Origin of the sequence: Clostridium sp. UBA3061 (genome assembly GCF_002367465.1) — a bacterium.
GTDB lineage: Bacteria > Bacillota > Clostridia > Clostridiales > Clostridiaceae > Clostridium_J > Clostridium_J sulfidigenes.
In genome coordinates this window covers 57672-115342 of the sequence record NZ_DFCF01000005.1, presented here as the reverse complement: position 1 = coordinate 115342, position 57671 = coordinate 57672, and the positions used below count along the sequence as shown (strand labels likewise).

The window sequence follows — 57671 nt, the reverse complement described above, 5'->3', positions numbered from 1 at the left end:
GATACCACAAACAGGTGGTATGATTGGAAGTGGTGTAATGGCATTAGGAGGTATAATTACCGTTGCAATTGGATCACTAGTTTTAAAAAGAAAAAAATAATTAAAATTAACTAATAAACAAAAGAAGATATAATTATAATATAAAACCAAAAGACTGAAATAGATAAATTAACTATTTCAGTCTTTTAATATGATTTAACATTCATATTATTATATATATGGTATAATTGTATTAAAATGTTAAGGAGGATATCATGTATATAATAGTAGGACTAAATATATTGTTAGTTTTCATAGCGGTAATTTATATGGTAAAAAATATACTTATTAACTACAGATTATCTGAAAGTGGACTAAAAAATGGATGTATTGCAATACTTATTTGTATAATGGTATGGTTTGCTGGAAATGGAGCACTTATTGGTATAAAAATAATAGAGGCAGAGGATACTTTAGAGTACATGGTTAATAATGAAAAAGAGGAATATGAAGAATTAGATGTAAATTTTGTTAAATCAACTATTGAAGAAGATAAAAAATATGTTAAGAAATATTTTTTAATTTCAGGAATATCCTTTGTATTCTTTGTGTTATTAACAAAGAATATTTCAAAAGAAATAAGGGAAAGACCTACTACAAGCAAATGGGACTTATCTAAGTATAAATAAAAGCATATTTACAAACTCATATGTAAAGGGTTAATATAATTATAGAAGGTTTATTAACTTTCAAAATACAAAGATGTATTATAGGGGGATTTTTAACATGGAAGGTACAATAAAAACTAAAGTAGAAAATTATACTTTAAGATTTGCTGAAGAGAAGGACATACCTTTAATTCTAAAATTTATAAAGGAATTAGCTGATTATGAAAAGCTTTTAAATGAAGTAGTTGCTACTGAAGAAATTTTAATGGAATCATTATTTGTTAGAAAGGCAGCTCAAGTAGTAATTGGTGAGTATGAAGGTATACCAGTAAGTTTTGCATTATTTTTCCACAACTTCTCAACCTTCACAGGTAAACCAGGTTTATATTTAGAAGATTTATATGTGAGACCTGAAATGAGAGGAAAAGGAATGGGAAAAGCACTTCTTTCATTCTTAGCTAAATTAGCTGTAGAGAGAGATTGTGGTAGATTTGAATGGTGGTGTATTGATTGGAATGAACCGTCAATAAAATTCTATAAGCAGCTTGGTGCAATACCAATGGATGAATGGACTGTATATAGAGTATGTGATAAAGCATTAACTAATTTGGCAGCAGAATTTTAATTCATAGCTGTATTTAAAATAATAGGTAAAATTTTAATATATTATATGATTTATATAGTAAATATTTTTATTTTTTAGCGACTATTTTATAGTCGCTATTTTTTATGAAATTTATATAATAGAAAATATATTTAATAAATTCAAAAAATTTAGAAAAAGTCATTGACATTATTTATACTAATTGTATATAATAAAAGGGTAGTAAAAATTAGTAAAACTAAATAAAACTAGAAAATAAATTTTAAAAAAGGAGGTAGGAAAATGTTAAACAATTTATTAGTAATCAGTGAAATGAATAGAAATAGAGTTAATGCTAGAGTCAATGTTGGCGCTGGCAATATTAATAGTGCATATAATCACATTTTACAATTTAATATTTGGAATATTACCCTGCCTCAGAATATAGGTTTAAAAGATTGATTTTTAACAAACTATTTTGTGAGAAAAGTCCTAGGGTAACCCGGGACTTTTTATATATTTATAAGGCTTTTAATACAATTATTTATACTAAGATAAGTAAGATATACATAAGCCTAAAATGAATTTTAATATTTAAGGATTAATTCCTTAGTATTATTCACGCTATAGATGATTTAAGTCATAGTCCTATATACCAAGAGGTATAGGACTATGACTTTTTTATTTTTATTTATATCTATAGCAAATTTATAGACAGCAGAGTTTAACATGATTGGGGATTATATGACAAAAGGGAGGAAGTATTATGACTAAGAGGTGGTTTGCAGATACTAATTTTACACATTAAAACATAAGAGGTTAATAATAATAACCACATTGAAGGAGGGATTCAAGTGAAAAAAATCTTGAGCTATGTAAAAAATCATTTAGGGGTAGCTATATTTGGTATAGTTTCAATGATTCTGGTAATTTCAGCAGATTTAACAATTCCCTATGTAACTGAAATATTTATAGATGATGTACTTCGTGGTAAAAACTATGAAATTATAAATAAAATATTGTTTATTATAGGATGTATATCATTAATAAAGTTTTTCTTTGGATATCTAAAGGAGTACTTATTTGATTATTTAGGAATAACTATTTCTAAGGAAGTAAAGGAAACTTTATTCAAGCATATTGAAGGACTGTCCTTCTCTTACTTTGACAAAGTAAACACCGGTGAATTAATGTCAAGGGTAGGGGAAGATGCAGATAATATAATGGACATTATGGGCTTTGGGTTTAGGCTTTTAATAGAAAATATAGCCTATTTTGGTATAGCTTCAGTTCTATTATTAAGGATAAGTCCAACACTTACCTTAGTAGCTCTTTCTACTATGCCAATAATAGCATATATCACCATAAAATCTGAAAAGAAGATTGATGATGTATATGACAGAATAAGTGACCACATTGCAGAGCTAAATACTACAGCACAAGAAAATATTGCTGGAGTTAAGCTAGTTAAAGCTTTTGGAAGAGAAAAACATGAAATTCTTAAATTCTTAAAATACAATTCTAAAAACTTTGATTTACAAATGGAACATACAAAGATATGGATTAAATTCTTCCCATTAGAGGAGTTCTTAGGGAATCTTTCTGTAGTTCTTGTAACCTGTGTAGGTGGTATTTTAGTAATCTACAATAAGATTACTGTAGGTCAATTGGTGGCATTCACTAGTTATCTATGGATGCTTATATGGCCAATGAGAGAATTTGGATGGCTTATGAATCTATTCTCTAGAACTAAGGCTTCAGCAGGAAAGATAAACAACATTTTAGAGGTAAGCACTACTATTGAAAATTCTAAAGAGGGAATTGTTCCACAGAATATAGAAGGTGAATTATCACTTAAAAATGTATCTTTTACCTATGGAGAAAAGAATGTATTAGATAATATAAATCTTAATATTAAAGCTGGATCTACAGTAGCTATTATGGGTACTACAGGTTCAGGAAAATCAACATTAATGGCACTCTTAGGAAGAAACTATGATGCTACAGAAGGAGAAATAACTTTAGATGGTATAAATCTTAAGGATTTAAACCTAAAATCTTTAAGAGATAGTATTTCTATAGTTCCACAAGATTCTTTTCTATTCTCTGATACCATTGAGAATAACCTTAAATATGGTAAGAACAATGCTACTAAAGAAGAACTAGAAAAGGCTGTAGAGCTTGCATGTGCAAAGGAATTTGTAGATGGACTTAAGGATGGATATGACACATTAATCGGTGAGAGAGGTCTTGGACTCTCAGGAGGTCAAAAGCAAAGATTATGTATAGCTAGAGCTTTGATAAGAGATAGCAAAATTTTAATTTTAGATGATTCAACTTCTGCTTTAGATATGGAAACCGAGTATCAATTGCTTAAAAATTTATATCATGGAGACGTGAAGAAGACTACCTTTATCATTGCCCATAGAATATCAGCTGTAAAAAATGCAGATATGATTTTATATATGGAGGATGGAAAGATAGTAGAGAGAGGAAATCATCAAGAACTCTTAAATAAAAAAGGTAAGTATTTTGAGATATATCAAACTCAATTTAAAGATTTCTTAGAGTTGTCAGATGAAGATGTGGCTAACTTTTAAGAGAGAAAGAAGGTGCTAGAATGGCTAAAAATTCAGTTAATCAAGACGAAAAAATTAATAGTTTAAAGGGTCGGGATATACTATTAAGATTAGTGAAATATGTAAAACCCTATAAGTTAAAAGTATCTTTAGTACTTTTTCTTATGCTTATAGTAATGGGTACAGGGCTTTTAAGCCCTATGCTTTTAAAAATTGCTATAGATAATTATATTGAAGTAAAAGATGTAGTAGGACTTATAGTTATAAGTCTAGGGTTAGTAGGAATAAATGTTATAGGTATGTATGCTAGTAAATTATCTACCTATCAAATGAATAAAACCACTCACAGTATACTGCATACTATAAGGCAAGAGCTTTATATTCATATACAAAAACTCTCATTTTCCTTTTTTGACGATAGACCAGTAGGAAAGATTTTAGCGAGAGTTGTTGGAGACGTAAACTCTCTTTCAGAGCTGTTTTCAAAATCTGTTACTACAGTTATACCACAGGCACTAAATCTTATAGCTATAGGAGTAATACTTTTTGTAATGAATGCAAAATTGGCTATAGTTTCTATAATAATTTTACCGGTACTTGCAGTTGTAGTATCTACAATGATGGTAAAAGCTAGAGCTAAATGGCAGGTATTTAGACAAAAACGTTCTAATTTAAATGGCTTTACCCATGAATCTTTTTCAGGGATAAAGATTATTCAAAACTTCACCTTTGAAGGAGAAACTACTAAGAAATTTGAAAAAGCTGTAGGTGAGGTTAGAGATGGATTTTTATCAGCAGTTAAATATAATGACTGGCTTTGGTCTTTTATAGATATGTCCTTTGGAATAAGTTCCATCATAGTGTTTTGGTATGGAGCAACCTTAACTAGACGTGGAGAAGTTTCCATTGGAACCATAATAGCTTTTATATCATATACAAGTATGTTCTGGAGACCAATCATAAATATAGCTTCTTACTACAATACATTAGTTACTAACTTTGCAGCAGCAGAGAGAATATTTGAAATTATGGATGTAGTACCAACCATTGATGAGATGGAGGGAAGTGAAGATATGCCAACTATTAAGGGAGCAGTAGAGTTTAAAAATGTTTCCTTTGAATATGAGAAAGACGTTCAGGTACTTCACAATGTAAACTTTAAAATAAGACCAGGTGAAAATATCGCCTTAGTTGGACCAACAGGGGCAGGAAAGACTACTATAACTAGTTTAATCAGTAGATTTTACGATACTACTGAAGGGGATGTTTTAATTGATGGTAAGGATGTTTCTAAGGTCAATCTTTATTCATTAAGAAGCCAAATGGGAATAATGCTTCAAGATACATTCTTATTCTCGACTTCTATTAAGGAGAATATAAGATATGGAAAATTAGATGCTACTGATGAAGAAATCATAGCAGCAGCAAAGGCAGTTAATGCCCATGATTTTATTATGAAATTAGAAAAAGGATATGACACAGAAGTTAACGAAAGAGGTTCAAGACTTTCAGTAGGACAAAGACAACTTATATCCTTTGCAAGAGCATTACTTGCAAATCCAAGAATTCTTATCCTTGATGAAGCAACATCTAATATAGATACTGCAACAGAAATATTAGTTCAAAAAGGTATAAATAAATTACTTCATGGAAGAACTTCCTTTGTAATTGCCCACAGACTTTCAACCATAAGAGACTGTGACAAAATTATGGTAGTAGATGATGGTGAAATTGTAGAGAGTGGAACCCATGAAGAATTATTAAAACTTAAAGGATTCTACTATAACTTATACATGGCTCAGTACAGCTTCTTAAATGAAGGAGCATAAGTGACCATCTAAATCTACGATTTAGATCTGGGAACTTACTCATTTGAACAAAGTGAAAAGGAGTGTCCTTGTAAATAATATAAGAAAATAAAATTTATAGCTGATTCAATGCATGATTTTAAATTAAATTTTACCTATGAGCTATGTAAATAGTTATATAGCTTCATATGAAACTATTTGTATATTTAAATAGTTTCATATATAACTATTTAAATATATAACTAGATAACTAGTTGTTCTGTTCATGCGGGTTTCAGCATTTTTTCTATATGGGAAATAGTATTAAGGCATCTTCAAAAAATAAATAAGTCAGAATGCTCGTCTATTTTGTGTTATACTGCGTCAACAGAACCCTTAGATAGTGCTACTATCTGCGGAACCTGTTTCCTTGTCTAACTCAAAATATACTTTCCATCTTTGACTTATTATTTATTTTCAGATACCTAAAATAGAACAATTAAATTCTTAAATTAGGAAGTGAGATTGAGTAATTATTAATGTTCAGATAGTTATGGTTATTTTTTTATAATTGCCCTAACTACGTTACTGATATTAAGTTTTATCCTATTTTAAAAAAGGAATTAGACCTTATGGAATAGGAATATAGTTGATATACATAAAGATAAAATAAAGGCTAAAGATGATAGGATAAAACAACTATATACAAAAAATCTAGTATAAAACTAGAGGGAGGTAGCGGTAATGGAAAATGAAAAATATTCACAAGAAAAAATTGATATGTTCTGGAAAACATTTTTGAGGGAAACGAACAGAAATGAAACAACAAAGTGTTTAGAGGTATTCCATTTTGAATTAACTGAAAAATGGGCCAATGAACTGTTGCGTTTAGTATTAATTGGGCAAAAGAGGGCTACAGCAAGTAGTTTATTGAGGTATGAAATTGAAGGCGAGCGTATACCTCAGGTTGGTGATTTAAGTATTGTCACTGATTGGGAAGGTGTACCACGATGTGTTATTGAAACTACTGAGATAACAATTATTCCATTTTCAGATATTACTTATGACATTTGTAAGCGTGAGGGTGAGGATGATACATTGGAATCTTGGGTTGAGGGACATGCTCATTTCTTCAAGGAAGATGGAAAACAGCTAGGGTATGAATTCAGTGATGATATGCTAGTGGTTTTTGAAGATTTTGAAGTAGTATATCAAGTATAGATATTATATAAAAATAAACCTAATATGTAATGTTATTGTTGAGATATAACGTTCTTATAAATCGAATTAACAACTTATTAGACACATAAAAGTGTATAAAATGAAAGGAGGATAGATTTAGTGAGGGATTGGTACTTACAATATAATCTCTCATTAAAGATAAATTATGAATAAAGACAATATCAAAATAGAAATACCTAATGAGGAAGAAATAGATTATATTGATGAAATGCTTATGGAACATAACAAACTGTCTAAACCATTTGAACAAGAGGAGCCATACATTAAGATAAATCGTTGTATTAAGAATGAAAAGGGTGAAGTTATGGGAGGCATATTAGCTTACTCTGTGTTTTGGCACATCTTCTATATTGACACATTGTGGGTTAAAGATGATTATCGCAATAGAGGGTATGGTTCAATACTTTTGAAAGAGGCAGAGGATGCAGCAAGGAGTCAGGGATGTCATATAGCACATCTAGATACCTTCGATTTTCAAGGACCAGACTTTTATATGAAGAATGGATATAAGGTTTTTGGAATTTTAGAGGATAGCCCTAAAGGACATAAGGAGTATTTTTTAACTAAGAAATTATAAATGAAGTTAAGGGAAATATTTGAATTGAAATGAGGAGAAAATTTTAATGATCTATGAAGTAGATAGTAATTTAAGAAAAAATTTATGTTCTGTTCTTAAAAATATAGATTGTACACTTATTCTTTCATGCCTTCAAGGACATATGGGAAAAGCTTGGGCTGATGACATTGAAAAACCAACAGTTGTACAGGTTATAGTAGGGGTTTTTGCATTTTATGCAGGAAACCATAACAGTAAGGAAGCAGAAGAACTATTATATAATTTGCCTGAGAATATTTTAGTTATCGTGGATACTGAAGAGTGGAAAAAACGTATAGAAATTATTCATAAGGGACGTATGGAAAAGTTTCAACGATATAGATTTAAAAGGGATATTAAGAATTTAGATGTTGATCATTTAAATACATTTCTATCAACATTACCTGAAGGATATGAGTTAAAAAAAATAGATAAATCTTTAGCAAAAAATCCATCACTACAAGAGTTATCAGAAGATTTTACAAGTCAGTTTAAATCCATAGATGATTATATCAATATAGGCATTGGATTCTGTATTTTGCATAATGAAAAGATTGTATCGGCAGCGTCATCTTATAGTGTTTACGATGAAGGAATCGAAATTGAAGTTGATACACTTCCAGAATATAGAAGGAAAGGGTTAGCAACTATAGCAGCTGCTGCATTAATTTTAGACTGTATTAGCAAGGGGAAGTATCCTAGTTGGGATGCTGCTAATCTTGAGTCCGTTAAGTTAGCTCAGAAGCTTGGATATGTATTAAAAGAACCATATGATACTTATTATGTTAATTATATAAGATAAATTTAAGAAGAAGTTTGACTATGAAGTTTAAGTTTGTACCTATGAATGATAATTATGCAAAAACAATGATTAATGAATGGAAATATGAAAATGAATATTCCATATATGATTATTGTAATGAGGCAGAAGATTTATTGGAAAAGAAAAATTGGGGTTTCAGTAAATTTGCAGTTTTAAATGAAAAAGAAATTTTAGTAGGGGAATTAACTATAAATTTTTTTAGAGAAGTTGAAGAAGATTCAGATGATGATGGTTATGTTGATATAGACACCGTGAAAGATAATCCTGATATAAATTATGAAATGTGGGTTGGTTTTGGGTTAGAACCTAATTTAACAGGAATAAGTTTAGGAAAAGAGTTTGTTTCTGCTTGTGTCAATTTTGCAGTAGAACATCATCAATATAAAGGTGATTATGTAAGGTTGGGAGTAGCTGAATTTAATGAAAGAGCCATAAAAACTTATGAGAAATCAGGCTTTAAAGTATTTAGTGAATATGATGGCGAGATTGCAGGAGAGAAAGTCAAAGTATTATGGATGAGAAAGTCGCAATCGTAATCTATTGTGCTATAAGGATTGTAATAAGAAACAACGAAATTAAGGAATATGAAAAGGAGGATGTATGATGGTTAAAATACTAACAAGCGGATTTTCTAATGGATTCCCTGATGATTTTAACAGACTATTGAAGTCATATATAAATACGGGTATGAACTTTGTTTTTGTGGCTTCTGAATTTGAAAACATATATGACAAAACGGATTGGTATTGTAATCACTTTTTAAAGATGTTTTCTGATTGTGGAATAACTTTTAGTAGCGTAAAGGTTATAGATGGCAGAATGTCAAAAGAAACTGCACAAGATATAGTTAGAAATGCCGATGTTTTATGGCTCGCAGGTGGCGATACACCAACACAGTTTGCTTATTTGGAATCTTATGGACTGATACCATGTATTAGAGAACAAAAAGGTGTAATTATCGGAATGAGTGCTGGTTCGATAAATATGACGAAAACGGCAGTGTGTACATTAACTTGCGAACATGATGAACTGAAAATATATGAAGCACTCGGATTAGTTGAATTTTCAGTTGAACCTCATTTAGATAAAAATAATATAACCGAGGAGTTGCTTTTACTTTCAGAAAAATATCCATTGTATGGTATATGTGATGACGGTGCTATCATATGTGCAGAGGATAACACCTTATACATAGGTGAAGTATTCTTGATAGATAAGGGACAAGTAATTCGAGTTTGACATATTACAATTTATTAATTGAATATAAGTTAATACGCAACTTTCATATATCACGAATTATTAACAAAGTTATACACAGAAAATAGTCTAAAAATAAAAGAAGTGAATTTTACTTAGAGTTAATAGCTCTTGCTATAAAGGTATGAAGGTAGTTGTATATGATAAAGTTGAAGATAGTAAAGGAGTTTAAAAATACGTGATATATAAGTTTCAATAAATAAAACTCATTAATATTCCCTAATGTGATCTAAGATTGCAAGTAAATTTAATGTAGAGACTTTATTAAAACATATATAATAAAAAATCTAATTATAACTAGAGAGAAAACAGGAGGGATTACTATGAATTTTAAAATAATAGGTAGTGGAGGATGTGTTACACTACCAAAGCCACTTTGCTGTTGTAGAGTATGTATGGAGGCTAGAAAGAAGGGAAATCCTTATGCAAGATTTGGATGTAGCATATATCTAGAAGAAGCTAAGCTACTTATAGATACCCCAGAGGATATTTCTCAAAGCTTAAATTATGGAGAAATTAAGGAAATAGATAGAGTTTTATATAGTCATATGGATCCAGATCATACCCTTGGTATGAGGGTATTTGAACAGCTTCGACTAAATTGGCTAAATATTTCCCAAGGAATAGAATGTGAAAATCCCATAGAAGTTATAGCTATGGATCATGTAATGGAGGATTTAAATTCCATACGCTCAAAGCATGGCTCATATTTTGACTACTATGAAAAAATAAGAAATTTAATAAAAAGACATGTGGTTAATGATTCAATACAAATAGGAGAAATAAAAATAACTCTAATTAAGGCTGAATCTGCTACAGTATTTGTTTTTGAAGAAGGAGAAAAGAAGCTTATATATGCTCCTTGTGATGTAAAACCTTTCCCAGTGAATGGAATCTTTAAGGATGCTGATGTAATGATTATAGGTAATACAGTTATTGGTGATGTCTTAAAGGGTGACTTTAAGTTAGAAGAGGACAATCCTTTAAGAGAAGAATTATTTGTAATGGATGAGATAGTGGACTTAAAGAATAAATATAATATTAAAAAGGTTATAATGACACATCTTGAGGAAGATTGGGGAAAATCCTATGATGATTATTTAGAGTTACAAAATCATTATGAAGATATTAGCTTTGCTTACGATGGAATGGTAATAAAATTATAAAACTTATTCAATAAGAGTACAAATCATTTATATAGAAAAAGGGGGTGTATTTAGTATGAGTTAAGTCTCATACTATGAAAATTATGAAGGTGGTTATATATGATAAGGTTAAGGATTTTTTAAATATTAATGAAGAGATACTTCTTGAGAAGGAATCAGTAAACCAATTAATATTATTTAATGCATATGTAAATAGAGAAAAAGATACTGATAGTGATGTTTTATTTGGGCGTGTAGAAGATGAGTCAGGAGTATCCCTTGTTTTCTGTAATGTGAGTCCATATAATTTGCAAATAAACAATTTAAAAGAAAAAGATGATAATGCTATTAAAGCATTAGTTGATTATTTGATAGAAAGTAAAATTAATATAGTAGGTATTAATGCAAATAAAAAAGTTTGTGATAAATTTATTGAATATTATGAAGGTAAAACAAAGTGTCAATTCAAGGAACGCTTAGCCATGGATATTATGGAGTTGAGAAAATTAAATTCTGTTACATTGCCTAAAGGGTATTTTCGAGAAGCTACAGAGCAGGATTTAGATTTAGTAATAGATTGGCATATTAAATTTGGAAAAGAAGCTTTAAATGAGGACATGGTTGTAGAAACTTTTATAGAAAAGCTAGTTACTAGAATTAGAAATGGAGCTATATATATTTTCGAAGATGAAAATCATGTGCCAGTTTCTATGGCAGCATTTACAAAACAATTAAAGAAAGGAATTTCTGTTAGTTTAGTTTACTCAGATGCTAGAAAGAGGGGCATGGGCTATGGAGTTGCTGTAGTTTATAACCTAAGTAAATTATATTTAGAAAGAGGAAATGAGTTCTGCAGCCTCTTTGTAGATAAACGCAATCCTGTATCTAACGGAGTTTACACTAAGATAGGATATAAAATTATTGAAGATAATTTTGATTATAGAATTGTTCAGTAGGGATTAAAGAGAGAGAGTAATTTTTAGAATTTTTAGAAAGCTAGGTGACTTATGATGATAAACATTATAGATACTTTTAAGGATTATAAGGGATTTATGGAAGAAAACTTAAATAAAGAGCCTAAGGAAAAGATGGAGTTATGGGAGAAGTTTTACAATAGTAATTTTCCAGAGATGGGGAGAAAATAGATGCTTTAGTTTGTCACGAACTTTGTCATGTAGTTCACTTTCAAATAAGAGGTGAATCAAAATTACCAAAGCAGGTAGAGCAGAGTAAGTATAATGAAGGAATCTGGAATATATATGAGGAAGGCTTTGCCCAATATTTTCAACAAGTATTAGGAGAGAGTAGTTTTGATTCTAGGGGAGAGCAGTGGAGCATTGACTGTGAAGAGTTAGAAAAAGAACTTAAATTAAAATATGTAGAAGCTTTAAAGGACAAAGAAAAAGGAACTAGAGACTTTTATGGTGATTGGTTCAAAGTTTTAGGTATCAGTGATGTGGGGTATTTCTTAGGATCTAAGCTGATAGGTGAGTTAAGTAAGAGATATACCGTGGAAGATATAGCAGCTATGGATTTTAATCTTATAGAAAAAGAAGTTTTAAGATATTTAAAAAGTTAAGTTTTTAAATAGTAATAATCACAAGAGAAGGAAATAGCTTTTACAATATGCTAAAAAGTAAAAAATAAGGATTTATTAAAGGCGTAAAAGAAAAGAGGAATAATATGAAAAGATTAAACTTATATTATTTTGGTGATATACAAGTTTATGATAAATATAACCCTGCATATGTGTGTGATGAAAATTTTGCATCAGAAATATTATATATCATTGCAGAAAATGAGGCATTTTCATTAACACAGGAGGATATAAGTAAATTTATAGATATTGATAATCATAGGTTAAATAGTATTATAAGTAATTTGAAAAGAATAAATGCAATAGAAGAAAATAAAGAAAAATTTAAAATAAACTTCCCTATATTTTTACAGAGTGATATTGAAATCATGGATGTATATCTAAAGAATGTGGAAGAGCAAATAGTAGATAGAATTATTAAGATAAAACCTTTAGTAGTTGAGAAGCTTCAAAATTTATCAAGTTATAAGATTTTTGATGAAGAAAGATTACTATATCATATAATTTGCGACATGATTTTTGATGGAATTGCCTTTGATTTTTTTGAAGAAAGAAATGTATTTACTAGCTCTAAGCTTCAGCCAGGTAATAGGAATTATATGATAATTGGATATGAAGACAGCTATATTGTTGATAGTTATAGCAATAAACCTTTATGCAGTAGTAATAATTATGGAAGTAATAAGTTTATCTTTAATAGTTTTGGAGATTCTAATGGAGTACGTAAAGATATGTATAGATTTTTTAGAATGACACAACAGAGTATTAGAAATTCAACTCCTTTCCAAGATTTAAATCTACCATATATAAAAATTATAGATAAGGTTAATAAAAACACTGCGGAAAAATGTGGCCAACTAATGTGGGGAATTTTTAGTGAAGCAATTAATTATAATGAGTTGTCAAATGAAGATAAAGAGTTAGCAATTTTTCTTAAAGAGATGGACTACATAAACATAGATGAAACGGATAATAAATTATATTGTAATGTACCTATATTTCAAGAAAGAGATATGAAAATAGTCACCGAAATAGGTGAAATTATTCTTATAGAGATCCTTGAAACAGTAAAAAATACGTTAAGTAGCATAGAGAAATATTCCAAGGGTTTAACGGCAATTAAGCATAAAGTGAGTATAAAGGAAGTAGGAAATGAACTTTGGCATCAAATATTTGGACGTGCCAATGAGGATTTAATAAAAGAAGGAATTGTAGCTAAACCATATGAGAGTAAGAAAGAAGGAAGATACTTAAAGAGCATGATGGTATATGATTAATAAAAATAGGTTTATAGAAAGAAGTGATGAATATGAAGGATGACATATTAAAGCTAGTAAAATTAGAAAATCGCAAGGTGCTTATATTAAGAAAACCAACTGAAGAGGATTCAGAGGCTATGATTGAGTATCTAAATATAGTTGGTGGAGAAAGTGACAACCTTCTTTTCGGTAAAAATGAGTTTAGACTTACTCTGGAGCAGGAAAGAGAGCATATTAAAAATATAAATGAAAATAATAATGCTCTTATGCTCCTAGGTATTATAGATAATCAAATAGTTAGTGTTTCTCAAGTTAGTGCTCCGAATAGAAAAAGAATAGCCCATAATAGTGAATTAGCTATTTCAGTAAAAAAGGAATGCTGGAGCATGGGAATTGGCACTACAGTTATGAAAGTATTAATAGACTTTGCTAAGAATCATGAAACTATAAAAACTATAAGTTTAGGTGTTAAAGCTAGCAATAAAAAAGCTCAACATCTTTATGAGAAGCTTGGATTTGAAAAAGTGGGAGTTCATAGAAACTTCTTTAACATAGATGGAATTTATGATGATGAAATTCTTATGGATTTATATATAGAATAAAGGCGTATTACGGGGATTTAATAAAAGGTTAAAGGGGAGAAATATAAGTTGGAAAAGCAAGAATTAAAAGAATTGTTAAAGAGTATAAAGGAAAATGATTATAAAGTACCAGAAGGGGTAAATCCATATGAGTTATCTTTGAAAATGATGGATAATATAGGGGATATTGATAGTGAATTGCGTGATGATCTTATACTTTCCAATTTATTTACGTGGATAGATGGAAATCAGCTATCAGAAAAGCAGGTTAATGAGCTATTGTGGATAGCTTTAGATGAAAATCATATTCTTAAGGGTTTAGGTAACATTGATGATTCGGTTTTCGGTAGAACCTTTTCAAGTGAAATAGTTGCAGCATGCATCTATAGACATAGAAGTGATAAGTTCTTATCTAAAAGTGATATGGAAAAGGCCTTTGATACTCTTTTGAAATTTTATAATGAAGATAAGGATGTTAGAGGATATATAGAAGTTAAAGGTTGGGCTCATGGAGCTGCCCATGGTGCTGATGCTCTTGATGAATTTGCTAAGTGTGAAGAAATTGGATATGAGAGATTAAAAAACATACTAGATGCATTTTATAAAAAGTTAAATATAAATTATTATGGATATATTCATTTTGAAGATGAACGTATGATTACAGCTGTTAAATCTATATTGGAAAGAGAAATAATACCAATAGAAGAAATAGAAGAATGGATAAAAAGTTTTAATAAAATAGAAAAGGTAGGAAAGTATCCAGAAGATTTAGTCATTGCATTTAATGTAAATATGTTCTTGAAAAGCCTGTACTTTAGACTAATTGACATACCTAAATATGAGAAAATTGCAAATACAGCTAGAGAAGTATTGAATGAAATAAGTAGATTTAAATAAGGGGAGTAGAAATGCTAAAGGTGATGCAGATTTCAAGCGATATTGCAGATGTTGTCCATGATATACAGAAAAGGTCATTTAAACAATTGCTTGACAAATATCATGATTATGATGTAAACCCTGCAATGGAAAGTATTGATATGGTTAAAGAAAAGATGGATAGAGCCAATATTACAGCTTATATTTTTAAGCTGAACGACGTTAATGTTGGCTGGGTTAGAGTAACAGAATTAGAGGAAATGACTTATAAGATATCAGCTTTATGTGTTCTTCCAGAATACCAAAATAGGGGAATTGCACAAGAAGCATTGAAACAAATAGAAAGTTATTATCCTAAAGTACAGAAGTGGGGTTTGGATACAATATTTCAGGAAAAGGGCAACTGTCATCTATACGAAAAATTAGGATATAAAAAAGTTGGTGATCTAATACCGATAAATGAAAGAATGACACTTGTTAGTTATGAAAAGATATGTAAAATATAAGATTGATTATTTACTAGAAGTAATTTTAAAATTATAAGATAGTTCAAACTTGCCTAATTTGAAAAAGAGGAGTGATACTAAGTGACAAGTCATAATATTATGCATGAAGTGAAAATTGACAAGTCGTGCTTTGAGGTATTTCCAGAATTAGAATCTGATAGATTAATATTTAGAGAGGTAAATCCAGAAGATGTAGAAGAGATATTTAAGATTTATAGTGATCCTGAAGTTGTTAAATATGATTGGTTTACACCCATTAATACTAAAGATGATGCACTATCCATAATAAATCATTACAAAAATGAATTTAAAAATAAAGAAGAGATTACATGGGGTGTAGCAAGAAAGAATGATAATAAAATCATTGGATATTGTAATTTAGGGAGCTTTGATGATGCTTCAATAAGAAGCGAGATTGGATATGGATTTAATCGTGATGAATGGAATAAAGGATATGCAACTGAAGTTATAAGGGTTTTGGTGAAATTCGGATTTGAAGTAATGAACTTTAATAGAATAGAAGCTACTGTAACCCTTGGTAATGAAGCTTCTGTAAAAGCTCTAAAAAAAGCAAACTTTGTTCAAGAGGGGATTTTTAGAGAAAGAACCATTATGAAAGGTGAGTTTGTGGATGATGTTATATTAGCCATATTAAAGAAAGATTATAAAGTATGATGATAAAGTTCTTATGGATTTATGCTTTTAAGTAAATAATTAGGGGATGAGTTTTTGAAAATTGGGGTTATTGGACCAACGGAAAATGAAATTATGCCTTTTATTGAGGAGATTTCTAATAAAAAAGTAGAAAATGTTGCTATGCTGACATTTTATAGTGGTATATACAAAAACAGTAATGTTGTTGCATTGTATTGTGGGGTTTGTAAAGTTAATGCAGCCATTGCAACTCAAATATTAATAGATAAATTCAATGTTACTCATATTATTGTGACAGGGGTAGCAGGAGGAATAGATAATATATTAAATATTGGAGATACTGTTATTTCAACAGAAATAACATATCATGATGTGGATGAAGGTATCTTGACTGAATATCATCCATGGATGGAAAGTATATACTTTAAAACAGACAGTAAGCTGGTTGAATTATGTAGAGCAGTGATAGATAAAAATACATTCACTCAAAAAATATTCTTTGGAAGAATTGTTACTGGAGAAGCCTTTATAAGTGATAATGGTCGTACTGAAATAATTTCTAAATATCATCCACTTTGTGTAGATATGGAAACGGCAAGTATTGCTCATGTGTGTTACGTGAATAATGTTCCATTCATAGCAATAAGGTCTATAACAGATACAGAAGATCAGTGTGGGGTAGAAGTATTTGAAAAGAACTGTGTATCAGCATCAAATAATTCAATTAATATGGTTAAAAAAATATTAGAGATGAGGTGGATGTAACATGAGAACTGAAAAGGAAATGTTTGATTTAATATTGAGTGTTGCAAATAGAGATAGCCGAATTAGAGCTGTTTATATGAATGGTTCTCGGGCAAATCCTAATGTGAAAAAAGACATTTTTCAGGACTATGACATTGTTTATGTAGTTACTGATACAGAATCTTTTCTGAGAGATGATGATTGGATAAGTGTTTTTGGTGAGCCAATTATTTTCCAAGAACCTGATAAGCTTGATAAAATGCAAGGAAGAGATGTTGATTTTAAAAATGGCTATACTTATTTAATGCAGTTTACAGATGGAAATAGAATTGACTTGCATATTCAGCCTATAGAGATATTAATAAAGGAATATGGAAAAGATAAATTAACTGTTCCTTTACTTGATAAAGACAGCTGTTTACCACAAATACCAGCAACAACTGATGAAGATTATTGGGTAAAAAGACCTACCTATGGACAATATTATAGTCGATGTAATGAGTTTTGGTGGGTAGCGCCATACTGTGCAAAAGGACTTTGGAGGGAAGAAATTCTTTTTACAATAGAGGTAATGAATAGTTATGTAAGAAAAGAATTATTAACTATGTTATCTTGGCAGGTGGGGATTCAAACAGAATTTAAAGTAAGTATAGGGAAAGTAAATAAATATTTAAAAGAATATTTGGATTTAGATGTATGGACAAGGTTAATGAGTACCTTTAATATGAGTGATTATGATTCCTCTTGGAATGCACTAATCACAACATGCCAGTTATTTGAAGAGATTGCACCTGAAGTAGGTAAAATATTTGGATATGAATATAATTATGAAGAGGCTAAGAGAAGCTTTGAGTTTATAAAGCATATCAAAGAATTACCGAGGGATGCTACAGAAATATATTGATTAAATAAAAATATATAGTAATTGGGGTGGGATAAAATAATGGTAATCTATAATGATATTTTAGAAAGAACTGAAAGGCTTGAAATAAGGGCACTAAAATTAGAAGATTATAAAGTATGGCTAAGGGGGTTCAAAGAACAGAATGAATCTCAATCTCCTTATGATGAGGGATGGTTTGATACATCTTTTATCACTGAGGAATGGTATGCTAAGAAATTAAATGAACGAGAGGAACTAGGCAAAAATGATTCCACCTATATGTTGAATATTTTTCGTAAAGAGGATGGAGCTTCAATTGGTTATTGTGATATTACAACTCATGTGCGTGAAGACTTCCAATATGCAAGGGTTGGTTATACAATACATAATCAGTTTTGGAATAAAGGTTATGGAAAGGAGAGTATAAAAGCACTAGTTAATATAGGATTTGAAGACTTGAATTTTCACAGATTAGAGGCTCATATAAATCTTGATAATATAGTTTCTAAAAAAGTAATTTTATCAGCCGGTTTTCATTTTGAAGGAATTAGAGAAAAGTTTATTCTGGAAGATAATGAGTGGAGAGACAATGAAATATACTATATTATTAATAAAAATTGGAAATATAATCAATAATAGTTAAGAATAGATAAATGAAACTTTTTTAAAGTGTGTAAGGGTTTAAGGAAAGATGATATGTAGATTAGATGGAGAAGAGGATTTGGAAGTTCTCGCAGAATGAGATGGCAACGTGAATAGGAAGAGGAAGACTTTTCAATTAAGAATGAGGTAATGGAACTAGAACTATAGAAAATTAGGACAAAGAGGGGCAGACCCATAATTTTAAGTAAGGTGGTATTTAGATGAAGATAGAGGATATTTCAAAGATAGAACAGGAAGCGGATAGAGTTTCAGCTCTTTATGATATTTTTGATGAAGGTTCAAGATTATCTACAAAGGCAAGGCAAGTGGAGTTTTTAACAATGGTAAGGCAGATTGAAAAAAATCTTAGACCAGGTATGAAAATACTAGATTTAGGAGCTGGAACAGGAGAATATAGCTTGTACTTTGCAAAACGGGGATTTGATGTAACTGCCATTGAGCTAGTTGAAAAACATGTTATGCAAATAAAGGGAAAAGTTGATTCTCAAATGTCCATGGAAGTATTTCAAGGTAATGCAATGGATATATCTATGATTAAAGATAAAACTTATGATATTGTATTATGCTTTGGTCCCTTATATCATTTGTCAAAAATTCAAGATAGGATGAAGTGCATAGCAGAAGTAAAAAGAGTTTGTAAGAAGGATGGAAAGATGTTCTTTGCATTTATATCTAATGACATGGTTATTACTACGGAAACTATGCTCTATGAAGAAGATTTTTTAAAGGGAAATAACTATAATCATGACACCTTTAAAGTTGTAGACTTTCCTTTTGTTTTCCATACAGTAGACCAGTGTAGAAAGCTATTAAGAGAATCTGACTTAAAAATTACGTCAGAGGTTGCTACAGATGGATTAAGTGAACTCTTGGCAGATAAAATAAATAATATGGATGAGGAAAGTTATAGTAAGTGGCTTAACTATCATTATTATTGCTGTGAAAAGCCTGAGTTTTTAGGTACAAGTAACCACCTTTTATTTGTAGCGGAGAAGTAAATATTAAATTCATTGTGAATTGAGGTGTAAATGATGATTGATTTGGTACAGCCAGAACTCTGTCTTGAGGAAAAATTTATTGAAATGTTTAATGACTATAATAAAAATGACGAAGATGTGATTGAGAGAAGGTATTCTAGAGCAAATTATGATTTTAAAAGTTATTTAGATTATCTTAAGAATAGGGAAAAGGGAGTTAATCTAGAAGTGGGACACGTTGCATCATCAGAATGGTGGCTTTTAAATGAAAACAAGGATATTTTAGGAACTGTTAGATTAAGATATGAGCTTAATGAGACAAACTATGAAGAAGGTGGACATATTGGTTATGATATATCACCAAGGTATAGAAGAAAGGGATATGGAAAGTTAATATTAAATTTAATATTGGAAAAAGCAAGGGTGCTAGGACATAGAACAGTTTTAGTAACATGTGACTTTGATAATATTGGTTCTAAAAAGATAATTGAGTACAATGGTGGAAGGTTAGAAAACACTGTAATTTCAAAGGAACCAGGTAAAGAGGTATTAAGATATTGGATAGAACTTTAATTGGAAAGGATTTCTTTTTACCACAGATAGCTATGGAAAAGTATATTATTTAAGATATCTATTTAATTGGTATATGATATATGAACTATAGTGATATAAATAATATGAAAGATAAAGTCTACAAGAATTAAAGGAATGAAGTTATTATTCGACTGGAGGAATGAACTCAAATTCACTCCTTCCTTATATAGATTATGAAGCATTTAAAAAGAATCCTAAAATAATAATAGGTTATTCTGATGTTACAGCAATTCTACTGGCTATTTATGAACAAACAGGAATAAGTACTTATTATGGACCTGCATTGGTAGCTTCATTTGGGGAATTACCACCCTTTGTTGATGCCACTTTTAAATATTTAAAAGAAATTACGATGGATGAAATAAAAATTCCTTATGTTTTTGAAATTCCACAATATTGGACAGATGAATATGTTAATTGGGAAACACAAGATAGAGGCAAAGAAGAGAGAGAAAATAAATGGATTACGATCTATGAAGGGGTTGCTAGAGGTAGAATAATAGGTGGAAATCTGAATACAATGCAAGGTATATGGGGGAGCAAATACATGCCTGAAATAAAGGATGGAGATATACTTTTTATAGAAGATTCTTTAAAAGATGCTGCAACAATAGAAAGAAGTTTTTCTTTTTTAAAAGTAAATGGTGTCTTTAATAGAGTTTCAGGAATAATACTTGGAAAACATGAGTTGTTTGACGACTTAAAGACAGGTAAAAAACCATATGAAATATTGTTAGAAGTGTTAGGCAATAAAAAATTACCATTCATTGCAGATTTCGATTGCTGTCATACACATCCAATGATGACTCTACCAATAGGATGTGAGATTGAACTTGATGCTACAAACAAGAAAGTAAGTATTATTGAGGAATGGGGATTATAGGGTATTGCGAATTTAACAATGTTTACTAATTACTGGAGGGAGAATTTATGGAAACATATATAAAAAAGAAATTGCAGGAAAGAAACCATAGAATAATTGAAGCTATAATCAAAAAGGCAGAAAATGTATGTCCAGGCTCCATTGCATTAATAGGAATTGCCGGTTCGTTCCATTCTGGTGATATCTATGAAAAATCCGACTTAGATTTATGTATCGTTATTAATGATGATAGTGGTTGGAAAGTTGCATCGTGCTTTATCATTGAGGATGTAGCTTTTGATATATATTGTACTCCATGGAATAGACTCGAGGAAATGTCAAAATATAATGATCCCTATATTACAAAACTAATAGAGTTAGATATTGTTTACTGTAATGATGAGAAGTACATGCAGAAATATATGAAATTAAGATCAGTTGTTATAAATAAACTAAATGAAGAGTATTCAATAGAAAATATTGAGAAGGCTGAAAATTTTGTCAATGAAGCAATGAAAGGATATGGAAATGTAATGCTGAGTAATAAATACGGTGAATGTAGATATGAGGCAGCAAGTATTTTATATTATATTGAGTTTGCTATTTATATGTATAATAAGTCATATGTAAAAAGAGGTGTTAAAAGAGTCCCAGAAGAAATTTCTACAATGAAATATCTTCCCATAGGTTTTAATGAATTATATTGGAATTTAATCAAAGCGACAAGTATTCAAGAGGTTAAAGAATCATCAACAATGTTAATGAAATCACTAAAAGATTTTGCAAAGGAAATGAAGGATAAAGTTATTTCAAAAAAGGTAATCTCCCAAGCTGACATTATTGGCACATATGAAGAAATTTATTCTAATTGGAAGAATAAAATGTATCATGCTGCTGAAAAGGGTGATACCTATTTATCATTGATGACAGCTGCCAGTTGCCAACAATTCTATGACGAAATGTATAGTAAATACGATATTGCTAGAACAAACCTAATGAAGAATATCACTCCAGACAACTTAGCTTTATCAGCAAAAGAATTTGATAATTCAATGGAAGAATATAAAAAGAACTATGAAACACTTGGTATGGAGATTGAATATTACAAAAATTTGGATGAATTTGAAAAAATGTATTTAGGGTAATCAATGATTTTTATTAGAATAGTAGCAGTTCATGATACTAATAATATTACCTAGCTGTATATTCAATATTAAAGAATGAGTGGAACAATGAAGCATTGGAATCTATATAATTTGATTATCTAAGAATTAAATTAATAAAATAGCAAGAATAGAAGAGGTATTATGTTTATGGAATTTAAAGAAGTAAAAATCGAAATATATGTTCCAGAAGAATATGTAATAGAATTAAGAGATGAACTTAATAAAGTGAATGTTTGCAAAATTGGAAACTATGATAATGTTATCTCGATAACAAATGTTAGAGGATATTGGAGACCTTTAGAAGGTTCAAATCCTTTTATTGGTGAAGTAGGTAAAGTATGCGAGGGTCAGGAATGTAAGATTGAGATAAGATGTAAAAAAGAATATGTTAGGAATGCTATTAAAGTTATTAAAAAAATTCATCCATATGAAGAACCACTAATTAATATTATTCCAATTATAAATGAATTATTTGAATAAAAAATAATTCATTTGAATTAGATGGACAAAGGTTATAGGAGGAATTTTATTATTCAACAATTCCTGGAAGTATTGAATTGGAGAGAGAATGGATTAAGAGACGAGAGTATAAAAGAGAAAATAATCTTGAGTATAATTATTCAATTATTTATGAAGATGCTGTGATTGGTGGATGTAATATAAAAATATTTCAAGATAGTCCTCACGTAGGAGAAATAGGTTATTTTATAGATAGAATTTTTTTTTAATAGGGGCATTGCAACTGAAGTTGTAAAGATGTTAGAAAATATTGCTTTTAATAATTTGAAATTAATAAGACTGGAAATTCGTATGGATCCACGAAATAAAGCAAGTGAAAGAGTTGCTATAAAGAATAATTTTAAAAAAGAAGGCTTATTAAAAAAGGTTATGAAGTTTGAGAATAACTATTATGATAATTTGCTCTATGCAAAAATAAATGAAGAATAACCAAAGGAGAGATTAAAAGAAAAGATTCAATTGTAATAAATTTAAAGGAGAAAATAAAATCATGAAAATATGCTTTGAAGAATTTAAAGATGAAATTGATACTCTTGTAGGATTTTTAACATCAGATACTTGGGAATTTTATGGAACACCGAACCAAAATCCTGAAAGAATTAGAGAGAGCTATGAAAAACATTATTATACTGGGGATGACTGCAAAACGTTTTGGGTTATTCTAGATGAGGGTATAAAAGTGGGAATGATAAGAATTTATGATTTACAAGATGATAGCCCGTTGTTTGACATAAAACTTTTGAGCAAGTACAAAGGTATGGGAATCGGGACAATTACTGTGAACTGGCTTGTTGATTATATATTTAATAATTACTCAGATAAGGAAAGGATAGAGGGAAATACAAGGCAGGATAATTATGCAATGAGATGTGTATTCCATAAGTGTGGTTTTGTTAAAGAGGCACATCATCGAAAGGCATGGGGAAGTAAAAATGGAAAACTATATGATGCAATTGGTTATGGTATTACAAGAGAAGATTGGCAAAATGGAAAAACTACCCCAGTAAATTGGAATGACTTTAAGTGTTAATCATATAAATAAACAAAATTCTTATTTGACGAATTATAAAGATGTAGTAGTACAAAAATAAAATAGATAAATTTTAGTTAAGCTTATTCACTTATTGTACAAGTTTAACTAAAGATAATGATGAGAATTACAATAAAGAAAGAAGATTTTAAAATGATAAATATTAGTATAGAAACAGAAAATCTAATTATAAGACCATTTTTACCATACGATGCAAAGGATGCAGTATATTATAGTCAACAACCCAATGTGTCTTACTGGCTGTCTGATATGGTTTTGCATAATGAGTCAGAAGCACTTTCTTGGATAAATTGGCTAAATGAAAAGTTTAATATAAATGAGCCTTTTATAATATTGGCAATTGAATATAAAGTGGAGCATAAATGTATTGGTGTTGTGGGAGTTCATGCAAAAGCTGAAATAGATAATGAAGTTGAGATTTTATATGGTATTTCTGATAGCTACCAAGGGAATGGATATGCAACAGAAGCAGCTAAAGCGCTAATTCAGTGGGTTTTTGAAAATACTGAATTAAAGTCTTTAACTGCAATCGTAAAGCCAGAGAACACTTCATCTAAAACTGTGATTAATAAACTTGGATTTAATTATGTTGACGACAGAGTAGTACTATATGATGGTGAAATGTGTAAGTTTAATTATTATAAATTGTTTAATAATCATTCATAATAATTATATTTTATATATTATGGTAGTAAAACAATACTAAAGGAAAGTAAAGGAACTTAAATTAAAAAGGGGAAATTTATATGTTGACACATAAGGGGACACAAACAATAAATACAGATAGGCTTTTACTGAGAAAGCTTGAAGTTGAAGATTCCAATGACATGTTTAAAAACTGGGCAACAGATAGTGAAGTAACAAAATTTTTATCTTGGAAGCCCCATGATAATGTAGAAGAAACTAAAGAAATTATAAAACAGTGGACTTTGGAATATGCAAATGATGATAACTATAATTGGGCTATTGTGTTAAAAGATATTGGAGAAGTTATAGGTGAAATTTCTTTGGTGAGAATAAATGAAAAACATTATTCCTGTGAAGTAGGATATTGTATGTCAAGAAAATATTGGAATATGGGCATAATGACTGAAGCATTGAAGGCTGTGATTGATTATTTATTTTCTGAAATTAGATTTAATAGAATAGTAGCACTTCATGATACTAAAAATGGTGCATCAGGAAAGGTAATGAATAAAAGTGGAATGAAGTATGAAGGAACATTAAGACAAGCTAGTTTCAGTGAGAAAAGAGGCTTTTATGATTTAGCGATATATGCCATATTAAAAGATGAATGGAATAGTGAAAGTAGAAGTTAAAATAGAGAAAGTTCTATGAATATAAAGGAGAATATTGATATGTATACAAAAAATGAAATTATAGAAATTGCTAAGGCTCAGTTAGCTCTGGATTATAACTGTGAGGTATCTGATTTTGAAAAAGAAGTAAATACAATAGTTGAGAATAAACTTGTTGAAGGTAGAAGAATTTATGATACTGATGGATGTGCTCTTAAAATACTATGTTTTGGAAACAAAGCAATTATTAGTACAACTCCTACATTGATGCCATGGCTTGAAGAAAAATTTATTAATGCAAGTGCGGCATGGCTATTTGAATATCCTAAACTTAGGGCTATTGATAAAAAGCTACAGGAGGTTGGACATGAGATAGCAGATGCTCACCATTATTATCTACCAAATCCTGATGTTCAAGAGATGGATAAACCTATTTATGATATAAAATGGTACGAGCAAGAAGAAATTTTGAAGTTTAAGGGTGATAAGAGATTTGGAGAAGCTTTTTTATTTGATAAAAATATTCCAGATATGCTTGCAGTCTCTGCTTGGGATGGTGATGAAATAATTGGTATGGCGGGTGCAAGTGCAGATAGTAAAACTATGTGGCAAATAGGTATTGATATTTTGCCAGAATATAGAGGTAAGAGAATAGGAACAACCTTAGTTAAACTTTTAAAGAATGAAATTTTAAAGAGAGGAAAGGTTCCTTTTTATGGAACGGTGGAATCTCATTTTCACTCACAGAATATTGCCATAAATTCAGGCTTTTTCCCAGCATGGGCGGAACTTTATTCGAGAAGTAATTCCAAGGAATGCTAGTGCCATTAAATTGTATAAGGAATGTGGTTTTGATCACTTAAACATGATACAGCTTAGAAAAAATTATGATAAAACCTTAGATAAGGATGAGCATATAGAAGTTTTAGGTTTTGATTTTATAAAATATTAAAGGAGGTATTTATGATAGAGGGGAAAAGTGTAGTTATAAGGCAAATTGAACTAGGAGATGAGGAGTATTTATATAAATGGTGGAATGATGGAAGTTTTATGTCTCATGCTGCCTTAGCCTATGGTACTTTAGAGAGTAAGACTGCAATAAGAAATAGTATAGAGAAGGAAGTTTTAAATTCACAGTTATATGCTGCAAGTAAAAGATTTATAATCTGCAAGAAGGAGGATATGACTCCTATAGGTGAGATGAGTTATTGTGGCTGGGATAAAAGGGAGCAAAAATGTGAATTTGGAATAAAGATTTGGAAGGAAGAGCAAGGAAAGGGCTATGGAAAGGATGCTTTAAGTCATTTCATAGATTTCATGTTTAGATTTTTAAATTTAAATAAGATTGAACTTACTAGCATGATAGATAATAAACGCGCTCACAGTTTATATAGAGCATTAGGCTTCAAAGAAATTGGAATTGTAAGGGAAGGGTTCTTTGATAGTAGAACAGGAAAGTTTTCAGATGTAATGTACATGGATTTATTGAAAAGAGAATGGATTGATATTAGAGAAGAAGTATTGTAACAGATACATCAGAAGGAGATAATTATGATTTTAAACCAAGTTATAGGAATTGAAACTGAGAGATTAATTATTAGAACAATGTCACTTAGATTTATAACAGAAGTCTTAAAAAATGATATAAATGCGTATGATCATATAGGTGTAAATTTTAATGAAGAATGGCCAAGTTCCGATATAATGCCTGCGTTACCAATATTTAAGGCTCAGCTAGAAAAGAAACTTCCAGATGGATATGGACCTTGGATTTTTATTGATAAGGCGGACAATACCATAATTGGAGATGGTGGATTTAAAGGTTCTCCAAATGATATTGGAGAAATTGAAATTGGTTATAACATAGTTGAAAGCAAAAGAATGCTTGGGTATGGCTATGAAGCCGTTAATGCTTTGATAGAATGGGCATTTTCTCAAGAATCTGTGAAGGTAATTATGGCAGAATGCTTAAGAGATAATATGCCATCTATTAATTTATTAAATAAGGTTGGAATGACTAAGGTTAGAGAAGATGAAGAATTGGTTTATTTATCCTTAGATAAGAGCATTTGATAGTATAGTGTTTATCACGTAAAAAATTATTAAGGATAAGGAGAATATTGATAAATATGAATAAGATTGCTGTAATAGGAAGTGGCGGTTCAGGTAAATCTACATTTTCACGTAAGTTAGGAAGCATATTAAATCTTCCTGTATATCATCTAGATACTTTGTATTGGAATCCGGGTTGGATAGAGACACCAAAGGATAAATGGGAGAGTGTAGTAAGAGAATTAGCTGATAATGATCAATGGATTATAGATGGAAACTATAGATCAACTATGGATATCAGGTTAAACTCAGCAGATACAATAATATTTCTTAATATGTCAACTCTACTTTGCACCTATAGAATTGTAAAGAGAAGATTCATATTCAAAGGAAAGAAAAGGCCAGATATGACAGAGGGATGTGAAGAAAAGCTAGATTTAGAGTTTGTTAAATGGGTATTGAAGTTCAATAAAAATGAAAGACCTAAGATTTTAGAAAAGCTTAAAAACTATGAAGACAAAAAGATAATAGTACTTAATAATCTAAGAGAAGTAGATGAACTTCTTAAGAATTTAAAAGAAAATTAGAATGGTAAGTAAAGTTGATAAGAGTGTAAAGGAGATGAAAGAATGAGTATAATTCATAGTTTTGATGAGTGCATGGAGGCTATAATAAATCCAAAGGAAGTAGTAGAGAGAATTGAGGGTTTTCCTAAAGTAATAATAGCTACTTTTTCTCATAAAGTAATGGATGTTTTTTCAAAGTTAGAAGGTGTAGTTCAAGTAGGGGTTACAAGGTCAGTAAATGGTGACGTAATTATTTATAAGATGAATTACAAGGGCAAGGATATAGGATTTTATATGACTCCAGTAGGAGGCTCCTTTGCAACAGGTACCCTTGAAGAAATTATAGCTATGGGAGCAGAGAAGGTTATAGTATATGGCTCTTGTGGTTCATTAGATAAAAATATTACAGCTGGACATTTAATTGTTCCAACTGATGCATATAGAGATGAAGGGGTAAGTTATCACTATATGAAACCAAGTGATTATGTAACTATTGAAAAGGCTGATAAATTGGCAAGTATATTAAATGATTTAAAAATTCCCTATGTTAAAGGAAAGATTTGGACAACTGATGCAATTTATAGAGAAACCATAGGAAATATGCAAAAAAGAAAGGCTGAAGGATGTATTGCTGTGGATATGGAATGTGCATCACTAGCAGCTATGTGCAAGTTTAGAGGAGTAGAGTTTTTTCAATTTCTATACTCAGCAGATAACTTAGATAGTGAAAAGTGGGAAAAAAGAATTCTTGGTAATCTTGATTTAAGTAAAAGAGAAGGATATATGATGATAGCTTTTGAGATTGCAAGTAATATATAAAATTATTTTAAAATAAATGTAAGTAATGTATAATAATAACAAGGGAGTGTAAATGCTCATTTTAGGGGGGAAGTCTATGATTATATCAAATTTCAGTAAATATTCTAATTTGCTAAAGGGGTATACAGAACTGCGATGCCAAGAAAATTCATCCATAGGTATAATGATGACAAATGGCAGTTTGATTCAGAATATTAGAACAAATTCTAGTGGTATTTCTGCAAGAGTAAATGTAAATGGAGCATGGGGATTTGCTTCTAATTCTAATATTAAGGATGAAAGTATTAGACAAGTACTAAATATTGCAAGGCAAAATGGGGAATTTTTAAATTCTAAGTCAGTGAGTAGGCATAGAGAGTTAATAATTTCAAACTATTCTATAGAAAAATCATTTGCTACAAAGAAGGCAAGATTAACTCAAAAACAATTAATAGAATTTACTAAAGAGATAGATAATTATATTATAAAAAAATATAGTAATTTAGTTAGCAGAAGTATAAGAATTAATGAATTAAATATGGAAAAAAGTCTTATTACATCTTCAGGAGCTGAGTTATATTCATTTTTACCAAGAGCAAATATAATGATAGAATTAGTGGTTAATGATAATAATGGTGTACCTGTAGAATTATATGAAATTATAAGTGGATTGGGTCAATTTGAGGATAAGTTTTTAAAACCAGATGATCTATATGAAAAAATAGATAAGACTTATGAAAGACTAAGAGAAAAGGCTGAGGGAGTATATGCAAGTGGTGGATTAAAAGAGTGTATATTGGCTACAGATTTAGCTGGTATCCTTGCCCATGAAGCAGTTGGACACACTACAGAGGCAGACGTTGTACTAGCTGGCTCTATAGCAAATGAATATATGGGCAAAGAGGTAGCTAGTCCGTTAATTACTTTAGTGGATTATGCTAATACAGCATTTGGTGATACATGTCTAGTACCTATATATATAGATGATGAAGGAACTAAGGCAGAGGATGTAACTATAATAGATAAGGGCATTTTAAAGGGATATATGCATAATAAAGAAAGTGCAAATATGTTTAATGTAGCACCAACGGGAAATGCAAGAGCCTATGAGTTTTCAGATGAGCCTATAATAAGAATGCGAAACACTTGTATCCTTCCAGGAACGAATAAACTTGAAGAAATGATTGCTTCTGTAGAGGATGGATACTATCTAATGAATCCTGGTAATGGTCAAGCTGATGCTACTAGTGAGTTTATGTTTGGAGTAACTATGGGCTATGAAATAAAGAATGGAAAGCTAGGTAAAGCCATAAAGGATACCACTATATCAGGAGTGGCCTTTGATATGTTAAAGACTGTTACTATGGTATCTGATGACCTTTCATGGTCAAATAGTGGAATGTGTGGAAAGAAACAACCTATAACTGTAGGTATGGGTGGACCTGCAATAAAATGTAGTGTAAATATAGGGGGAAAATAGTATGGGAAATAGAGAAATAGCCTTATATTGTATTGATAATATAGTGAAGCAAGGGGCGGATAAGTCTCAATGCATTCTTAAAAGTAATAAAAAATATGAGTTGAATTTTGGAAATGAAGATATAACTCTTTTAAGAACAACTATTGATACTAACATAGATTTAGTAGCTATAAAGGATGATAAAAAATCTACTATAACCTTAAATAAACTAGAAGAAGAAGCAATAAATACAAAAATTAAAGAGTTAATGGAGATGTGTGAATCAGCAGAGAGTGATCAGTGTAATGATATTGCAGAAGAGCAACCTAAAGAGGAATTTAGTAGTGGAGCTAGTGAGCCAGACTTAGATAAGATGTATGAATTTACAAGTGTATTTTTAAAGAAACTAAAGGAAGAGTTTCCACAGGTTAAGTTTTCGGATGGAACTACCTTAGAATTTAATAGTAGTGAAACTAATTTTTTAAATTCTAATGGTGTAGACTTTAAAATAGTAGAAGGAATATATAGAGTTGACATAGGGTTCTTGGCAAAGGAGGGTGAAAAATCTACATCTTTTACAGGTTTTAGTTATTTATTTAATGAATTACCTTTAGATTTTATGGAGTATGCTGATGTTAGACAAAGATTTAAGGATATAGTTAGTCAACTTAATTGCGAGAGAATAAAGGATAAATTTATTGGAGATATAATTTTAACTCCAGAGTTAGTAGTAGAAATGCTATATTACTATAATATAAATTTTCTTGGAGATAGATCACTAATTGGTGGTACAAGTATTTTAAAGGATAAATTAAATGAGAAGGTTGCTAATCATAATTTTACGGTTAAATGCATGCCTCTAAATGATGAAATAGCTAATAAGAGTTTTGTAACTAAAGATGGCTATAAAACAGAAAATATAAGTATCATAGAAAATGGGATATTAAAGTCATTTATTATAGGATTATATGCTGCAAAGAAAATTGGAAAGCCAGTTACTAAAACTGACTTTAATATAGTTGTGGATAATGGAGATAAATCCATAGAAGATATAATAAAATCGACTAAAAAAGGAATAATTCTAGGAAGATTTTCAGGAGATATGCCAGCATCAAATGGAGATTTTTCAGGAGTAGCTAAAAATAGTTTTTATGTTGAAAATGGAGAAATTAAGTATGCCATAACTGAAACTATGATAACTTCAAATTTAAAGGATATGTTTAATAATATAGAAGAAATCTCTATAGAAACTTTAAATACTGGAGAATCCGTAACTCCTTGGATGAAAATTAAAGGTGTAACTATTTCAGGAAATTAAAATCATAAAAGCTCTATGACTGAAGACTTTTAGTCATAGAGCTTTGCTATATATTGTTTATTCTTCACCTTTAAATATGGAGCCTAATCCTTTAATAGCTAAAAATATTATAAGCATTACTACAAAGATTCCGCCCATACCTTTACCCATTACAATTAAACTTTCCATGAATGCCTCTATATTTATATTCATTACATGCCACCTCCGATTAAGAAGAGAACTAATCCACCAGCTATAACAGATCCTATTTGTCCAGATACGTTAGCTGCAACCGCATGCATTAATAAGAAGTTTTGAGGATCTTCTTTTTGACCCATTTTTTGGATTACTCTAGCGGACATAGGAAATGCAGATATTCCAGCTGCTCCAACCATTGGATTAATTTTATCCTTTGCAAATAGATTTATAAATTTAGCAAATAAAACTCCACCAATAGTGTCAAATATGAAGGCAATTAGACCAAGACCTATAATCATAAAGGTTTGAGAGGTTACAAAGAATTCAGCTTTCATCTTAGAAGCTATAGTAATTCCTAAAAGTAAGGTTACTAAGTTAGCTAATTCATTTTGTGCAGTGCTGGATAACCTTTCTAAAACACCACATTCTCTAATTAGGTTACCAAACATTAAGAAACCTATTAAAGCTACAGAGGTTGGTGCAATAAGACCAGCAATAACAGTAACTATTATTGGAAATAATATCTTTGTAGTTTTAGAAACAGATTTAGGATTGTACTTCATTTTTATCTGTCTCTCTTTTTTAGTAGTTACTAGCTTGATAGCAGCTGGTTGAATAATTGGTACTAAAGACATATAAGAATAGGCGGCCACGGTTATGGGTCCTATGTAATTGCTTTTAAAATAGTTTGCAACAAAGATAGAAGTAGGTCCATCAGCAGCTCCTATAATTCCGATGGAAGCTGCATCTTTTAATGAAAATCCTAATAGTGCCGCTAAAGAAATGGTAAAGAATATACCAAACTGAGCTGCAGCGCCAAATAAAAGCATTTTCGGATTTGTAAGCAATGGACCAAAGTCGATCATAGCTCCAATACCTATGAATAAAATAAGTGGAAACAGCTCATTAGCTATACCCATATTAAATAAATTGTCTATTATTCCGATTTCTTCATGACCATTAATAAGTTGAGTTACAGCTCCAGAGAGCGGTAAGTTTACAAGAATTGCACCAAACCCCATTGGTAGTAAAAGTGCCGGTTCAAAACCTTTTTTAATTGCAAGCCATATTAGCCCTGCACCTATACCCCACATTATTAGTTGTTGCCAGGTGACGGACATTATGCCTTTCAGTAGAAATTCCATGATTAATCCTCCCATATAAGTTGAATATTTTGCCATTGTAGTTAGTGAGTGTAATTATAATAAAATAGTATTCCCCAATATATTTATTACAACAACATAATTTTACTACAACGTATACATAATTTCTATAATTGTATTTATATAACATAAAAATAACCTAGGTTGTAGTAAAAAGTGAATAGAATAATCACTTAACCTACAACCTTAGGTTAAAATATAATCATTAAGTAGTTAAGTAATCTTTTAGTGTTTTTATAATAAAATCTATGTTTTCATAACTAATCCAGTAGTGAGTAACAAATCTCATTAAGCCATCTTCTATATCACAAACCTTTATGCCTCTTTCTAAAAGGTGTTGAACTAAGTCTTGAGAATTTACAGAAGTAGGTAGCTCAAAGAATACCATATTTATGTGTAGGTTATCTTCCATTACTTTAAATCCAGGAAGTTTTGCTAGTTCTTTAGATAAGTATACAGCTTTCTCATGATCTACTTTTAGGTTTTCTCTCATATCTTTTAATGCCACAAGCCCAGCAGCAGTTATTACACCACATTGTCTTAAGCCACCACCCATTAGTTTTCTATATTTTCTAGCTCTATCAATAAATTCTTTGCTACCTGCTAAAATAGATCCTACAGGAGAACAAAGTCCTTTTGATAAGCAGAACATTACTGTATCTACATTTTTAGTGATTTCCTTTACATCTACATCAAGATAAGCAGCAGCATTAAATAATCTTGCACCATCTAAATGAATAGGTAAATTATATTTATTAGCAACTTTTCGTATTTCAGCCATATTTTCTAGAGAAATAACTCTTCCATTTGAATGAGAATTTTCAAGACATATTAAGGCAGTATCAGGATAATGGATATCTTCTTCTTTTCTTATGGTTGCTTCTATTTCACTAGGTGAAAGTTCACCCATATTGCTATTTAAGGTTCTAAGTTGAACTCCAGCAATAATTGATGCTGCTCCAACTTCATGACAAACTATATGACAGTCATTTCCTAGAATAACCTCATTCCCTTGTCTACAGTGAGTAAGTAATGAAAGTTGGTTACCAAAAGTTCCACTAGGAACAAATAGTGCAGCTTCTTTGCCTACAAGTTCTGCAGCATATTTTTCAAGTTCTACAGTAGTCTCATCATCTCCATATACATCATCACCTACAGTAGCTTCATACATAGCCTTTCTCATAGCTTCCGTCGGTTCTGTTACGGTGTCACTTCTTAAATCGATAAATTTCATACATATCCCCCCTACGTCATAATTAAATTGTACTATGAGAGGGGTTAAAAGTCTAGAATATCTCATGATATTTCAGATAAGAGAGAATTATAGAAAAAATTTCAAATTATATAATTATTTTCATATAACATATATAATATTAGTATGAATTATAAATTTTTAATACAGAGTTATATTAAAAAGGGGTTGAGTTTAAATGAAATCTGCTACAAAGGATCGATTACAATTATTGCTTATAGGTATCTGTTTTTTATTAATGTTATTAGGGGTTAGATATATAATTGGGAGCAATATTGAGGCAATATCTTATATAGGTATGGTGAAGATTGTAAGAGAAAATGATGAAGAATCTATAACCATATATAAGAAGTATAATAATGCTTATGGATACAAAATAAAAGAACAAGATAAGTTTTTATTAAAGTATGAAAGTGGATATAATAAAAGTAATTTAGAAACATTAATGCTAACAGAGGAACAGTACAATGAATTAGTAGAAGGATAATACTATTGGTTTAAAGTAAAGAATTATGATCCAGAGAAAGATAATAGTGGTGTTGTTAAAAAAATTTATACTAGTAATCCTAGGGCGAAATAAGTTAAAGGTTTTTGAAAATGTTGTTAACTAGATTTTAAATTATGGGTATAACGGAGGAAAACAATGATAGATGTATGTTTATTAGGCTGTGGAGGATCTATGCCAATGCCGGAAAGAAGCCTTTCAGCTACTTTAATTAATTATAAAGGAAGAAAGATACTTATAGATTGTGGTGAAGGGACTCAGGTTTCTATGAAGATGGTGGCATGGGGGTTTAAGTCCATTGATATTATATGTATTACCCATACCCATGGAGACCATATCATAGGACTTCCAGGGCTTCTTTCAACTATAGGTAATAGTGGTAGAACTGAGCCTTTAACTATAATTGGTCCTGAGGGAATTACTAGGGTTGTAAATGGTCTAAGGGTTGTTGCAGAATATTTACCCTATGAGGTAAATATTATAGAAGCCCCTTCAAAGGTAGAGCTTAATGTATCAAAGGATGGGATATATGTGGCAGAGAATAATGAGCATAGAAAAATTCATAGTAGTGAAATAATATTAAATGCTATAGATGTAGACCATTCATCACCTTGCAAGGGATATAGTTTTTATTTTAAAAGGGAAAGAAAGTTTAATGTAGAAAAGGCTATGGCAAATAACATTCCTAAAAATCTATGGAGTAAGCTACAAAGGCAGGAAGAAGTAACTTTTGAAGGGAAAACATATACTGGAGATATGGTATTAGGAGATGAGAGAAGAGGAGTTAAGATTAGTTTAATAACTGATAGCAGACCAATGGATTCAATGGTGGAATTCATTGAAGAAAGTGATTTGTTTATCTGTGAAGGCACCTATGGTAAGGATGAGGATATAGACAAGGCTATCAAAAATAAGCATATGATTTTTAGAGAATCTGCCACTCTAGCTAAGGAAGGGAGAGTTAAAGAGCTTATATTAACTCATTTTAGTCCTATTATGGGAGAACCAGCACAGTTTATAGATAATGCTAAAAAGATATTTGAAAATAGTATCATAGGAGAAGATAGGATGGTTAGGGCATTAACTTATATGAACTAAAATGAATTATTCATTAAATTTATAGCATTATAACTCTATATATTGTAAAATGTAGGGTATACTGTTATATTGACTAAAGATAAACTGTAAATATGAGTAAGTTGAAATTGATGTAAATGTAGTTTTAATTATTGCTGGAGGTCTAAAATGGATAATATTATTAATAATGATAAAATTAAAGATAAACCTAAAAATTATAAAAAGGAGTACTTAATAGGGATATGTATTTTAATAGGATTTATATTTCTCCAATTATTTGTTTCAGGATTTCATGATATTTATGATGATTCACCAGTGTTTTGGATTATACTTATGATATGTGGTATTGGGTTTCATAGGAAGAATTGGAAGGAATATATGATATTGATTTTTCCAATATTAAATTATTTTATATTTAGATTTTTTTATATTTATATTCCTAACTATATTATAATTTTTATAGTATTATCAGTTTTAACTATTTTTTATGCAGTTAAAGAGAATTCCGATAAAAAGAAAATAAAGATTGCTTTAGTTATAGTTCTAGGTATATTGTTATTTTCCACAAACTACTATGTTTATTCTAATCGAATAATAAAGGATGGAAATTTAGAGGCAGAAATAAAACGTTCACAGGAAATAAAAAAGCCTGCCTTTCTTTCTTTAAAACAAGGTGAATTAGATGAAATAGAAAGTATTTGGATTAGTACTGTTAGCAAGGTAAAGAGCTTAAATGGTATTGAGCATATGAATTACCTTAATACACTTTTTATAGATGATGAAGGTTTTATTATGGATTATAGGCCTCTTTTGCAATGCAAAAATCTAAAACGAATGTCTATCTGGTATGGATATCTAAATAAATTAGGAGAGCTTGATACTTTTGGAAAATTAGAAGACTTAGAAATTGTTTTTCCTAAGAAAGGTTCTTTAGAAGAGATGCCATATTTTCCAAATGTAAAAAAACTTGATATTCAGACTAAGAAGCCTACTAGCCTTTTAGGTTTGAAAAATTTCCCAGAAGTTGAGAAGTTTTCACTATCTGTTACAGGGATTCCCAATTTGGAGGGTATAGAAAACCTTACTAATTTAAAAGAAATTACACTACATGATAAGGTTATTAAGAATTATGATAAATTGCTTAGTATGCCTACATTGAAGAAAATATCATTATATTCACCACTTAATGTTAATGAAGAGCTTATAAAAGCAGCCAAAGCTAAAGGCATAGAAATTGAGATTATGGAAGAATCTAAGATAATATTTGAATAAATTCAAGTAATATGTAAGATGAATTTATGAATAATAAATACTAATTATAATTATAATTATAATAAATACCTATGGACTAAAACACTGTTGTGTGCCTAGTCCATAGGTATTGTTTTGTTAAAAAAATTATGTTATATAAGTTTTTCATTAAGTTATTTTTCAATATTATATGTCATAAAATTATATTCTTTATGACTTTTTAAATATGTAGACATTAGGCTTATTAGTGGTAATAAAATTAAATAAAAAGAGAATAAAATAGCTCTTGCATCTACACCTAAAGTGGTTAAAGGTACTAATACAGCTACATTCCAAGGTATTAAAGGAGCTATTACAATAGCTGAATTTTCTAGATCAAGTGCCAAGTGTTCTTTATCATAACCTAATCTAATATAGGTATCATTCATAGTCATTTTTGTAAGCATTACTGCCAATACTTGAGTACAGCCAACCATGGAACTAATGATACTAGTTATTATTGTAGTGAGAAATAAAGTATCAGGTCTTTTTATTTTATTTAAATATTCTTCTATAAAATCTAGCATATTAGCCCCTTGAAATATTCCGGTAAGTGCTGAAGAGAGAAATACTATAAAGGCTAACTTTATCATTGATATTATACCTCCACCCTTTATGATGCTGTAAAGAGGGTTATCAATAGGTAATTGAAAACCAAAGATGGCAGTTTTAATAATTTCACTACAGGTAGCATGTTGAAAAATGAAGGATATAATAGCAGCAACAGTCATACTGATAAACATAGAAATTTTCACTTCAATTTTAAAGAATGATAGTACAATTATAATTAATGCAGGAAGCAATGCTATTATATTTATATTAAAAGTTTCGGTTAGCTGAGATAATATATCTGAGTTACTATAATTTACAGGCATGAATAAGGATAGAATTAAATATAAACCTAGAGATAATATTAAGGGCATTAAAGAAGTTTTAGTCATTCTCTTAATATTATCGTAGAGATTGGTATTTGTAATAGATGCAACTAGATTTGCACTGGAAGACATAGGTGATGCTCTATCTCCAAGATAGGCACCAGAAAGAATTGCTCCAGCTATTATAAGGGTATTACCACCACCAGCTCTAGCCATTACTATCAAAGAAATACCTACAGTACCAATGGTACCAAAAGAAGTTCCAAGGAGCATGGATATAAAAGCTGACAAAATAAAGGCGCTTACAGCAAAGAAGCTTGGATGAATAAGATTAATTCCATAATAAACAATTGAAGGAACTGTACCAGAAATCATCCAAAGAGAAACGATTGCTCCTATTAGAATAAATATCTTTAATACCCCTAAGGATTCTTTGCCTCCTTCAATTAAATATCTAAATCCATCCCTAATGGAGACGCCTCTTTTTATTGCTATAATAAAGAATATACATAGTACCATGAATAAAGATAGAACAGTATCTATATTTATAATTACTCCTGTTATAAATATAATTGTAGAAATGATTAGCCCTAAAATTACGTCCATAAAAATCCCCCATATAAATAAATTTCACTTATATATTATCTTTAATATTATAAATTTACAATATAGAAAGCGATAAATTTATAGTCTACTGATTTTAAAAATATAGTAAATTCAGAAAAAGGTGTTATATGGAATGAATTTATTTTTATTTTGTGGGATTATTTGGTTATATTTACGTATATTATATAGAGAATATTTTAGGGAGTGATTGTTGTGAGAAGAAAAGTGATTCCTGTAATAATTTTTGCAGTAGCAGTTTTTCTTGCTGGTTGTGGTAATAAAAATAGTGAAGAAGATAAGAATATTCATGTAGATACTAATATAAATAATAATAATAATGTTGTAACAAACAACACTGATAATACCTTAAAAGAAGAAAAAAATACAGGTTCTAAAGAAACTACTAAAGAGAATAGCACTACTAGACCAGAAGAAAGTAATAATAACCATAAGTCAAGTTATAGTATAGATGACTATTTTAAATTTAAGGGAAATGTAAAATACAGTTATACTGGTACAAATTCAGAGTATGCAGAATATGTTACCTACGTTGATTATATAAATGGTAATAAGGTTCAACTAAGAAGTAATAATGGAGGAACAGAAACGGTCACAGTTTTACAAAATAATAATGGAGAAATTGCAAAAATATTTGAAAGAAATGAGTGTTATTATAGAGAAAATTTCACCAATAAACCATATAACGTAAGTGAAGTATTACTAAAGGAGCCACTAGAGGTAGGTACTACATGGAAATTATCAGATGGAAGTAAAAGATATATTTCAAAGGTAGATGTAAAGATTTCAATAGGCAATGGAGATTGTAGTGCTCTTGAAGTTACCACAGAAAATACAAATGGCCAAATTGATTTACAGTATTACGCTGTTAACAAGGGGTTAATCAAATCTATTTATGATATTAAAACCATGAAAGTTACTTCAACTTTAAAAAGTATAGAAGAGAATATGAGATTAAATCAAAGTATAAGATGTTATTATCCAGATGAAAATTATAAAATTCATTATGAAGATAAGAATCTTACTTTTTCCACTAATGATATAACTAAAATTACCATTCAAAAATTATTTAAGAACTTTCCAGGAAATAACAAGGGCCGATTGTTAGGGAAAAATGTAACTATAAATAGTTTATATTTAAATGATGATGGTATGGTATATATAGATTTTAGCAGTAATTTTGTAAAAGAAATGAATGCAGGCTCAGGATTTGAAAGTGCTATCTTAGAGAGCATTGTAAATACTATAGGAAAATACTACGGAGTTAATAAAGTTTATATCACTATAGATAATAAGCCTTATAGTTCAGGTCATATAGTAAAAGCTAAGGGTGAATATTTTAAAGTAACATGTGAATAAGTTAGGAAAAATTTTTATAAAAAATGTGTTGAATATTAAAATGATATAAAAGCTATTTAAAAAGTAGTATATTAGATAAACAATTTCATTAAAAGATTACTAAATGGTATCTTTTAGGTGGAATTGTTTATTTTATGTAAAATATAATAACAACAGAAAAACCAACAATAGACACATAAATACAATAATTTATTATAAAAAGAAAATGAATTTAATAAATTAAGAAAATTTATTAAATTATAAAACATTATATAAAACAGTAGAATAAACATAGAAAAGTTAAGATGATATTAAGATAATTATTATATAAATTAAGGGGGATATAAAGACAATGAAAACGAATAACATTTCTCAGGAAAAACGGCCTAGCTTTGGAGCAGCAATATTTATAATTCTTTTCTTATGTGTTGCAATGGCTTTACAAATTTTTGTTTTTAAACAAAACTATGCTACTCATATTACACTTATCATAGTAACAGCTGTTGCTGCAGTAGTAGCATTAATATCTGGGTTTACATGGAAAGATATTGAAGATGGGATTGTATATGGATGTAATATTGCATTAGTACCAATGCTTATACTTATGCTTGTAGGAGTTCTTATTGCTACATGGATTGCAGCCGGAACTATACCAACTCTTATATATTATGGGTTAAAAATAATATCTCCATCATTCTTTCTAGTTACATCAGCATTAGTTTGTTCTATAGCTTCAGTTTCAACAGGAAGCAGTTACACTACAGGAGCTACATTTGGAGTTGCATTCATGGGAATAGGAATGGGACTAGGAATTCCAGCACCATTAACAGCAGGTGCAGTAATTTCAGGAGCTATTTTTGGTGATAAAATGTCTCCATTGTCAGATTCTACAAATCTGGCAGCTGGTGTGGCAGAAGCTAACCTTTTTGATCATATTAAATCTATGTGTTATACTACAGGACCGGCTTTTATAATATCATTAGTGCTTTATGCATTTATAGGATTTCAATTTAAAGCGGATGCTATAGATGCTTCACAAATTAATATTATACTTAACGGATTGAAAGATAACTTTACATTAAATCCATTAATGTTAATTCCACCAATTATAGTTGTTATTTTAGCAGTAAAAAAAGTTTCTGGACTTGCAGTAATGGTTATAGCATCTATTGTGGGATTAATATTTGCTGTGATATTTCAGGGGTTTGGAATTGGAGAAATGCTTGGATTTATGAATGATGGATTCATATCTAGCACGGGAATTGCAGAGATCGATGCACTTCTAAGCCGAGGAGGACTTCAAAGCATGATGTGGACAATATCACTAGGATTTATTGGAATAAGTTTTGGTGGACTACTAGAAAAAACTAAAGTTTTAGGTGTTTTATTAGAAAAGATGTCAGGGCTAGTTAGTAAACAGGGAGGATTAATCACTACACATGTTATTTCATCTATTGCAGTTAATTTATTCTCTGCAAGTCAATATATAGCATTAATAATTCCAGGAAGAATGCTTGTACCTGCTTATAAAAAACTTAAAATTCTTCCTCAAGTTTGTTCAAGAACTTGTGAAGATTCTGCAACGGTTACTTCACCATTGGTTCCATGGGGATTATGCGGGGTATATTTTTCAGGAGTTTTAGGGGTCTCTACCATTGAATATATACCTTATGTATTTTTAGCATTACTTTGTCCTTTAATTACAATTATATATGCATATACTGATAAATTTGTATTTAAAGAAGGCGATATAAAATCTTCAAGTACTTATGAAAATAAATCTGTATAGTTAGGGGTATATACTTATGAAAAGAACAGCAATTGATTATATAAATAAAGAAAGTGTTACGTGTCTTTTAAAAACACTTGTTAATATTCCGAGTCCTTACTTTCATGAAAAGGAAATTATGGATACTGTTTATACTTGGCTAGAAGAGCATAACGTAAGCCCACAATTTCATCACTACAATGAAAAGAAAATTACTCAATTTCAAGGACTAAATGTTATAGGTACTATTAAGGGGAAAAAACATGGACCTAAAGTTTATTTCAATGGACATATAGATACTGTAAATCAGTGTAATGGATGGGATACAGATCCATTTAAAGCTGTAATTAAAGAGGGAAAGCTTTATGGATTAGGAGCTTTAGACATGAAATCCGGAGTAGTAGCTATAATGCTTGCCCTTGAAGCTTTCAAGTCACTTCATAATGACTTTAGTGGAGAAATTGTTTATTCAATTGTTTCTGATGAAGAAGGACCATATGGATTAGGTACAGATGCAGTTATAAGGGATGGTATTACAGATAATGTTGATGTGGCAATAGTAACAGAACCTAGTAGTGGATTTTGTAAGAAACCTTTTCCATGTGTTTGTTTAGGGGCAAGAGGTGGATTCAATTATATTGTAACTTTAAAGGGAAAATCATCACATGCAGCAAATCCTGAAAGAGGAATAAATGCATTAGTCGATTCTGCAAAATTAATGATAGAGCTTGAAAAGTCATCTCTTATTGAAGATGAAAAGTTAGGTAAGGGTTCAATATGTATTTTAGGATGCAATAGCAAAAATGAAGCTTGTAGTGTACCAGATGAAGCATCTTTTACAGTATTTAGACATGTAGTTAATGGCGAGGATGAAGATTATGTTAAGAAAGAATTATTTAATGCGGTAGCAAGAGCTGGTATTAGTTCTAAGGTTGAATATTCATTAAGAGAACATCCCAATGAAGAGACTAAGGGGTTTCTTCCATATACTATTGATGAAAATAACTCATATGTTGAAAAATTCATAGAAAGCGTAGAGGAAGCTTCTAAGAAGAAGTGCACTATTGACTATTTTAAAAGTATAGGAGATTTTAATTATGTAGGTTCAAGATTAAAGGTTCCAACTATAATATTTGGTCCTGATGGAGGTAACTATCATACAAGTAATGAATATGTGATAATAGATACTGTAACAGAAACAGCTTTGTCTATTTACAATTATTTATGTAACCTTCTATGTAATTAGAATTCTGTAGATTGTTAAAAGATTTTAAGGAGAGGTAACGTTAAAAGTTTTATTAAAACATTTTAGCGGCCTCTTTTAAATATGTATTAATAAAATTATAAGTGTTATAATGGGGTATATAATGAAAATTCGAGGTTGTTAATATGGCTGACTTAATTTTATATAATGGGAATATAATAACTTTTTCAGAGATGCAATGCTTTCAGTGGATTGCAATTAAAAATAAAATGATAACACAAATGGGATTTGAAGAAGATTACTTACATATAGCAGATAATAACACAGAGCTAATAGATTTAAAAGGAATGACTGTGCTTCCAGGATTTTATGATAGCCATGTTCATCTTGTTCAAACGGGATTGAATTCTATCAGTGTTGATTTAAGCAATGCTACAAGTTTTGATGAAATTTTTAAGCTTATTAAGAAATATTGTGATACTGCACCAAAGGATACCTTAGTTAGAGCAACAGGTCTAGATGAAACTAAACTTAAAGAGAAGAGACTTCCAACAAGATATGAAATTGATAAAGTTTCTCCAGATCATCCAGTTTGGATAAATAGAAAAGAGTATCATACTAGTATTTTAAATTCCTTAGCATTACACAAATTTACTATACCTTTAAATCTTAAAGGTGTAGTAAAGAATGAAGCTAATATTCCAACTGGTGTCCTTACCCATACTGCGAATGCATTAGTTAGAAAGCAGATATTGGAAAGTATTAGTAATAAAGCGCGATTTTCTGCAGTAAATAATACTTTAAAAAGTGCTATTGCGAAAGGTGTAACTACAATTAATGCTATGGAGGGGGGATATACTTTCCATGATAAGGATGCAGAGTTTATTTTTGATACAAAGGATGATTATCCAATAGATATCATATTATTTTATCAAACTATTAATGTGGATAAGGTGATGGAGAAAAAATTAAATAGGATTGGTGGAAGTATTTTTTTAGATGGATCTTTTGGTTCAAGAACAGCAGCGTTATGTGAACCATATGAGGATGATGTTACCAAATCAGGTATATTATATTATACTCAAGAAGAATTAAATGAATTTGTATTGAAATGCTATGAAAATAATATTCAGTTAGGTACCCATGCTATAGGTGAATTAGCTATTGAGCAAATAATTTCTGCCCATGAATTTGCAAATAGTATATATCCAAATAAAAATCTTCGTCATCGAATAGAGCATTTTGAACTTCCATCTAATGAGCATATTAATCGTGCAAAAAAGTTAGGATTGATTGCATCTGTTCAACCCACCTATGAATATTTTTGGGGGGGAAAAGGGAAGATGTATGAGAAGCGATTGGGAAAAGAACGAACTAGAAAGACAAATCCATATAGAACTATGATTCATAATAATCTTATAGTTTGTGGAGGCTCTGATAGTGATGTAACTCCTATTAATCCATTACTAGGTATTTATTCTGCAGTAAATCATCCTAATGAAAATGAGAGAATAACTGTGTTAGAAGCTATAAAAATTTTTACTATTAATAGTGCCTATGCTGTATTTGAAGAGGATAAAAAGGGATCTATAGAAGTCGGAAAATATGCTGATTTAGTTATATTAGACAAAAATCCCCTTAGCATAGATTCTAAGGAAATTAACGATATAGGTGTTGTGGCAACTATTAAAGAAGGTAATATACTATATGAATGTCGACTTAGACAGGATACTTATTAGTTAGTAGGTGATAAATATTGAGTAGAGTTCATATATGTGTTTTAGGTGAAGTAGATATCAAAGTAGATGGTGTAAGTGTAACCGATAAGCTTAGTAATAAGGCTATAGGATTGCTTTGTTTTTTATGTACTAATAAAGGTAAAAAATTTACTAGAGATAGGCTTTGTACGTTTTTTTGGAATAATGCAACTATTGAAAATGCTAGATATAATCTAAGATATAGCCTTTGGGTATTACGTAAAATATTTAATCGCGAGGATTGTGATTTATTTATTAGTTCAAAAGATAGTTGCATGATAAATCCAGAATTTGATTATTATATAGATGTTCTACAAATAAATTTTGTAATGGAAAATTTAGAAAATGAAGAAAATCCTATATTATCTTTAGAAAAATGTAAAGATATTTATAATGGTGAATTTCTTCAAGGATTTTATTTGAAGAATTGTCCTGATTTTAATGATTGGATTTTCTTTGAGAGAGAAAAATATCAGGAGTGTTATAGCACATTGTTATTTAAATTAGCTAAGCTATATTCAGAAAATAGTATGTATAGTGAATCTATTATAGTATTAAATGAAGTACTAAAAATTAATCCCTATAGAGAAGATATTTATTTGGAGTTAATGAATTTATATATGCAAATTAATGATATACAAGCTGCTTTAAAGGAATATAAGAAATGTGAGTATATTTTAAGAGAAGAGTTAAATATACGTCCTAGTGAAGAAGTTATAAGCTATTACAAAAGTATTATTTGTAATAGTGAAAATACAAAAATAAATTTTTATAGGGTAGATAAAGTTAATGTGAATAATGTTAAAAAGACTAGTATAATTGTACAGTGTTATCCTATAAATGAGATTAAATATTTTGGTATAGCATGTATAGTGGAAAAAATTATGCAGAGGTATTCAATTGAGCAGTTAATGGATTTAGATGAGTTTATTCTAAAGGACCTGTTAAGAATACAGCCAAAAGTTTTGTTAATAAATAAAAATCTAAGAATTGAAGATAACTTAAACCATTATAACGAAGAGAATAGAATTTATTTTTCTTTCGAAAGTTTACTTTTATATATTGAGAAAGTTTATCCTTTAGAAATTCATATTAAAAATGTCAGTAATATTGATGATATATCGCACAATATACTTAAATTATTTAGTTTAAAAAACCCGGAATGTAAAATAAAAATCTTAGTAGATGGTAACAAAATTATATTATAGATAGAGTCAAAATAAGACTTTAACAAGAAGAATAAAATGAGTATTATCAGATATATTTAAATCTATAGGAAAAAATTTCATGAATAAAAGGTGTTGACTATTAAATTAAAATAGGATACTATGATAACAGTTAAATATGAATTTACAAATGCAACGAAAAGGGAAAGTAATTAGTATAAGTTATTACAGAGAGGGTTAATTTGCTGAGATAACCTATAATAAGTATTAGTGAAGTGCCCCTTGGAGCAGAAAAGCCGAAGCAAGTAGGTTTTTATGGGAACTCCCATTACAGAGTTAGGGTATGTAGTACCTAAAATGAGATGGATATTTTTATATCTAATAAGAGTGGAACCGCGGAAGTATACCTTCTGCCTCTGTATATTACAGGGGCAGAAGGTTTTTTGTTCTATAAGTTTACGTGGAAAATTAGTAGCTTATAGAATTTTGCTGGCCAGCAAAGAACAAATGAAATAAGGAAGCTCTACTAAAATGCTTATAAGTAAATTCAAAATTACTAAACAAAATTAAAAATAAAAGGAGATTTTAAAATGAATATAAATTTAATATTAGCAGTAATACTATCATTACTAGCAGTGTTTACCATATATGCAGTTGAAGAAAAGACTAATAAATTTACTTATACTACATTAACAGCACTTGCTTTAGGAGTTATTTTAGGAGCGATATTTAAAGAAAACATTTTATTTTTAGATATAGTTGGAAAAGGATATATGTCCTTAATTAAAATGATAGTTGTACCTTTAGTTATGGTTTCACTAATTACAAGTATAGTTAGACTAAAGAATTTAGATACATTAAAGTCTATAGGAATTAAAACACTAGGAATTTTATTAGGAACTACAGGAATAGCAGCAGCTATAGGAATTGTCGTAGCTAAGGTATTTAACTTAGGACAAGGATTAACTTTTCCGGGAGCAGAAGACTTTGTAGCTAGGGAAATACCTACATTTACTCAAGTGCTAGTGGACATGCTACCATCAAATCCAATAGCAGCTATAGTAGATAATAGAATAATTCCCATAGTTATATTCTCACTATTTGTAGCTATAGCTTTAGTTACAGAAGATAATATAAATCCAACTAAAGCTAAACCTTTTAAAGATTTTGTGTTATCAGCTCATACTATAGTATCAAGAATAACTCAAATAGTATTAAAATTTATACCTTATGGAGTTTTTGCTTTAATTGCAAAGGCTGTAGCAAGCAATGGATTAGAAACTATTAAATCCTTAATATGGGTTATTGCGGCAGTTTATATAGCAGCTATACTTCAGTTTATAGTGGTTTATACTCCACTTATTGCTTTTGTAGCGAAGAAAAATCCTTTAAAATTCTTCAAGGGAATCTTTCCAGCTCAAACAATGGCTTTTACAAGTCAAAGTAGCTATGGAACACTACCAGTAACTATAAAATCTTTAGTTGAAGGAGCTGGAGTTTCTGAAAATATAGCTAGCTTTGTAGCACCTCTTGGATCGACTATAGGAATGAATGCTTGTGGAGGATTGTATCCAGCTATAGTAGCTATATTTGTTGCTAATGTATTTAATGTGGATATGACAATTTACTCATATGCTTTAATAGTATTAACTACTATAGTATCTTCAATAGGTATTGCAGGAGTTCCAGGTTCAGCAACTATGTCTACAACAGTAGTATTAGCAACATTAGGATTACCTATAGAAGGTATGGCAATGATAATTGCCGTTGATTCTATAATTGATATGATGAGAACAGCAACTAATGTTACAGGCTCTGCAGTGGCAGCTTTAGTAGTAGATGAAACAGAAAAGAGAAAAGTTGCCAAAAAGAACAAATAGTAAACGAATATATCATTATAATATTTAAACACATTTTAACAGTGAGTTAAACTAAATTCTGAAAACAAATAATAATAAATTCAAAATAACTTCATCCTAAAGATAATTAGCTTTAGGATGAAGTTTTTTATATGCAACTTAGCATAGGATTTATGCAGCTTAGAAGGATATGATTGTCTTAATAAATTTTAAAGAATATACTTAAATTATAGATTATAGATAATTTGAATTTTTTAACTGGTTAAAGAATTTGAATAGAAAGGAAGGCGTTAAATGAAGATTATAATAAATGAAGTTGAAGATATTGAAGATGTAGAAATAGTAATTAACTGTAAAACAATAGATGAAAATGTGACAAGAATTATATCTAAACTTAAAGCCTTAGAAGAAAAAATAACAGGGAATAAGGATGGAAAGATATTTATTCTAGATACAAATGAGATATTTTACTTTGAGTCAGTTGATAAGAAAACCTTTATTTATATGGATAAGGAGGTTTTACAGACACATTTAAGACTCTATGAATTAGAAGAAAGACTTAAAAATACAGATTTTTTTAGAGGTTCTAAATCTACTATTATAAATCTGCGAAAGGTAAGAAATATAGTCCCTATGTTTGGAGGACGAATAGAGATACTTCTAGATAATGATGAAAAATTAGTAGTTTCAAGACAGTATGTACCTATCTTAAAAAATAAGTTAGATTTATAGGAGGAGTATTGTATGAAAGAATTTTTTAAGAACACATTAGAAATAAAGATAATAACATGTATGTTCTTTACATCTCAGGTTGTTATTTATACTCTTATTGCTCCTTTTTTAGGAGAAAAAAGTATTCAGCTAAGTTTAATATGGCAGATGATATTTATATCTATAATTTTAACTCTTCTCCAATATGTTATATATGCATCTAATATATTTATGAAGGTAAAGACTTGGATTAAGATAATTGTTCATTATTTGCTGCTTGTTTTTATAGGTTATATATTAGCTATGATCTTTAATTGGTTTGACTTAAGTAGTGGTAATAATTTTACTATTGCATTAAGTATATTTACTGTATGTTTTATTTCCTTTACTGGGTCTATTGCATTATACAATAAGGTTTCAGGAGAAAGATTTAATGAAAAATTGAAACTGTATAAAAGTTCAAAATTTGATGATAAATAGGGGGATAGTAATGAATATAATTGAAACTAACAAATTAACAAAGAGTTATGGAAAAAATCGAGGAATAGTAGATGTGAACTTGCAGGTTAAAGAAGGAGAAATTTTTGGATTTGTAGGTCCAAATGGAGCAGGAAAATCTACTACTATTAGAACTCTTTTAAATTTTAATTTTCCGACTTCTGGGTATGGAACAATTCTTGGAAAGGATATAGTTAAAGAAAGTAGTGAAATAAAAAAGTATATTGGATATGTACCTAGTGAAGTAAAGTTTTATGATGAATCAAAGGTTAAAGATATTATAAGATATGCTGAGAGTTTTTACGAAAATACTAATAAAGAAGATACTGATGAACTATGTAAAGAACTAGAGGTAGAGTTAGAGAAAAAAATGAGTGAATTGAGTCTTGGAAACAAGAAAAAGGTAGCTATAGTACAAGCACTTATTCATAATCCTAAGCTCTTAATTCTTGATGAACCTACTAATGGACTAGATCCACTTATACAAAAAAAACTTTTCAATATACTAGAAAAACAAAGAGCTAAGGGAACTACAATATTCTTATCTTCTCATAATTTAGTTGAAGTTGAAAATCTATGTGATAGAGTTGCAGTAATAAAAGATGGAAAGATTATTGATGTAATTGAAATAGATAAGCTTGCCAGAAAAACGGGAGTAAAAATTACCTTAAAAGCTGAGGGGATAGATAATAAGAAGGTTGAAGAGTGTAAGGGAGAGGTTATAGAAAATAATAAAGGTGAAATAACTTTTAGTTTTATAGGAGATATTGATGAATTAATTAAAGAAATTGCTAAGTTTAATGTTGAGAAGTTACTTATAGGTGAGCATACTTTAGAGGATACATTTATGGATTATTATAAGAGGGAAGGGGAGAAGTAGGATGAATATATTCAAGTTTGAATTTAGAAGACTATTAAAATCTGCTATTATTTGGTCTGTAGTATGTGTAGGACTAGTAATAATGTTTATGGCATTATTTCCTAGCATGAAGGATAGTGGAATGCAAGAAATTGTTGCTACAAAACTAGATGCTTTGCCACCTGCACTATTAGAGGCTTTTAATCTTGAAGATGCTGTAGATTTTGGAAACATTTCAGATTATTTAGCCTATGCAATTCAATATATATCTATGGCAGCTGGAATATATGGAATAATTCTTGGAATAACTGCTTTAGTAAAAGAAGAAAGTGAAGGTACCATTGAGTTTTTATATTCAAAGCCAATTACGAGAAATAAAATAGTAACTTCAAAATTAATTTCCTCAGCAATTATATTTTACTTATTTATTGTTATAGTTGGAGTTGTAACTATGGGAATTTCTATGGCTGTAAAGCCAGAAGAGGTTGAGACTATGACACTATTAATGGATATAAAAACTTTATTTATAGGAATGGCTTTTCTCGGATATATATTTATGGCCATAGGATTTTTATTATCGGTTATAATAAAATCTAGCAAACAAGGGACATCTATTGCACTAGGAGTATTCTTTACAACTTATATATTTGGAATTATAGGGAAGATGAAAGATGAACTAGAAGGATTTTTATATTTATCACCCTTTGATTATGTAGTTCCAGCTAAGCTGCTAAAGAATGGGTTTGAAGTGAAATATGTACTTTTAGGATTAGGAATAATTGCCATATCTATTGTAACTACTTATGCTATTTATAATAAAAAGGATTTAGCCTAAACAGAGTTCTTAGCTTCTTCGAAGCTTTAGAAATCGTTATCCAGGGACGTAGCAGATCTTCGCACCCACTTTGAAGAAAGATGGGAGTATTAGAGCTGGTAGTCATCGGATAAACTTATATAAATAAATACCTAGCACTTTAATTAAAGAGCTAGGTATTTATTTTCATTTAATATTTAGTTCTTCTTTGTTTCATGATAACTAATCCTACTCCTAAGAAAGCTACTGAAAAAGCTAACATTATTAACATTTCAAATAGGAGTGGAGTGAGAGTATCCATATTAAATGTTGATAGGGCATTAAGTTTATCATTTACATTTATAAACCAATATACTGGATTAAATATAGCAGTACTTTTTACTGTTTCGCTGAGAAGTTGCTGAGGAACAAAGGCACCTCCTAAGAAGCAACAACCTAAAGACACAAGGTTAGAAATTGGCCCTATGGAATTTTTAGTGGATATATTGCTAATTAAGAAGCTAAGGCATAAACAAGTTATTGTAAATATTAGAGAGTTTATACCATGTAACACTCCACTAAAAGAAAACATGTCTTTAGGATACATTACTATTGCTAGTGCCATGAATATAGTCCAAGTAGATAATGCTAAAACCATATCTCCTAAAAATATCTGCATGTTGAAGTTATAGGAATTAATAGGTGAGCATAAATTTCTCCTTTTTAAATCTGGAGAATTGAAAATATTTGATACTATAGATATTCCAAGTATTAACATACATAGCATAGGATAAGCTAAATAGTTAAAGTAATAGGTAACGCTACTTTTAGTATCTTCTTTATTATCCTTTGCTAAAGTAACTTCTGTATCTATAGATAAATCTTTATTTACTAGATCACTTATTTTTTCAAAGTCTAAGTTCTTAGTATTATCAATGTAAACTTTGGTTGTGTTAAGATAATTATTTATCATTGATTTTATAAAAATACTACTGGAAGAGTTAGGTATACTTTGAGTTTCTAAAGTATAGGAATTATCTTTAAGAAAACTATCTTCAAATCCTTTAGGGATGGTGATTACAATTTCTGCTTCTCTAAAAAATAATGCATCTCTTATTCCTTCATCGGTAGTTTTAATTTTTACCAATTTAGAATTTTCTTCAATGTATGCTTCTAAATTATTTGAAAGAGGAGAATTATCATTATTTAAAACTGCTACTTTACATTTTTCAGTTTCAAAAGAGGTTGAATCTGTAGAATTCCCAACATTACTAAAAATAATTGTCATAAATATAAATATAGCCATATAAAGCAATAAAGAGGAAAGGGCACTTTTTTTTACTATTCTAAAATACTGTTTAAATACTTGCATACTTTTGCCTCCTTAAAACTAGATAAGTAACTATTGAGAATATAACTCCATACAAGGATAGAAGACCAAGATTAAGAAAATATCTATCATAGGTACTATAATAGTATAATGAATAAAATCCGTCAGTAATTAAGTTAACAGGATTTATATAGGATAAGATAGGAAATTTATCTTGAATGAAGTATTTAATCTGAACTGCCATCATTCCAGACAAAAAAGAGCATACCATTGTAAATGCCAGTAAAATGCCTTCCTTTACGCTAGCTTTTTTATTAATTAAAGAACTTACCATGGCACCCAAAGTTATTCCATTAAAACAGCCTACAAAGCAAAGTAAAATTACATAACCTATGGAGTTACCAAAGTCTATTTTTAAAACTTGAGAAATATATAGTATAACTATTAGCACTGTTGAAAAATAAAATAATAAAGTAGCACTAATTGCAGCTAAAAAGGTTTTTATTTTATTCACAGGAGCTATATTAATTCTTGCTGCTCTTTGAGATTGATTTCCTTGGATGTTTATAACATCAGTACAACCAGGGGTTGAACCTAGAATGCAAGTCATAGCTAAAAGGGTATAAAAATAAATTACAACAACGTTTGTAGAACTATTCAATTCTTTATCTTTAGTGTAGTTATTATAAAGAGCAATATTATTCATAAAATCTTCATTCATAATACTTGGGTTTATGGATACTAAATTTGATATGGTGGAATACTTTTGACTATAACTATCTACAAAAGTTTTTATTATGGACTCGTTAATACCAGACTTTGCAACAGTTATTTCAATATTATTTACAAAAGTTATATACCCTGAAATTTTACCTTTAGAAAGCAATTCTTTCGCACTATTCTCATCAGTACTTTCTATATTAAATAAATCACTTTCCTTCATAGCTGTAGAAAAGCTTTCAGGTATATTGCTATTACTTACAAGAGCAATATTAACATTCTCAAACTCTTCACCGGTGAGTATATTTGAAAAGGCTAAATTGAAAATTGTAGCTAATGCAATTGGAAATAATAAGGTCCAAAAGACACTTAATTTATCTCTAAAACGACATTTAAGTTGATACTTAAAAATATGCCAAAACATTCTATATTCCTCCTTTAATCTCTAAGCTCTTTACCTGTAATTTCCAAGAATACATCATTTAAGGTAGGTTGCTCTGAGTAAATTTTCCCATAACTTATTTTATTATCTCCAATATAACTAACAATGTCACCAAGAGAACTATGTCCACTTTTTGTTCTAATATTTAGTAAATTATTTTTATAGTCTACTGATATAACATTAGGGAGAATATTTATATTTTTTATATGATTTTCATTTAAATTAAAGGCCTCAATAGTTATTTTCTCACCTAAATCAATAATTGACTTTAGTTCTTCCTTTGTGCCCTTAGCAATGACTTTTCCCTTGTCCATAATAGCGATTGAAGTACAAAGCTGTTCAATTTCTTCCATGTAGTGCGAGGTATATATAATTGTGGCTCCTTCAGCATTTAATTTTTTTATTCCCTCTAAAATGTGATTTCTACTTTGAGGGTCAACAGCTACCGTTGGCTCGTCTAAAATGATTAGTTTTGGATTATGAGCTATACCACAAGCAATGTTTAATCGTCTAAGAAGTCCTCCACTTAACTTTTTAGGAATAAATTTTTTGTAATCTGAAAGACCAACAAAATCAATAGCCCTCTCCACAAGTACTTTTCGTTCCTTCTTATTGGTTACATATAATCCACAGAAATAATCAATGTTTTCATACACTGTTAATTCATCAAAGACGGCTACATTCTGCATGACGATTCCAATATCTTTTTTTACTTTATAAGTTGTTGGAGTCATTTCCTCTCCTAGGATTTCAATAGTCCCTTTATCATATTTAAGTAGAGATAGCATACAGTTTATAGTAGTAGTTTTACCAGAACCATTTGGACCTAAAAGACCAAATATTTCACCTTTTTTAATGTCCAAATTTAAGTGATCTAAAGCAATTAGTTCACCATATCTTTTTACCAGGTTTTCTATTTTTACAATCATAGTTAATACTCCTTACTTTATTTAGTTTATACTTATAGTTTATTAGAGAATCTCTTTGTAGGTAAGTGCTATTTGTCATTAATATTACATTACATTTGTCACATTAAGAAATTTGTATATGGTATTATAGATATATAAAGTGAGGGAGTATAGATGAATAATATATTAAATAAAATTATTTTGATTATAGGTTCGGCATTATTACTTATAGAAAATTATAGTATAGAAAAATTAATCTTACCCATTTTAGTTACAGTGGCAATAACTTGTTTTCTAGAATATTTTAGCCAGGATAAATTAAATGTAATAGTATTAATAATATATAGTATCCTTTGCATTTTATATCCTGAATTTCTTATGGGCATTCCTATAATATTTTATGATACTATTTTTTCAAAGTATAAATATATATGCATCTTAACTTTAATTCCGTACCTTATGAATATACATAAATACTCACATATTATTAGTATAATGATTCTTGGACTTCTTATTACGTCAGCAACCTTAAAGTTTAATACTGTGAAATATGAAAAATTGCATGATAAATTTATAAAACAAAGAGATGATTTAACTGAGATATCTATAGTATTAGAAGAGAAAGTAAAGGAATTACAATATAAACAAGATTTTGAAGTCAATTTTGCAACATTAAAGGAGAGAAATCGTATTTCAAGAGAAATTCACGATAATGTAGGACACCTTTTAACTAGCTCTATATTGCAAATTGGTGCTATTATGGTAGTTACTAAAGAGGAACAAACAAAAAGGCTTCTAGAGGACATTAAATCTACCTTGGACCAAGGTATGGATTCTATTAGAAGTAGTGTTCATAATTTACATGAAGATTCTATTGACTTATATGTACAACTTTCAAAGCTTATAAATGAATTTAAGTTTTGTAAGGCTACTTTAAATTATGAGTTTTCTTCTAATCCAGATGTTAAGATTAAATATGCTATTATTGCTATTGTAAAAGAGGCACTATCTAATATAATAAAACATTCAAATGCAACCACAGTAACTGTAAGTTTATATGAACATCCAAAATTATATCAAGTAATTATTTTAGATGATGGAAGTAAAAAGAAGGTAAGTATGGATGGTGGAATGGGATTACAAAGCATTGAAAAGAGAGTAAATAGCCTAAATGGTATTGTGAATTTTGATAATTCAAAAGGGTTTAAAATATTTATTTCTATTATGAAGGAGGGGAAACTATGAGAATAATTATTATAGATGATGATAAGCTTATAGCAGCATCATTAAAGACAATCATAGAGACATCAAGTGATATAAAAGTTATATCTCTTGGATATAGTGGTGAAGAAGCTATAGAGCTGTATAATAAGTATACTCCAGATATATTACTTATGGATATTCGTATGGGGGGAATGTCAGGGCTAGAGGCTGCACAGAAGATTTTAAAATCTCATAATGAGGGGAGAATATTATTTTTAACCACTTTTGAGGATGATGAATATATTATAACTGCATTAAAAGTTGGTGCTAAGGGATATATTTTAAAACAACATTTTGAAAGCATAGTACCTGCCTTAAAGGCAGTAGAACTTGGACAAAGTGTTTTTGGACAAGAAATTATATCTAAAATTCCTACCATGTTAAATAGTACTGAAAATAAAAAAGATATATCAAAGTATGATTTAATTGATAGAGACATTGAAATAATCACTTTAGTTTCTAAAGGACTTTCAAATAAAGAAATATCAGCAAAATTATTTTTGAGTGAAGGTACAATAAGAAACTATATAAGTAGTATTTTAGAAAAATTAAATCTTAGAGATAGAACACAACTTGCAATATTTTATTTTAACAATATAAAGTGAAAAAATTCTATATTTAAAAATAAATATAACTTTAATTTATTAGAAATTAAAAAATTTAATTATCCTTATATATTGTAGAAAGAAAGGATATAATAGGAAAAGCAATAAAAGAATAATAACTGTGTATATGCTTATACTATAATTATAAAAATATGCATAGGAGGTTTATTATGAAAAAAATAGCGCTTTTAATTGCAACAATAGCATTAACCACAGGACTTGTAGGATGTACTAATAATGGCACTGCAAGAAATAATAAAAATACTGGTGGTGAAATTGCTCAGAATCAAACTAAAAATGGAATAGCTAATAATGCAACTAATAATAACGGAATTAAAGAGAGTGGAGTTTTAGGTATAAATGATACGAATAGTAATAATAATACACTCTTTGGTATGGACTTAACTAACAATAATTATTCTAACGGTATATATCGTGGTTCATATATAGATGAGGATGAATTAACAGTTGAATTTACTTTAGCTAATAATCAAATTAAGGATATTAAATTTATAGCATTATCTAATAATGATGATAATTATTTAAAAGATAGTAATTTCAAGAATGTGAAAAATCATTACGAAGCTTTGATAAACTATTTAAAGGATAAAGATATAAGACAAAGTCTTAATGATTTATATAACCCTTCTTCTATAGTTAAGGATATGGATCAAAAAGTTGAAGTAGGTAAGGTAACATCAGCTATACATGATGCTTTAAATAGAGGTGTATATTCTACTACTAATGGTACTAATAAATAATATATATTAGATTGGTAATAAAAAGGGACTGTCTCAAAATGAATTACTAAACTTTACATTAAGGTTTAGCTTATTTTGAGATAGTTTTTTAGTTTAATGATATTAAAATGCTATTTATATAAGAATAGAGTAGCATTGAAATTCTATATACATATAATATACTAATAGAATAAAATCAAGGATAAAAAATTATTCGAAAATTACAGATGACATTAAATATATAATCGAAGGAAGTACTGTAATTAAAACAAAATATATTAGTGTATGAGGTGTAATATATGGATACAATTGAAAATGAATTAAAATATGTGACAAATGAAAATTCTGATTCCATAGAACTAGAGACAAATCTAATTCAAGAACAGAGTAAAGATCCAGGGCCACAAGGCACACCTCCTAAATATGGGACAGATAAAATGTTAAATCCTTGCGAATGCCCACAAGATTTTGGACAAGTAAAAATAATAGATGCTGAAACTAAATGCAGAATAGTTAAATTTTCTATTAAAGTTAAGAATATTTGTAGAGGAAAAGAATATTTAGTTGCTGTAGTATTATATAAGTGGGTTTGGGTTTGGCCTCATAAATGGGTTAGAGTACCTATCGCAGAAGATTGCAAAATTGCAAAATTTACTGGATGCGACAATTGTGGAGAAGATATAGTTTATTTTAAATTAGCTATTAAAGAACCTTTGTGCTCTGGACAATATATAGGCTTTGATGTTACTGGAAACTATGTGAATTCTTGCGAATTATAGTTTTGAAATATTATTAGGTAACTTTAATAAAATAATAGGAGCTAAGATTGTCATCCTAGTACCTAACTTATAATTATTATGTAAAAACTCCTTAGAATATAACTTTCTAAGGAGTAATTTTTTTTATTAAGCTATTACGGTTTTAGTAGTCTTTTCTTTTTGATCCTTTTTCCAAGTACTATTTAATAAATAGAAAGATGTTACTGCAGAAATTAAATCTGAAGCAGGATATGCTATCCATGCACCTATGGTACCAAAAATATTTACAAAAACTATAGCTAAAGGAATGAATACTATTAACTGTCTAAATAAAGATAATCTAAATCCTTTTTTAGCTTCATCAATTGCTTGATAGTAGTATATACCTATATAATATAAACCAACTAAAGGAAGCAGGAATATACATATTCTAAGGGCCTTAACAGCCTCAGGTAATAACTTTGCATCAGTTAAAAACAAACCTATCATTTTTGGAGCAAAATACATAATAAATACTCCAAATATTAAAGAGATTATTGTTACAGTTTTTATAGATGCTTTAACTGTATTTTTAACTCTATCAAAGTTTCTTGCACCAAAGTTAAAGGCTACAATTGGCTGCATAGCAGAACTTATACCAATTATTGCAATAAACATAAACATAGATATTTTAGTAATAACACCTACTATTATTATAGCTTCGTTACCACCTCTAGAAATTAATAAGTTATTTAAAACTACAGAAACTATTGCATCTGATATTTCAATAACAAAGGTTGAAAATCCCACAGCAATTAATCCTTTAATTAATGTAATATCTATATTTGGTAGAATATTATTTATTGAAAGTTTAATTTTAAAGTGTTTAGTTACATCTTTAAACTTGTATAGAACAAAAATTAAGCCTA

At 29.5% G+C, this 57671-nt stretch carries 65 protein-coding genes and 1 other annotated feature (2 of these 66 cut by a window edge); of the genes, 57 read left to right on the top strand and 8 right to left on the bottom strand.

Annotated elements, in window-relative coordinates; translation table 11 throughout:
- From B2P65_RS03685 to B2P65_RS03490, 40 genes are all read left to right on the top strand, one after another.
- On the top strand, positions 1–100 hold the end of the coding sequence (locus B2P65_RS03685; RefSeq protein WP_346879619.1) for a S8 family serine peptidase. It extends 6038 nt beyond the left edge of the window; the window shows 100 of its 6138 coding nt (coding positions 6039–6138); the start codon falls outside the window, past its left edge; it ends in the stop codon at positions 98–100.
- A 154-nt stretch (positions 101–254) separates the two neighbouring features.
- Positions 255–668: a hypothetical protein gene (locus tag B2P65_RS03680; protein WP_150845722.1), complete on the top strand. Its 414-nt coding sequence runs from the start codon at positions 255–257 to the stop codon at positions 666–668.
- Positions 669–765: 97 nt separating this feature from the next.
- Positions 766–1272, top strand: a complete 507-nt coding sequence (locus tag B2P65_RS03675; RefSeq protein ID WP_346847472.1) for a GNAT family N-acetyltransferase — start codon at positions 766–768, stop codon at positions 1270–1272.
- Positions 1273–1533: 261 nt separating this feature from the next.
- On the top strand, positions 1534–1692 hold the full coding sequence (locus B2P65_RS03670; RefSeq protein ID WP_346847471.1) for a hypothetical protein: 159 nt from the start codon (positions 1534–1536) through the stop codon (positions 1690–1692).
- A gap of 392 nt (positions 1693–2084) precedes the next feature.
- The gene (locus B2P65_RS03665; RefSeq protein WP_346879618.1) at positions 2085–3830 is read left to right on the top strand and encodes an ABC transporter ATP-binding protein; all 1746 of its coding nucleotides are present in this window, start codon (positions 2085–2087) and stop codon (positions 3828–3830) included.
- A 20-nt stretch (positions 3831–3850) separates the two neighbouring features.
- On the top strand, positions 3851–5638 hold the full coding sequence (locus tag B2P65_RS03660) for an ABC transporter ATP-binding protein (RefSeq protein WP_346847469.1): 1788 nt from the start codon (positions 3851–3853) through the stop codon (positions 5636–5638).
- A gap of 702 nt (positions 5639–6340) precedes the next feature.
- Positions 6341–6817 carry an ASCH domain-containing protein gene (locus B2P65_RS03655; protein WP_346847468.1) on the top strand — a complete coding sequence of 159 codons (477 nt, stop codon included), beginning with the start codon at positions 6341–6343 and terminating at the stop codon, positions 6815–6817.
- Between the two features lie 166 nt (positions 6818–6983).
- Positions 6984–7415, top strand: coding sequence for a GNAT family N-acetyltransferase (locus B2P65_RS03650; RefSeq protein WP_346847467.1), 432 nt, complete (start codon positions 6984–6986; stop codon positions 7413–7415).
- Positions 7416–7461: 46 nt separating this feature from the next.
- The gene (locus B2P65_RS03645) at positions 7462–8235 is read left to right on the top strand and encodes a GNAT family N-acetyltransferase (protein WP_346879617.1); all 774 of its coding nucleotides are present in this window, start codon (positions 7462–7464) and stop codon (positions 8233–8235) included.
- A gap of 20 nt (positions 8236–8255) precedes the next feature.
- Positions 8256–8792 (top strand): GNAT family protein, encoded by a 537-nt coding sequence (locus tag B2P65_RS03640; RefSeq protein WP_346879616.1) that lies wholly within the window; start codon positions 8256–8258, stop codon positions 8790–8792.
- A 151-nt stretch (positions 8793–8943) separates the two neighbouring features.
- Positions 8944–9495 (top strand): Type 1 glutamine amidotransferase-like domain-containing protein, encoded by a 552-nt coding sequence (locus B2P65_RS03635; protein WP_346879615.1) that lies wholly within the window; start codon positions 8944–8946, stop codon positions 9493–9495.
- Positions 9496–9836: 341 nt separating this feature from the next.
- Positions 9837–10679 (top strand): MBL fold metallo-hydrolase, encoded by an 843-nt coding sequence (locus B2P65_RS03630; RefSeq protein WP_346847463.1) that lies wholly within the window; start codon positions 9837–9839, stop codon positions 10677–10679.
- Between the two features lie 74 nt (positions 10680–10753).
- Positions 10754–11614, top strand: coding sequence for a GNAT family N-acetyltransferase (locus B2P65_RS03625; protein WP_346847462.1), 861 nt, complete (start codon positions 10754–10756; stop codon positions 11612–11614).
- A gap of 54 nt (positions 11615–11668) precedes the next feature.
- Positions 11669–11803 carry a hypothetical protein gene (locus B2P65_RS03620; RefSeq protein ID WP_346878256.1) on the top strand — a complete coding sequence of 45 codons (135 nt, stop codon included), beginning with the start codon at positions 11669–11671 and terminating at the stop codon, positions 11801–11803.
- Between the two features lie 311 nt (positions 11804–12114).
- Complete coding sequence (locus tag B2P65_RS03615) at positions 12115–12237, top strand: hypothetical protein (RefSeq protein WP_346879614.1); 123 nt, start codon at positions 12115–12117, stop codon at positions 12235–12237.
- 104 nt (positions 12238–12341) lie between these two features.
- Positions 12342–13532, top strand: coding sequence for a hypothetical protein (locus B2P65_RS03610; RefSeq protein ID WP_346879613.1), 1191 nt, complete (start codon positions 12342–12344; stop codon positions 13530–13532).
- A 32-nt stretch (positions 13533–13564) separates the two neighbouring features.
- Positions 13565–14116: a GNAT family N-acetyltransferase gene (locus B2P65_RS03605; protein ID WP_414632268.1), complete on the top strand. Its 552-nt coding sequence runs from the start codon at positions 13565–13567 to the stop codon at positions 14114–14116.
- A gap of 48 nt (positions 14117–14164) precedes the next feature.
- Positions 14165–14992 carry a DUF2785 domain-containing protein gene (locus tag B2P65_RS03600; RefSeq protein ID WP_346847458.1) on the top strand — a complete coding sequence of 276 codons (828 nt, stop codon included), beginning with the start codon at positions 14165–14167 and terminating at the stop codon, positions 14990–14992.
- A gap of 11 nt (positions 14993–15003) precedes the next feature.
- Entirely contained in the window at positions 15004–15477 is a 474-nt protein-coding gene (locus B2P65_RS03595) for a GNAT family N-acetyltransferase (RefSeq protein WP_346879612.1), read from the top strand.
- Positions 15478–15558: 81 nt separating this feature from the next.
- A complete protein-coding gene (locus B2P65_RS03590; protein WP_346879611.1) occupies positions 15559–16152 on the top strand; it encodes a GNAT family protein in 594 nt (197 codons plus the stop codon).
- Positions 16153–16206: 54 nt separating this feature from the next.
- Positions 16207–16896: a 5'-methylthioadenosine/adenosylhomocysteine nucleosidase gene (locus B2P65_RS03585; protein ID WP_346847455.1), complete on the top strand. Its 690-nt coding sequence runs from the start codon at positions 16207–16209 to the stop codon at positions 16894–16896.
- A 1-nt stretch (position 16897) separates the two neighbouring features.
- A complete protein-coding gene (locus B2P65_RS03580) occupies positions 16898–17779 on the top strand; it encodes an aminoglycoside 6-adenylyltransferase (protein WP_346879610.1) in 882 nt (293 codons plus the stop codon).
- A 39-nt stretch (positions 17780–17818) separates the two neighbouring features.
- Positions 17819–18394 carry a GNAT family protein gene (locus B2P65_RS03575; RefSeq protein WP_346847453.1) on the top strand — a complete coding sequence of 192 codons (576 nt, stop codon included), beginning with the start codon at positions 17819–17821 and terminating at the stop codon, positions 18392–18394.
- A 227-nt stretch (positions 18395–18621) separates the two neighbouring features.
- Positions 18622–19419: a class I SAM-dependent methyltransferase gene (locus B2P65_RS03570; RefSeq protein WP_346879609.1), complete on the top strand. Its 798-nt coding sequence runs from the start codon at positions 18622–18624 to the stop codon at positions 19417–19419.
- Positions 19420–19449: 30 nt separating this feature from the next.
- Complete coding sequence (locus tag B2P65_RS03565) at positions 19450–19971, top strand: GNAT family N-acetyltransferase (protein WP_346879608.1); 522 nt, start codon at positions 19450–19452, stop codon at positions 19969–19971.
- Positions 19972–20131: 160 nt separating this feature from the next.
- Positions 20132–20875, top strand: a complete 744-nt coding sequence (locus tag B2P65_RS03560) for a S66 peptidase family protein (RefSeq protein ID WP_346847450.1) — start codon at positions 20132–20134, stop codon at positions 20873–20875.
- 47 nt (positions 20876–20922) lie between these two features.
- On the top strand, positions 20923–21999 hold the full coding sequence (locus tag B2P65_RS03555; protein ID WP_346879607.1) for a hypothetical protein: 1077 nt from the start codon (positions 20923–20925) through the stop codon (positions 21997–21999).
- A gap of 168 nt (positions 22000–22167) precedes the next feature.
- Positions 22168–22500, top strand: coding sequence for a divalent cation tolerance protein CutA (gene cutA, locus B2P65_RS03550; RefSeq protein WP_346879606.1), 333 nt, complete (start codon positions 22168–22170; stop codon positions 22498–22500).
- Positions 22501–22577: 77 nt separating this feature from the next.
- Positions 22578–22748 (top strand): hypothetical protein, encoded by a 171-nt coding sequence (locus B2P65_RS03545; RefSeq protein ID WP_346879605.1) that lies wholly within the window; start codon positions 22578–22580, stop codon positions 22746–22748.
- Positions 22732–22968 carry a GNAT family protein gene (locus tag B2P65_RS03540; protein WP_346879678.1) on the top strand — a complete coding sequence of 79 codons (237 nt, stop codon included), beginning with the start codon at positions 22732–22734 and terminating at the stop codon, positions 22966–22968. Before B2P65_RS03545 ends, B2P65_RS03540 begins: the two co-directional genes overlap by 17 nt.
- A gap of 61 nt (positions 22969–23029) precedes the next feature.
- On the top strand, positions 23030–23569 hold the full coding sequence (locus B2P65_RS03535; RefSeq protein WP_346847447.1) for a GNAT family protein: 540 nt from the start codon (positions 23030–23032) through the stop codon (positions 23567–23569).
- A 153-nt stretch (positions 23570–23722) separates the two neighbouring features.
- Entirely contained in the window at positions 23723–24256 is a 534-nt protein-coding gene (locus tag B2P65_RS03530) for a GNAT family N-acetyltransferase (protein WP_346879604.1), read from the top strand.
- 80 nt (positions 24257–24336) lie between these two features.
- Positions 24337–24909 carry a GNAT family N-acetyltransferase gene (locus B2P65_RS03525; protein ID WP_346879603.1) on the top strand — a complete coding sequence of 191 codons (573 nt, stop codon included), beginning with the start codon at positions 24337–24339 and terminating at the stop codon, positions 24907–24909.
- A 39-nt stretch (positions 24910–24948) separates the two neighbouring features.
- Complete coding sequence (locus B2P65_RS03520) at positions 24949–25710, top strand: GNAT family N-acetyltransferase (RefSeq protein ID WP_346847442.1); 762 nt, start codon at positions 24949–24951, stop codon at positions 25708–25710.
- Positions 25711–25851: 141 nt separating this feature from the next.
- Entirely contained in the window at positions 25852–26415 is a 564-nt protein-coding gene (locus B2P65_RS03515) for a GNAT family protein (protein WP_346847441.1), read from the top strand.
- 24 nt (positions 26416–26439) lie between these two features.
- A complete protein-coding gene (locus B2P65_RS03510) occupies positions 26440–26961 on the top strand; it encodes a GNAT family protein (RefSeq protein ID WP_346847440.1) in 522 nt (173 codons plus the stop codon).
- Positions 26962–27017: 56 nt separating this feature from the next.
- Complete coding sequence (locus B2P65_RS03505; protein ID WP_346847439.1) at positions 27018–27527, top strand: DNA topology modulation protein; 510 nt, start codon at positions 27018–27020, stop codon at positions 27525–27527.
- Positions 27528–27569: 42 nt separating this feature from the next.
- A complete protein-coding gene (locus tag B2P65_RS03500; protein ID WP_346879602.1) occupies positions 27570–28325 on the top strand; it encodes a nucleoside phosphorylase in 756 nt (251 codons plus the stop codon).
- Positions 28326–28401: 76 nt separating this feature from the next.
- Positions 28402–29784, top strand: coding sequence for a TldD/PmbA family protein (locus B2P65_RS03495; RefSeq protein WP_346847437.1), 1383 nt, complete (start codon positions 28402–28404; stop codon positions 29782–29784).
- Between the two features lies 1 nt (position 29785).
- Positions 29786–31081, top strand: coding sequence for a metallopeptidase TldD-related protein (locus tag B2P65_RS03490; RefSeq protein ID WP_346878269.1), 1296 nt, complete (start codon positions 29786–29788; stop codon positions 31079–31081).
- Between the two features lie 57 nt (positions 31082–31138).
- On the opposite strand, the gene B2P65_RS03485 is transcribed toward B2P65_RS03490, so the two are convergent.
- The 3 genes from B2P65_RS03485 to B2P65_RS03475 form a co-directional block, all read right to left on the bottom strand.
- Positions 31139–31273, bottom strand: coding sequence for an OadG-related small transporter subunit (locus B2P65_RS03485; protein ID WP_341349072.1), 135 nt, complete (start codon positions 31271–31273; stop codon positions 31139–31141).
- Positions 31273–32403, bottom strand: a complete 1131-nt coding sequence (locus tag B2P65_RS03480; RefSeq protein WP_346849150.1) for a sodium ion-translocating decarboxylase subunit beta — start codon at positions 32401–32403, stop codon at positions 31273–31275. Before B2P65_RS03480 ends, B2P65_RS03485 begins: the two co-directional genes overlap by 1 nt.
- Positions 32404–32626: 223 nt before the next feature.
- Entirely contained in the window at positions 32627–33655 is a 1029-nt protein-coding gene (locus B2P65_RS03475; protein WP_346878003.1) for a GntG family PLP-dependent aldolase, read from the bottom strand.
- Between the two features lie 196 nt (positions 33656–33851).
- Here B2P65_RS03475 and B2P65_RS03470 point away from each other — a divergent pair, with 196 nt between their 5' ends.
- The 3 genes from B2P65_RS03470 to B2P65_RS03460 all read left to right on the top strand — a co-directional run bounded on the left by B2P65_RS03470 (position 33852) and on the right by B2P65_RS03460 (position 36527).
- The gene (locus B2P65_RS03470) at positions 33852–34160 is read left to right on the top strand and encodes a hypothetical protein (RefSeq protein WP_346849148.1); all 309 of its coding nucleotides are present in this window, start codon (positions 33852–33854) and stop codon (positions 34158–34160) included.
- Positions 34161–34316: 156 nt separating this feature from the next.
- Positions 34317–35276, top strand: coding sequence for a ribonuclease Z (locus B2P65_RS03465; protein WP_346879601.1), 960 nt, complete (start codon positions 34317–34319; stop codon positions 35274–35276).
- A gap of 147 nt (positions 35277–35423) precedes the next feature.
- Positions 35424–36527: a hypothetical protein gene (locus tag B2P65_RS03460; protein ID WP_346879600.1), complete on the top strand. Its 1104-nt coding sequence runs from the start codon at positions 35424–35426 to the stop codon at positions 36525–36527.
- A gap of 152 nt (positions 36528–36679) precedes the next feature.
- Here the strand turns inward: B2P65_RS03460 and B2P65_RS03455 are convergent, their stop codons facing one another.
- Positions 36680–38026 carry a Na+/H+ antiporter NhaC family protein gene (locus B2P65_RS03455; protein ID WP_346879599.1) on the bottom strand — a complete coding sequence of 449 codons (1347 nt, stop codon included), beginning with the start codon at positions 38024–38026 and terminating at the stop codon, positions 36680–36682.
- A gap of 213 nt (positions 38027–38239) precedes the next feature.
- Here B2P65_RS03455 and B2P65_RS03450 point away from each other — a divergent pair, with 213 nt between their 5' ends.
- From B2P65_RS03450 to B2P65_RS03405, 10 genes are all read left to right on the top strand, one after another.
- The gene (locus tag B2P65_RS03450) at positions 38240–39403 is read left to right on the top strand and encodes a GerMN domain-containing protein (protein ID WP_346879598.1); all 1164 of its coding nucleotides are present in this window, start codon (positions 38240–38242) and stop codon (positions 39401–39403) included.
- 331 nt (positions 39404–39734) lie between these two features.
- Complete coding sequence (nhaC, locus tag B2P65_RS03445) at positions 39735–41171, top strand: Na+/H+ antiporter NhaC (protein WP_035135290.1); 1437 nt, start codon at positions 39735–39737, stop codon at positions 41169–41171.
- Between the two features lie 16 nt (positions 41172–41187).
- Entirely contained in the window at positions 41188–42396 is a 1209-nt protein-coding gene (locus B2P65_RS03440; protein ID WP_346879597.1) for an ArgE/DapE family deacylase, read from the top strand.
- Between the two features lie 143 nt (positions 42397–42539).
- Positions 42540–44093 carry an amidohydrolase gene (locus B2P65_RS03435; protein ID WP_346879596.1) on the top strand — a complete coding sequence of 518 codons (1554 nt, stop codon included), beginning with the start codon at positions 42540–42542 and terminating at the stop codon, positions 44091–44093.
- Between the two features lie 17 nt (positions 44094–44110).
- Positions 44111–45319 carry an AfsR/SARP family transcriptional regulator gene (locus B2P65_RS03430; RefSeq protein WP_346849140.1) on the top strand — a complete coding sequence of 403 codons (1209 nt, stop codon included), beginning with the start codon at positions 44111–44113 and terminating at the stop codon, positions 45317–45319.
- Between the two features lie 144 nt (positions 45320–45463).
- Positions 45464–45698 (top strand) — a binding site (T-box leader).
- A gap of 169 nt (positions 45699–45867) precedes the next feature.
- Positions 45868–47157 (top strand): cation:dicarboxylate symporter family transporter, encoded by a 1290-nt coding sequence (locus B2P65_RS03425; protein ID WP_150845761.1) that lies wholly within the window; start codon positions 45868–45870, stop codon positions 47155–47157.
- Positions 47158–47430: 273 nt separating this feature from the next.
- A complete protein-coding gene (locus B2P65_RS03420) occupies positions 47431–47868 on the top strand; it encodes a LytTR family DNA-binding domain-containing protein (protein ID WP_346849139.1) in 438 nt (145 codons plus the stop codon).
- Between the two features lie 12 nt (positions 47869–47880).
- Positions 47881–48327 carry a hypothetical protein gene (locus B2P65_RS03415; RefSeq protein ID WP_346849138.1) on the top strand — a complete coding sequence of 149 codons (447 nt, stop codon included), beginning with the start codon at positions 47881–47883 and terminating at the stop codon, positions 48325–48327.
- A gap of 10 nt (positions 48328–48337) precedes the next feature.
- Entirely contained in the window at positions 48338–49225 is an 888-nt protein-coding gene (locus tag B2P65_RS03410; protein WP_346849137.1) for an ABC transporter ATP-binding protein, read from the top strand.
- 1 nt (position 49226) lies between these two features.
- On the top strand, positions 49227–50039 hold the full coding sequence (locus B2P65_RS03405) for an ABC transporter permease subunit (RefSeq protein WP_346849136.1): 813 nt from the start codon (positions 49227–49229) through the stop codon (positions 50037–50039).
- 169 nt (positions 50040–50208) lie between these two features.
- Here B2P65_RS03405 and B2P65_RS03400 read toward each other — a convergent pair whose 3' ends face one another.
- Genes B2P65_RS03400 through B2P65_RS03390 form a run of 3 tightly spaced genes read right to left on the bottom strand, consistent with a single transcriptional unit; the run spans position 50209 to position 53418 of the window.
- Complete coding sequence (locus tag B2P65_RS03400; RefSeq protein ID WP_346878280.1) at positions 50209–51369, bottom strand: ABC transporter permease; 1161 nt, start codon at positions 51367–51369, stop codon at positions 50209–50211.
- Positions 51356–52471, bottom strand: coding sequence for an ABC transporter permease (locus B2P65_RS03395; RefSeq protein ID WP_346849134.1), 1116 nt, complete (start codon positions 52469–52471; stop codon positions 51356–51358). Before B2P65_RS03395 ends, B2P65_RS03400 begins: the two co-directional genes overlap by 14 nt.
- A 14-nt stretch (positions 52472–52485) precedes the next feature.
- Positions 52486–53418: an ABC transporter ATP-binding protein gene (locus B2P65_RS03390; protein WP_346849133.1), complete on the bottom strand. Its 933-nt coding sequence runs from the start codon at positions 53416–53418 to the stop codon at positions 52486–52488.
- A 153-nt stretch (positions 53419–53571) separates the two neighbouring features.
- Here B2P65_RS03390 and B2P65_RS03385 point away from each other — a divergent pair, with 153 nt between their 5' ends.
- The 4 genes from B2P65_RS03385 (at position 53572) to B2P65_RS03370 (ending at position 56784) form a co-directional block, all read left to right on the top strand.
- On the top strand, positions 53572–54642 hold the full coding sequence (locus tag B2P65_RS03385; RefSeq protein WP_346849132.1) for a sensor histidine kinase: 1071 nt from the start codon (positions 53572–53574) through the stop codon (positions 54640–54642).
- A complete protein-coding gene (locus B2P65_RS03380) occupies positions 54639–55265 on the top strand; it encodes a response regulator (protein ID WP_035135308.1) in 627 nt (208 codons plus the stop codon). The genes B2P65_RS03385 and B2P65_RS03380 overlap by 4 nt, the downstream gene beginning before the upstream one ends.
- 170 nt (positions 55266–55435) lie before the next feature.
- The gene (locus tag B2P65_RS03375; RefSeq protein ID WP_346849131.1) at positions 55436–56026 is read left to right on the top strand and encodes a hypothetical protein; all 591 of its coding nucleotides are present in this window, start codon (positions 55436–55438) and stop codon (positions 56024–56026) included.
- A 278-nt stretch (positions 56027–56304) separates the two neighbouring features.
- The gene (locus tag B2P65_RS03370) at positions 56305–56784 is read left to right on the top strand and encodes a hypothetical protein (RefSeq protein ID WP_346879595.1); all 480 of its coding nucleotides are present in this window, start codon (positions 56305–56307) and stop codon (positions 56782–56784) included.
- Between the two features lie 126 nt (positions 56785–56910).
- Here B2P65_RS03370 and B2P65_RS03365 read toward each other — a convergent pair whose 3' ends face one another.
- A protein-coding gene (locus B2P65_RS03365; protein WP_346879594.1) for an MATE family efflux transporter crosses the window boundary here: on the bottom strand, positions 56911–57671 show its 3' portion. 616 nt of this gene lie beyond the right edge of the window; 761 of the gene's 1377 nt are visible here — the last part of the coding sequence; the start codon falls outside the window, past its right edge; it ends in the stop codon at positions 56911–56913.

Coding starts and splice junctions, on each gene's coding strand:
- B2P65_RS03680 (WP_150845722.1), top strand. CDS start 255: ATGTATATAATAGTAGGACTAAATATATTGTTAGTTTTCATAGCGGTA.
- B2P65_RS03675 (WP_346847472.1), top strand. CDS start 766: ATGGAAGGTACAATAAAAACTAAAGTAGAAAATTATACTTTAAGATTT.
- B2P65_RS03670 (WP_346847471.1), top strand. CDS start 1,534: ATGTTAAACAATTTATTAGTAATCAGTGAAATGAATAGAAATAGAGTT.
- B2P65_RS03660 (WP_346847469.1), top strand. CDS start 3,851: ATGGCTAAAAATTCAGTTAATCAAGACGAAAAAATTAATAGTTTAAAG.
- B2P65_RS03655 (WP_346847468.1), top strand. CDS start 6,341: ATGGAAAATGAAAAATATTCACAAGAAAAAATTGATATGTTCTGGAAA.
- B2P65_RS03650 (WP_346847467.1), top strand. CDS start 6,984: ATGAATAAAGACAATATCAAAATAGAAATACCTAATGAGGAAGAAATA.
- B2P65_RS03645 (WP_346879617.1), top strand. CDS start 7,462: ATGATCTATGAAGTAGATAGTAATTTAAGAAAAAATTTATGTTCTGTT.
- B2P65_RS03640 (WP_346879616.1), top strand. CDS start 8,256: ATGAAGTTTAAGTTTGTACCTATGAATGATAATTATGCAAAAACAATG.
- B2P65_RS03635 (WP_346879615.1), top strand. CDS start 8,944: ATGAACTTTGTTTTTGTGGCTTCTGAATTTGAAAACATATATGACAAA.
- B2P65_RS03630 (WP_346847463.1), top strand. CDS start 9,837: ATGAATTTTAAAATAATAGGTAGTGGAGGATGTGTTACACTACCAAAG.
- B2P65_RS03625 (WP_346847462.1), top strand. CDS start 10,754: ATGAAAATTATGAAGGTGGTTATATATGATAAGGTTAAGGATTTTTTA.
- B2P65_RS03620 (WP_346878256.1), top strand. CDS start 11,669: ATGATAAACATTATAGATACTTTTAAGGATTATAAGGGATTTATGGAA.
- B2P65_RS03610 (WP_346879613.1), top strand. CDS start 12,342: ATGAAAAGATTAAACTTATATTATTTTGGTGATATACAAGTTTATGAT.
- B2P65_RS03605 (WP_414632268.1), top strand. CDS start 13,565: ATGAAGGATGACATATTAAAGCTAGTAAAATTAGAAAATCGCAAGGTG.
- B2P65_RS03595 (WP_346879612.1), top strand. CDS start 15,004: ATGCTAAAGGTGATGCAGATTTCAAGCGATATTGCAGATGTTGTCCAT.
- B2P65_RS03580 (WP_346879610.1), top strand. CDS start 16,898: ATGAGAACTGAAAAGGAAATGTTTGATTTAATATTGAGTGTTGCAAAT.
- B2P65_RS03575 (WP_346847453.1), top strand. CDS start 17,819: ATGGTAATCTATAATGATATTTTAGAAAGAACTGAAAGGCTTGAAATA.
- B2P65_RS03570 (WP_346879609.1), top strand. CDS start 18,622: ATGAAGATAGAGGATATTTCAAAGATAGAACAGGAAGCGGATAGAGTT.
- B2P65_RS03565 (WP_346879608.1), top strand. CDS start 19,450: ATGATGATTGATTTGGTACAGCCAGAACTCTGTCTTGAGGAAAAATTT.
- B2P65_RS03560 (WP_346847450.1), top strand. CDS start 20,132: ATGAACTCAAATTCACTCCTTCCTTATATAGATTATGAAGCATTTAAA.
- B2P65_RS03555 (WP_346879607.1), top strand. CDS start 20,923: ATGGAAACATATATAAAAAAGAAATTGCAGGAAAGAAACCATAGAATA.
- cutA (WP_346879606.1), top strand. CDS start 22,168: ATGGAATTTAAAGAAGTAAAAATCGAAATATATGTTCCAGAAGAATAT.
- B2P65_RS03535 (WP_346847447.1), top strand. CDS start 23,030: ATGAAAATATGCTTTGAAGAATTTAAAGATGAAATTGATACTCTTGTA.
- B2P65_RS03530 (WP_346879604.1), top strand. CDS start 23,723: ATGATAAATATTAGTATAGAAACAGAAAATCTAATTATAAGACCATTT.
- B2P65_RS03525 (WP_346879603.1), top strand. CDS start 24,337: ATGTTGACACATAAGGGGACACAAACAATAAATACAGATAGGCTTTTA.
- B2P65_RS03520 (WP_346847442.1), top strand. CDS start 24,949: ATGTATACAAAAAATGAAATTATAGAAATTGCTAAGGCTCAGTTAGCT.
- B2P65_RS03515 (WP_346847441.1), top strand. CDS start 25,852: ATGATAGAGGGGAAAAGTGTAGTTATAAGGCAAATTGAACTAGGAGAT.
- B2P65_RS03510 (WP_346847440.1), top strand. CDS start 26,440: ATGATTTTAAACCAAGTTATAGGAATTGAAACTGAGAGATTAATTATT.
- B2P65_RS03505 (WP_346847439.1), top strand. CDS start 27,018: ATGAATAAGATTGCTGTAATAGGAAGTGGCGGTTCAGGTAAATCTACA.
- B2P65_RS03500 (WP_346879602.1), top strand. CDS start 27,570: ATGAGTATAATTCATAGTTTTGATGAGTGCATGGAGGCTATAATAAAT.
- B2P65_RS03495 (WP_346847437.1), top strand. CDS start 28,402: ATGATTATATCAAATTTCAGTAAATATTCTAATTTGCTAAAGGGGTAT.
- B2P65_RS03490 (WP_346878269.1), top strand. CDS start 29,786: ATGGGAAATAGAGAAATAGCCTTATATTGTATTGATAATATAGTGAAG.
- B2P65_RS03485 (WP_341349072.1), bottom strand. CDS start 31,273: ATGAATATAAATATAGAGGCATTCATGGAAAGTTTAATTGTAATGGGT.
- B2P65_RS03480 (WP_346849150.1), bottom strand. CDS start 32,403: ATGGAATTTCTACTGAAAGGCATAATGTCCGTCACCTGGCAACAACTA.
- B2P65_RS03475 (WP_346878003.1), bottom strand. CDS start 33,655: ATGAAATTTATCGATTTAAGAAGTGACACCGTAACAGAACCGACGGAA.
- B2P65_RS03470 (WP_346849148.1), top strand. CDS start 33,852: ATGAAATCTGCTACAAAGGATCGATTACAATTATTGCTTATAGGTATC.
- B2P65_RS03465 (WP_346879601.1), top strand. CDS start 34,317: ATGATAGATGTATGTTTATTAGGCTGTGGAGGATCTATGCCAATGCCG.
- B2P65_RS03460 (WP_346879600.1), top strand. CDS start 35,424: ATGGATAATATTATTAATAATGATAAAATTAAAGATAAACCTAAAAAT.
- B2P65_RS03455 (WP_346879599.1), bottom strand. CDS start 38,026: ATGGACGTAATTTTAGGGCTAATCATTTCTACAATTATATTTATAACA.
- nhaC (WP_035135290.1), top strand. CDS start 39,735: ATGAAAACGAATAACATTTCTCAGGAAAAACGGCCTAGCTTTGGAGCA.
- B2P65_RS03440 (WP_346879597.1), top strand. CDS start 41,188: ATGAAAAGAACAGCAATTGATTATATAAATAAAGAAAGTGTTACGTGT.
- B2P65_RS03435 (WP_346879596.1), top strand. CDS start 42,540: ATGGCTGACTTAATTTTATATAATGGGAATATAATAACTTTTTCAGAG.
- B2P65_RS03425 (WP_150845761.1), top strand. CDS start 45,868: ATGAATATAAATTTAATATTAGCAGTAATACTATCATTACTAGCAGTG.
- B2P65_RS03420 (WP_346849139.1), top strand. CDS start 47,431: ATGAAGATTATAATAAATGAAGTTGAAGATATTGAAGATGTAGAAATA.
- B2P65_RS03415 (WP_346849138.1), top strand. CDS start 47,881: ATGAAAGAATTTTTTAAGAACACATTAGAAATAAAGATAATAACATGT.
- B2P65_RS03410 (WP_346849137.1), top strand. CDS start 48,338: ATGAATATAATTGAAACTAACAAATTAACAAAGAGTTATGGAAAAAAT.
- B2P65_RS03405 (WP_346849136.1), top strand. CDS start 49,227: ATGAATATATTCAAGTTTGAATTTAGAAGACTATTAAAATCTGCTATT.
- B2P65_RS03400 (WP_346878280.1), bottom strand. CDS start 51,369: ATGCAAGTATTTAAACAGTATTTTAGAATAGTAAAAAAAAGTGCCCTT.
- B2P65_RS03395 (WP_346849134.1), bottom strand. CDS start 52,471: ATGTTTTGGCATATTTTTAAGTATCAACTTAAATGTCGTTTTAGAGAT.
- B2P65_RS03390 (WP_346849133.1), bottom strand. CDS start 53,418: ATGATTGTAAAAATAGAAAACCTGGTAAAAAGATATGGTGAACTAATT.
- B2P65_RS03385 (WP_346849132.1), top strand. CDS start 53,572: ATGAATAATATATTAAATAAAATTATTTTGATTATAGGTTCGGCATTA.
- B2P65_RS03380 (WP_035135308.1), top strand. CDS start 54,639: ATGAGAATAATTATTATAGATGATGATAAGCTTATAGCAGCATCATTA.
- B2P65_RS03375 (WP_346849131.1), top strand. CDS start 55,436: ATGAAAAAAATAGCGCTTTTAATTGCAACAATAGCATTAACCACAGGA.
- B2P65_RS03370 (WP_346879595.1), top strand. CDS start 56,305: ATGGATACAATTGAAAATGAATTAAAATATGTGACAAATGAAAATTCT.